This window comes from Leeuwenhoekiella palythoae, from assembly GCF_900130045.1.
Classification (GTDB): Bacteria; Bacteroidota; Bacteroidia; order Flavobacteriales; family Flavobacteriaceae; genus Leeuwenhoekiella; species Leeuwenhoekiella palythoae.
Map to the genome: position 1 here is coordinate 327276 of NZ_FQXT01000004.1, position 57671 is coordinate 384946.

General features: G+C 38.8%; 46 protein-coding genes. 26 read left to right on the forward strand and 20 right to left on the reverse strand.

Translation table 11 applies throughout. The features are described from left to right. Positions 1 to 101: 101 nt before the first annotated feature. From cas2 to cas9 (BUA96_RS17150), 4 genes are read right to left on the reverse strand one after another with little or no spacing between them, the layout of a single operon-like run. Positions 102 to 449, reverse strand: a complete 348-nt coding sequence (gene cas2 / locus BUA96_RS11845) for a CRISPR-associated endonuclease Cas2 (RefSeq protein ID WP_072983861.1) — start codon at positions 447 to 449, stop codon at positions 102 to 104. After that, positions 449 to 1366, reverse strand: coding sequence for a type II CRISPR-associated endonuclease Cas1 (gene cas1 / locus BUA96_RS11850; protein ID WP_072983340.1), 918 nt, complete (start codon positions 1364 to 1366; stop codon positions 449 to 451). Before cas1 ends, cas2 begins: the two co-directional genes overlap by 1 nt. Then, a complete protein-coding gene (cas9, locus tag BUA96_RS11855) occupies positions 1363 to 4929 on the reverse strand; it encodes a type II CRISPR RNA-guided endonuclease Cas9 (RefSeq protein WP_084673140.1) in 3567 nt (1188 codons plus the stop codon). Before cas9 (BUA96_RS11855) ends, cas1 begins: the two co-directional genes overlap by 4 nt. Next, positions 4851 to 6005, reverse strand: a complete 1155-nt coding sequence (cas9, locus tag BUA96_RS17150) for a type II CRISPR RNA-guided endonuclease Cas9 (RefSeq protein WP_128755693.1) — start codon at positions 6003 to 6005, stop codon at positions 4851 to 4853. Before cas9 (BUA96_RS17150) ends, cas9 (BUA96_RS11855) begins: the two co-directional genes overlap by 79 nt. Before the next feature lie 1029 nt (positions 6006 to 7034). Here cas9 (BUA96_RS17150) and BUA96_RS11865 point away from each other — a divergent pair. Then, positions 7035 to 7361 (forward strand): BfmA/BtgA family mobilization protein, encoded by a 327-nt coding sequence (locus BUA96_RS11865; protein WP_072983344.1) that lies wholly within the window; start codon positions 7035 to 7037, stop codon positions 7359 to 7361. 233 nt (positions 7362 to 7594) lie between these two features. On the opposite strand, the gene BUA96_RS11870 is transcribed toward BUA96_RS11865, so the two are convergent. Together BUA96_RS11870 and BUA96_RS11875 are read right to left on the reverse strand one after the other, a co-directional pair. Further along, a complete protein-coding gene (locus BUA96_RS11870; protein ID WP_072983346.1) occupies positions 7595 to 8692 on the reverse strand; it encodes a hypothetical protein in 1098 nt (365 codons plus the stop codon). Positions 8693 to 8703: 11 nt separating this feature from the next. Next, the gene (locus BUA96_RS11875; protein WP_072983348.1) at positions 8704 to 9489 is read right to left on the reverse strand and encodes an RNA polymerase sigma factor; all 786 of its coding nucleotides are present in this window, start codon (positions 9487 to 9489) and stop codon (positions 8704 to 8706) included. A gap of 1426 nt (positions 9490 to 10915) precedes the next feature. Here BUA96_RS11875 and BUA96_RS11885 point away from each other — a divergent pair. The 6 genes from BUA96_RS11885 (at position 10916) to BUA96_RS11910 (ending at position 16202) form a co-directional block, all read left to right on the forward strand. Then, positions 10916 to 11749: a hypothetical protein gene (locus BUA96_RS11885; RefSeq protein ID WP_072983351.1), complete on the forward strand. Its 834-nt coding sequence runs from the start codon at positions 10916 to 10918 to the stop codon at positions 11747 to 11749. A gap of 389 nt (positions 11750 to 12138) precedes the next feature. Further along, positions 12139 to 12879 (forward strand): hypothetical protein, encoded by a 741-nt coding sequence (locus BUA96_RS11890; protein ID WP_072983353.1) that lies wholly within the window; start codon positions 12139 to 12141, stop codon positions 12877 to 12879. A 180-nt stretch (positions 12880 to 13059) separates the two neighbouring features. Next, positions 13060 to 13590 carry a HigA family addiction module antitoxin gene (locus BUA96_RS11895; RefSeq protein WP_128755694.1) on the forward strand — a complete coding sequence of 177 codons (531 nt, stop codon included), beginning with the start codon at positions 13060 to 13062 and terminating at the stop codon, positions 13588 to 13590. Positions 13591 to 13592: 2 nt separating this feature from the next. Continuing rightward, positions 13593 to 14231, forward strand: a complete 639-nt coding sequence (locus tag BUA96_RS11900) for a nucleotidyl transferase AbiEii/AbiGii toxin family protein (RefSeq protein ID WP_072983356.1) — start codon at positions 13593 to 13595, stop codon at positions 14229 to 14231. A 420-nt stretch (positions 14232 to 14651) separates the two neighbouring features. Continuing rightward, positions 14652 to 15062, forward strand: coding sequence for a DoxX family protein (locus BUA96_RS11905; RefSeq protein WP_072983358.1), 411 nt, complete (start codon positions 14652 to 14654; stop codon positions 15060 to 15062). Positions 15063 to 15116: 54 nt separating this feature from the next. Further along, complete coding sequence (locus tag BUA96_RS11910; RefSeq protein WP_072983360.1) at positions 15117 to 16202, forward strand: membrane dipeptidase; 1086 nt, start codon at positions 15117 to 15119, stop codon at positions 16200 to 16202. A 50-nt stretch (positions 16203 to 16252) separates the two neighbouring features. Here the strand turns inward: BUA96_RS11910 and BUA96_RS11915 are convergent, their stop codons facing one another. Continuing rightward, on the reverse strand, positions 16253 to 17233 hold the full coding sequence (locus BUA96_RS11915) for an AraC family transcriptional regulator (protein WP_128755695.1): 981 nt from the start codon (positions 17231 to 17233) through the stop codon (positions 16253 to 16255). A 134-nt stretch (positions 17234 to 17367) separates the two neighbouring features. On the opposite strand from BUA96_RS11915, the gene BUA96_RS11920 reads away from it, so the two are divergent. The 4 genes from BUA96_RS11920 to BUA96_RS11935 are packed head-to-tail and all read left to right on the forward strand — an operon-like array spanning position 17368 to position 23075. Beyond that, positions 17368 to 19731 (forward strand): TonB-dependent receptor, encoded by a 2364-nt coding sequence (locus tag BUA96_RS11920; RefSeq protein WP_164916930.1) that lies wholly within the window; start codon positions 17368 to 17370, stop codon positions 19729 to 19731. A 30-nt stretch (positions 19732 to 19761) separates the two neighbouring features. Beyond that, positions 19762 to 20991 carry a DUF4374 domain-containing protein gene (locus BUA96_RS11925; protein WP_072983365.1) on the forward strand — a complete coding sequence of 410 codons (1230 nt, stop codon included), beginning with the start codon at positions 19762 to 19764 and terminating at the stop codon, positions 20989 to 20991. Between the two features lie 54 nt (positions 20992 to 21045). Next, positions 21046 to 22563 carry an ankyrin repeat domain-containing protein gene (locus BUA96_RS11930; RefSeq protein ID WP_072983368.1) on the forward strand — a complete coding sequence of 506 codons (1518 nt, stop codon included), beginning with the start codon at positions 21046 to 21048 and terminating at the stop codon, positions 22561 to 22563. A 23-nt stretch (positions 22564 to 22586) separates the two neighbouring features. Further along, the gene (locus BUA96_RS11935; RefSeq protein ID WP_084673142.1) at positions 22587 to 23075 is read left to right on the forward strand and encodes a DUF2271 domain-containing protein; all 489 of its coding nucleotides are present in this window, start codon (positions 22587 to 22589) and stop codon (positions 23073 to 23075) included. A gap of 290 nt (positions 23076 to 23365) precedes the next feature. Here the strand turns inward: BUA96_RS11935 and BUA96_RS11940 are convergent, their stop codons facing one another. After that, positions 23366 to 24256, reverse strand: coding sequence for a DUF6607 family protein (locus BUA96_RS11940; RefSeq protein ID WP_072983371.1), 891 nt, complete (start codon positions 24254 to 24256; stop codon positions 23366 to 23368). A gap of 96 nt (positions 24257 to 24352) precedes the next feature. Here BUA96_RS11940 and BUA96_RS11945 point away from each other — a divergent pair, with 96 nt between their 5' ends. Together BUA96_RS11945 and BUA96_RS11950 are read left to right on the forward strand one after the other, a co-directional pair. Next, positions 24353 to 26431, forward strand: a complete 2079-nt coding sequence (locus tag BUA96_RS11945; protein WP_072983373.1) for a TonB-dependent receptor plug domain-containing protein — start codon at positions 24353 to 24355, stop codon at positions 26429 to 26431. A gap of 6 nt (positions 26432 to 26437) precedes the next feature. Then, the gene (locus BUA96_RS11950) at positions 26438 to 27067 is read left to right on the forward strand and encodes an HmuY family protein (RefSeq protein ID WP_072983375.1); all 630 of its coding nucleotides are present in this window, start codon (positions 26438 to 26440) and stop codon (positions 27065 to 27067) included. Between the two features lie 126 nt (positions 27068 to 27193). On the opposite strand, the gene BUA96_RS11955 is transcribed toward BUA96_RS11950, so the two are convergent. Continuing rightward, positions 27194 to 28171 carry an AraC family transcriptional regulator gene (locus BUA96_RS11955; protein WP_072983377.1) on the reverse strand — a complete coding sequence of 326 codons (978 nt, stop codon included), beginning with the start codon at positions 28169 to 28171 and terminating at the stop codon, positions 27194 to 27196. A gap of 123 nt (positions 28172 to 28294) precedes the next feature. Between BUA96_RS11955 and BUA96_RS11960 the strand changes: the two genes are divergently transcribed. From BUA96_RS11960 to BUA96_RS12010, 11 genes are all read left to right on the forward strand, one after another. Then, a complete protein-coding gene (locus BUA96_RS11960) occupies positions 28295 to 30649 on the forward strand; it encodes a TonB-dependent receptor (RefSeq protein ID WP_072983379.1) in 2355 nt (784 codons plus the stop codon). A 12-nt stretch (positions 30650 to 30661) separates the two neighbouring features. Continuing rightward, on the forward strand, positions 30662 to 31921 hold the full coding sequence (locus BUA96_RS11965) for a DUF4374 domain-containing protein (protein WP_072983381.1): 1260 nt from the start codon (positions 30662 to 30664) through the stop codon (positions 31919 to 31921). Between the two features lie 78 nt (positions 31922 to 31999). Next, positions 32000 to 32842, forward strand: a complete 843-nt coding sequence (locus tag BUA96_RS11970) for an alpha/beta hydrolase (protein WP_072983383.1) — start codon at positions 32000 to 32002, stop codon at positions 32840 to 32842. 45 nt (positions 32843 to 32887) lie between these two features. Then, the gene (locus BUA96_RS11975) at positions 32888 to 34387 is read left to right on the forward strand and encodes an ankyrin repeat domain-containing protein (protein WP_072983385.1); all 1500 of its coding nucleotides are present in this window, start codon (positions 32888 to 32890) and stop codon (positions 34385 to 34387) included. Between the two features lie 21 nt (positions 34388 to 34408). Beyond that, a complete protein-coding gene (locus BUA96_RS11980) occupies positions 34409 to 34894 on the forward strand; it encodes a DUF2271 domain-containing protein (RefSeq protein ID WP_072983387.1) in 486 nt (161 codons plus the stop codon). A 7-nt stretch (positions 34895 to 34901) separates the two neighbouring features. Next, positions 34902 to 37103, forward strand: a complete 2202-nt coding sequence (locus tag BUA96_RS11985) for a PepSY domain-containing protein (RefSeq protein ID WP_072983389.1) — start codon at positions 34902 to 34904, stop codon at positions 37101 to 37103. A 399-nt stretch (positions 37104 to 37502) separates the two neighbouring features. After that, entirely contained in the window at positions 37503 to 38036 is a 534-nt protein-coding gene (locus tag BUA96_RS11990) for a hypothetical protein (RefSeq protein WP_139248998.1), read from the forward strand. 161 nt (positions 38037 to 38197) lie between these two features. Beyond that, positions 38198 to 38932, forward strand: coding sequence for a hypothetical protein (locus BUA96_RS11995; RefSeq protein ID WP_072983392.1), 735 nt, complete (start codon positions 38198 to 38200; stop codon positions 38930 to 38932). A 125-nt stretch (positions 38933 to 39057) separates the two neighbouring features. Next, a complete protein-coding gene (prfA, locus tag BUA96_RS12000) occupies positions 39058 to 40134 on the forward strand; it encodes a peptide chain release factor 1 (RefSeq protein ID WP_072983865.1) in 1077 nt (358 codons plus the stop codon). Between the two features lie 27 nt (positions 40135 to 40161). Continuing rightward, the gene (pyrF, locus tag BUA96_RS12005; protein WP_072983394.1) at positions 40162 to 40983 is read left to right on the forward strand and encodes an orotidine-5'-phosphate decarboxylase; all 822 of its coding nucleotides are present in this window, start codon (positions 40162 to 40164) and stop codon (positions 40981 to 40983) included. A gap of 17 nt (positions 40984 to 41000) precedes the next feature. Then, positions 41001 to 41780, forward strand: coding sequence for an ABC transporter substrate-binding protein (locus tag BUA96_RS12010; protein WP_072983396.1), 780 nt, complete (start codon positions 41001 to 41003; stop codon positions 41778 to 41780). A gap of 127 nt (positions 41781 to 41907) precedes the next feature. On the opposite strand, the gene BUA96_RS12015 is transcribed toward BUA96_RS12010, so the two are convergent. From BUA96_RS12015 to purU, 5 genes are all read right to left on the reverse strand, one after another. Further along, entirely contained in the window at positions 41908 to 43272 is a 1365-nt protein-coding gene (locus BUA96_RS12015) for a RagB/SusD family nutrient uptake outer membrane protein (protein WP_072983398.1), read from the reverse strand. Between the two features lie 10 nt (positions 43273 to 43282). Further along, positions 43283 to 46309: a SusC/RagA family TonB-linked outer membrane protein gene (locus BUA96_RS12020; RefSeq protein WP_072983400.1), complete on the reverse strand. Its 3027-nt coding sequence runs from the start codon at positions 46307 to 46309 to the stop codon at positions 43283 to 43285. Positions 46310 to 46657: 348 nt separating this feature from the next. Then, a complete protein-coding gene (locus tag BUA96_RS12025) occupies positions 46658 to 47638 on the reverse strand; it encodes a carbohydrate kinase family protein (protein WP_072983402.1) in 981 nt (326 codons plus the stop codon). Positions 47639 to 47644: 6 nt separating this feature from the next. Beyond that, on the reverse strand, positions 47645 to 48346 hold the full coding sequence (locus BUA96_RS12030) for a DUF4197 domain-containing protein (protein WP_072983404.1): 702 nt from the start codon (positions 48344 to 48346) through the stop codon (positions 47645 to 47647). 42 nt (positions 48347 to 48388) lie between these two features. Continuing rightward, the gene (gene purU, locus BUA96_RS12035; protein ID WP_072983406.1) at positions 48389 to 49243 is read right to left on the reverse strand and encodes a formyltetrahydrofolate deformylase; all 855 of its coding nucleotides are present in this window, start codon (positions 49241 to 49243) and stop codon (positions 48389 to 48391) included. Between the two features lie 164 nt (positions 49244 to 49407). Here purU and BUA96_RS12040 point away from each other — a divergent pair, with 164 nt between their 5' ends. Beyond that, a complete protein-coding gene (locus BUA96_RS12040) occupies positions 49408 to 52827 on the forward strand; it encodes a methylmalonyl-CoA mutase family protein (protein WP_072983408.1) in 3420 nt (1139 codons plus the stop codon). A 152-nt stretch (positions 52828 to 52979) separates the two neighbouring features. On the opposite strand, the gene BUA96_RS12045 is transcribed toward BUA96_RS12040, so the two are convergent. Together BUA96_RS12045 and BUA96_RS12050 are read right to left on the reverse strand one after the other, a co-directional pair. Then, positions 52980 to 53507: a hypothetical protein gene (locus tag BUA96_RS12045; protein ID WP_009781428.1), complete on the reverse strand. Its 528-nt coding sequence runs from the start codon at positions 53505 to 53507 to the stop codon at positions 52980 to 52982. Between the two features lie 91 nt (positions 53508 to 53598). Then, positions 53599 to 53982, reverse strand: a complete 384-nt coding sequence (locus BUA96_RS12050) for a hypothetical protein (protein WP_072983410.1) — start codon at positions 53980 to 53982, stop codon at positions 53599 to 53601. Between the two features lie 114 nt (positions 53983 to 54096). Here BUA96_RS12050 and BUA96_RS12055 point away from each other — a divergent pair, with 114 nt between their 5' ends. Beyond that, a complete protein-coding gene (locus BUA96_RS12055) occupies positions 54097 to 54564 on the forward strand; it encodes an Lrp/AsnC family transcriptional regulator (protein ID WP_072983412.1) in 468 nt (155 codons plus the stop codon). Here the strand turns inward: BUA96_RS12055 and BUA96_RS12060 are convergent. Genes BUA96_RS12060 through BUA96_RS12075 form a run of 4 tightly spaced genes read right to left on the reverse strand, consistent with a single transcriptional unit; the run spans position 54556 to position 57649 of the window. Then, positions 54556 to 55770 (reverse strand): Nramp family divalent metal transporter, encoded by a 1215-nt coding sequence (locus tag BUA96_RS12060; protein ID WP_072983414.1) that lies wholly within the window; start codon positions 55768 to 55770, stop codon positions 54556 to 54558. The two genes, BUA96_RS12055 and BUA96_RS12060, sit on opposite strands and share 9 nt — an antisense overlap. A 6-nt stretch (positions 55771 to 55776) precedes the next feature. Beyond that, entirely contained in the window at positions 55777 to 56334 is a 558-nt protein-coding gene (locus BUA96_RS12065) for an RNA polymerase sigma factor (protein WP_072983416.1), read from the reverse strand. Then, positions 56325 to 57434 carry a glycosyltransferase gene (locus BUA96_RS12070; protein ID WP_072983418.1) on the reverse strand — a complete coding sequence of 370 codons (1110 nt, stop codon included), beginning with the start codon at positions 57432 to 57434 and terminating at the stop codon, positions 56325 to 56327. The genes BUA96_RS12065 and BUA96_RS12070 overlap by 10 nt, the downstream gene beginning before the upstream one ends. Before the next feature lie 11 nt (positions 57435 to 57445). Continuing rightward, positions 57446 to 57649: a membrane or secreted protein gene (locus tag BUA96_RS12075; RefSeq protein WP_072983420.1), complete on the reverse strand. Its 204-nt coding sequence runs from the start codon at positions 57647 to 57649 to the stop codon at positions 57446 to 57448. Positions 57650 to 57671 lie beyond the last annotated feature (22 nt).

A 57671-nucleotide genomic window follows, 5' to 3' on the forward strand; every position in this document is an offset into this window, starting at 1 on the left:
AGCTGGTATCCTGTTTTTTATGAGGTGATTTAGGATTTAAAAACTGGAGGTGTAAAAAGGGACTCGACTGAATTCAACCAGATAATTTAGTTTCTAAGGTTTTAAAAAAGCTCAAGTTGTTGGGAAGGTTGTTCCGGTTCTACTTCTTTTTGACCGTGAAAAAGTTCCATCATACCAAATTGTTTATCGGTGATCTGCATAACACAGACTTTTCCTTTTTTTGGCAAGTTGTTTTTGGTGCGTTTTATATGTACGCTGGCATTTTCACGGCTTGCGCAAAAACGCATATAAATACTGAACTGAAACATTGCAAAGCCGTCATCGAGTAAGTTTTTCCTAAACCGTGCTGCGACCTTACGTTCGGTGCGCGTTTCTGTTGGTAAATCAAAAAATACAAGTACCCACATAGAACGGTATTGGTTAAGTCTTGAAAAATTGCTTTCCTGCATCATTCAAGCGATCTGTTGACTGTATATTCAGGATAGAGTATCTTACGGTTAGTTCCTAAAAAGCAATCATACAGGCTACTTGTTGTACGGCTTACCGCATTCATCAAAGGGCTCCATTTACCATCAATATAGACATCCATTGCCGGAATACGTAAAAGCTCTGCTTTAAGTGTTTTGGAGAGTTCTTCAATATTACAGCCGGTTTCTACGATTTCGTAAACCAAGGCATCTACATATATACGATACGGCTCCATAATATCATCGGCCAAGCAGAAAGCATTATATTTATTTCGGTGAAAGATTCCAACTGAAGGTATCATCCCACTACTCACCAGTGCTCTTGCGACTACTGCTCGTAAAATGGCATAACCGTAGTTTAGTAGATTGTTAGGGGCTATTCCTTTTTGATTCCGACTAAAGCCGAATACCTCACTAAATAGATTTTGAAAATAGTGAGCCGCAGCAACGGCCTCCAAGTTTCCGGTATCACCACTTTTGACATCGGTACTCCAGCGTTTGAGTTTCTTGGCATTTTTTCCTCTGGATTCTAAATGTAATGCTTGATTATAAATTTTTGCACTTACTGTTTGCTGCCATAGGTTTTTTTTAAGAGGAAGACTGGCATTGAGCTGATGCCGCATACGTTCGGTTTGCTCGGAATGTCCTACTAAAGGCTGTATTAAAGAGCAGGGCAGATGCTGCTTATCACATGTAATTATGGCGGTTTTGTTTTGAACTAACTTCATCATTAGTCCATTGGTAATAGTAATTTGTGGATCTTCTAACACCACATAGCCCAAATCTTCAATGGGAATGGTGACCTCTTTTTTATCTTCCTCGGGGAAGGTGACCACCAGTTGCTCGTTACGGGTATTTAAATAAGCTGGGTTGCCAAAAAAGAGGGTGCGTTTGATCATTTTAGAACTTTTGTGATATTTCCAAGTCGGTCAGTTTGTAATTTCCAACAAACTGATTTTACCTGAATACCATCAACCGAATTTTGATTCTTCAACTGTGGGCTTCCGAGTCCATATTCATTTTTAATAAGTTCACCTTTATCCAGATTATAAGCATCTGCAAATTTTTCTCTATTTTCCTTATTACTGATATTGTAAATTACGTCAGCAGAAAACATTGGTATAAAATTGGCTGTTGTCCCGCTTCCATCCTTAAACAGGTAAATGTTTTCAAGTTGCTGTCGACCCAAATTTTCAAAACCCATATCTTCATCGTTTTTGACGGGTATATATACTAAATCGTTGGGCTGCAGATAAAACTTTAATTTAAAATCATGAAAATCGGGATGTTGTTCTGGAACGTTTTTCTTTTGTTCTAAAGGTAAATCTTGCTCCAATTTTTGTATCTCAAGTATCTCTTCAAAAGGTGGCACATAGTATTTTCTTTTACCTTCCTTTTCATAAATACAGAAATAAAGATTGGTGCCTGTGGCAGATTTTACAAACTTTGTTTCCCTAAGTAGATTTCCTTCTTTGTCTTCCCACTTTTTGATTGAAAACTTTTTGCCTTTTGGGAATCGCAAACGTGCTTTTTTTATGGGATGATGAAACACTCCATTGTTTAATGTCAAAATATTTTCGTTTAAATCTTTAATTCCCTTTGCCGAGAAAGCGACTTCTTCCGGTTTAAATATGTTACCTTTCTCGTCAATTTGACCTTTGAATTTATCTTGCTTAATATGCCGTAATAGAATGCTTCTGACAACTGGGTCAATCACTGTTTCAATTTTCTTTTCATCAAAAGAAATATTGAGTGGTTCACGCTTAACTAAGTCTCCTTTATACTCACCATTTTCAAGTATGCCATATACCGTCTCTTCGTGAAGAGGTTTTCTTATCGCCCAATTTGTTTTGTTATTGGAAGTTTTATCGGTTTTAGAAGAAACTTGTTCTATCCATTGTTTTTTAGGCACTCCGTTTTTGGTATAAACCACTTTGCCTGCATTATCTTTATAACGCCAATTGTAATTTTGGGCTTTGTTTATAGCCCTTAAATTTTGCTTGAAGCTGATTACAATTTCCTGTAGTGCGCTTTTGGCATCTTGAGTAAATGTTTCCCAAGGTTTTTTGTAATTTCCAAGAACAGTATGTTTGGTTTTTTTTTCTGTGAGTGGGTGCGTTTTTTCAATTTGCTTGGTATCTCTTAAAGTTAAGCCTAAATCATATCGCTTCAAATCTGATTTTGTGTGTTCGTTATTTATGTAATTAACGTGATTACTCGTTAGACTAGCGATTATAAGTGCATCAAGTGCGTGGTGGCGATGGTCAATCCTCTTTATATCAAAATCTTCACGAATTTCTAATGGCACTTCTGTTCTAAAATACCCACCATCATCTACCCAAGTACCAAAAAGACCATTATTTTCGTTCTCCTCACCACAAATCAATCTGTTGAGTCTCTTAAACCTCTCTTCAACTAATCCGCTCCAAACTTGATTCAACCCCCATTCTCTACGTAATTTAGCAGTCACTTTACCAGCCACTGGCAGAACATTTTTTACCGTAGATTCTCTCTCCCCTTCTTCCCTAACGATATTACTATAAATTTTCAGTGCCGCTTTGCTTATATAGCGCATATCATTCATTTGACGCTCACTCATTTTTTGTGGCATGGTTTCCCTAAGGAGATTTTCTTTTTTACGGCCGTCGTAATTTTCTTTTACTAATTTTTCATAGGTTTCCTTTTTAAGGATAGATACTGAACCTCCACCGCTCAATGGGACTTCGGCTTCTTGAAACTCTTGTATAAAGGTATATGCAGTACGATTGTCCTTTAATGTATTAACCTCGGTTTCACAAATTATTTTATTATTAAAGGAATTATCTAGAAACTTTGATTGTGGTATAACGTGTTCAATTTCATATTTACTTGTGAACAGTTGAGTGAGTGGTATAATTTTTCCTGTATAGGGAGATATATACTTTTGCTCTAACCAAAGTTTGTATTTGAGAATTTCGCTAAATGTAGGCTGGTTCTTTTTTATGAATTTTTCGACAGTTAGTTTAGAATCTAATTTTTCGGCTTTCAATTCTTTTTCGGAATAATTAGATAACACCGTCTGTTCAAAAATCTTCAACTTATCAAAATGTGTTCTTGAGTTTGGAATTACATTTTCTACCTCTTTTACATTTTTCAGTTCAAAAAGCAATTTTCGGATACGCTGATTGGTGTCTTTATTTTTATTGTTAGAATTGGTCATTTTTTCCCTTACCTTTTTAGGGTTTTTAAGCTCCCTGCCAATTTCAATATGTATTTTAGAAAATAAGCGATCGTAAGACTTAACTTTTTTTCCAGTCTTTTCATCAATGTATTCTTCAAACTGCAGACCAAATTTTTCAGCGTAGTACTCCCAAATATCTAATGTCACCCTTAATGACTCAAGTAAAACTTGTTCGACTATAGGGTTTCTTAAACTGTGCTGTTTAAAAGTATTGATATATTCGGCCAGATCTTTTGATGATTTCCATTGAGTTGCATCCACCTCTGAATGTTTGCCATACACGATATAAGAAGCAAGCCATAGCGGTAAACCTTGAAAATGTTCGATTTTGTCAAGCTTGATAGCTTTTTCTCTAACTTGATTTTCAATTCTCTCATCAAATTCTCCAGTCAATAATTTATCAATTATTTGAATGCTCGATGGATGAATCGACACTTCGCTCCAATGACAGCCACACCTCATTAACCCAAGCAATTTTTTAACAGCCTTTTCAGAATAGGTCGCATACTCCTTTTTGAGCATTGGAGCTCGCTTCAGCTTTTCGGTTGTTTCTTCAGAAAGACTGTTGCTTTCCCCAAAGCGACCGATTGCGGTATCATATTCGCTCTTGTCTGTGACTGAATAGATAATGTGCCAGAGTTTAAGTTCAAATTGCTCATCAAATTTTCTTTTATCCTCTTTAGATAGTTTTGAAAGTAAAGCAGGTCTTGTTTGGTTGCAATCTAGTTTAATTTTATTATCATCTGTAAAATTCCATCTATATAGTGACTGCTCCTTTTTATCTCTTATGAAATATGCTACGAGTTGTTTTTGATTGATGTCTTTTTTATTATAAAGAAAGTTGAAAAACTTGGCTAAGTCAGATTTGTTTCTGATGAACTGGTTAGTAACATCCAGATTGATTTTCAGTTTTCCATTTTCTTCTGCCTCTCGCTTTTGAATTCTTAAGTTATGAGCCAACTGCCAAATTCTAAATTCCTGAAACAAGGGATGGGATTTTGGCATCCCTTTTATTTTTACTTCGTGTTTATCGCCCGTTAGAGAGTCTACATACACTCTTTTTTCAAATGAACATCTGGAAACAAGCCCTGTTTGCGATTTTAGCGGCCGATGATAAAACAAAATGTCTTTTAGGAAAAGATGAATGAACGTATCCTTTTGTTTTAACAAATTCTCTTGATGGGCAATGTTGTGTGCGTACAATTCCTGAACCGTTCTTTTGTACAAATTTTTATCCCCCATTGCTCTTCACGGAATTTAAGTTGAGTTCTTAGTATTACCTCAAGCTCGTCAAAATAAAAATCGCGGTCAATAGTGCGAATCAATTCACCACGTATTTTTTGTTTCGGATTTTCTAGGAGTGTCTCGTAAATGTATTTACCAACAAAAGTTTTGTCTGCGCCTTTTTGTGATTTTCTTAAATCTTGCTCTGTTTTTCTCTTGATTGCTTCCCAATCTTTTTCTGAATCAACTTTTTTGAACGTTCGCTTAATAGAACCATCTTTGTTTATTGTACTAGTTACAATAAACTCAATGTCTACCCCTTCCCAAATTTCAGGCTTCGTAGTAGTATTGTCATAAATCCAGCCATTATCAAAAATTATTTCGTAAAGTGGCTTATCGTCAACTTTTTGGTCTGTTATTTTAAATTGTTCCGCTTTTAAGACAATGAGTTCTACTTTTTTATTTTCATCAATTTCTACTTCTTTCTCATCTCTTTCTTGGTAATAGCCTCTCTTTTGATTGAAATTCAATAAAATCCAAGCCAATTCTTGATTTGAAATTTTCTGGGTCAAACCTTTTTTTCGTAAATAGTAAATCGTCCAGTCATAAGGTAATCGATAAGGTTTTCCCTTTTTGTTGAGTTTTGGCAAGTTTGGATAGCGCATTCGGAATTCTTTCTCCATTTCTTCGTAAGAATCCATAAAATTGAAAATTCTATTGCCATTTTCGTCAACTTTATATGAATAGGCTATTAAAGGTTCCGAACCTTTTTTAAACTGTCCCTTCTTTTCATCAAAATCGATTTGATTAGAAAAATTATCTGGTAGATAGTCTAAAATATTCAAAATTCTCAACAATCTCTCTCTACGAGTCCTACTTCGTGCGTATAGTCTTCGTACTCCCCTATCATCAGTCCTTTCGGCCGTTTGAGATTTCGTAACACCTTTTTCGAAGTTTCCTAAAACTTCCTTTGACATTGGGATAATCCTACTTCCAAGTTTTATAATCCTTTTTGTACCATCTTCTAAAATCTCAATCAATGCCCATCCAATCGAGTTGGTCCCCAAATCCAATCCTAATATTCGTTTCATCATTTCTATTTCTATATGATTTCTTAAAAATAGATATACTTATTTAGTTTAAAATGAGGAAATCTATAATTTCATTAAAAATCAATTATTTATATTAGCAGTCTGAAAGCAATTCACAATAAGGATTATTCCGTTGTGAAAACATTCAAAGCGGCCTTTACGGGTCGCTTTTTTTGATTCAATAGTTTTTCCTTATCAACGTTGTTATATTTACATTCCAGTATCTTATAAATTGATTTAAAATGTAAGGGGAATAAACCCCATTTCCCTTCATTTTCTAAAAGAGCTTCTCCCGAAATTTGGTGACGGGAAAAGCGGTTCATTCAAAAAATCTTGAACCCAATCCTGATCCCGAAACTTCGGGAGGATTACGTTCGCTTGATTCAAGTGCACTATAAAATGATTGCTCAAAAAGAGGCTGAGTCAAACTCAAAATTCTACCAACACACTTTTTTCAAACGCTGATTTCCTTTTCTTGAAAGAACTAAAATTTAGTTTGAGCCGCTTTGCATAATCAGGCTCCGCTGTCGCTCTTTTTATAAAAGCTTTCCTCAATACTAAATTTTAAATGGAGGTAATCGAAAAGAAAACGCGATGGCGCTATGGAAAGTAAATGGATGCTTAGAAGCAGCTAATTTTCGTTTGGGTGAATATTGAAATCTATCTAATATAGAGCTTCTGTTTTTCTATCAAACTTCAAGAAAAACGCTCCAGATATACCAAGTAAATGGTTTTGATCTTACATAAAATTTGAAAGCATTTGACATCAAAATTAATGCGGATTTTAATTGATAACTTAGGGTTTAGAAGTTATCATTTTGAGTAGCGAAGCGGACAAAAATGAGAAGCAAGAGGATAACCCGCTGCGCGAGGTTATAAAGCTTATTTTTGTCCGTAAACACCTGTTTTTAAGTGAGTTATTTTTGTTTCATGAAGTATTTAAAATAACTGTTTTATAGCGATTTTCCGTGAAACGCTTCTAAACCCTTATAAATAGGGCGATTGATTATCCTAATCTTTAAAAATCTAGTGATGCCTAAACGATTTTCCCGAATAAATTTTCACACCGAAACAGTGGAGCGCTTTAAAAAGTACGCCATAGTAAATGATGCCAATTATACAGAAACCCTAGAGGCTATTTTAGACTTTTTCGAGCAGAATTCTATTAATCCATTTGAGCCCTTTGATGATTCTAAACAACGATTGGAGACACTAATTAATAAACGGATGGATGGGGTAGAAGCTATTCTAAGAAGAATTGAAACCGAACAGACCAAACCGACCAAAGAACTATTGGATAGACTTTTTAATCAACAGGAAGAGAAACAACCCAAGTTTGTTGAACGGAAATTTAGGTAGAGGAATAAGTTTGTTCTGAGTATATAATTTAACCTTTTAAATGGATAGTTCGCTCATGTTCGTTGTACAAGTTTTTGCATTTTATGTTATTTATCTGTTCATAACACTCCCTGTTTGTTTAATCTTTTAGGGAAGGGTTGTATATGCTGCCTGCATTTAGTGAGTGCTATTAAAATACCTCACCTTACGGGTGTACAAGCACCCTCAGACCCTAAGGGCCAATTATTTTCGCATCAATCGATGAGTAATTCAATACCTGCTTTTTTGGCTTTGTATTCTATCTTCTTAGTCAATTCATAATAATTCCAGTTTCTAAGCACAAAACGTTCTTGCTGTGCGGCCTCGATCTTAGCTTCCTGATTGAGCAGAATTAAGGTGCCGGCTTGTTGTTTGATACAAAAATCAATGAGCTTTCGGCTGTACACATGCAAGCGGTTACTTACGTAGTTTTTTTCCAGTTCGTAAAATTTTTCTACTGCTTTAGTTTTGCGTTTAAAGCCTTTTCCAGGTCTGCAATAGGCGGCTCCGCTTTGGGCTCTTTTTTGAGCAGCCTGCAGGGCTAGCCTTCTGTATAGAAATTCCTCCCTGTTACCAATACGAAGTGTAGCTTTTCCGGATTTCACAGTAATAGGATATTCAAGGGATAAAGAAGCCTCCGCAATTACTTCTGTTTTCAGGTTATGTATTTCTTTTTCAAATTCAAAGGTGGCTAACCAATATATTTTTTGCTTCTTCAATTGGATTCTAGAAGTACATAGTTTGATTTTGCCCGCGACTAACTGTTCCAGCAATTTTCGTTTATCGGTATGATCCTTCCCTAAATAGGTTTTTAAGGGAATGGAAAACAAGCGAAAACAAAATGCTTTTTGCGCTTCGTTATAGGATAATCCATGAATGGCTACCGGCCCAAAAGGAAACGCGATATTCCTTTTAAAATTGGCTAGCGCACGTTCTCCTTTACTATATTCCGACAGGTGGTTACGAAAGTTATTGATTATGGTATTGTTCAGGTTGGCTAAAATGTTAGTAGGGATTTCCCCTTTAAAACGATCGGATACCACCCGGTATGTGCAGTTCATTTTTGACCTATTGAGCATGCCGTCTTCCGCTTTTTTTTCATCCGCTAACTTATAGCGTATTCCTTCTGATAAGTAAAAGAATTCTTTGACCCGTTCCTGTATGTACAGATGTGAAATAATGAGATTGGCCGCTCTAAAGCTTCTGTTCTGCCAGCGGTAGAGCGTGTCGTAGACCTCCTTCTTTTCCACTTTGGTAGGCGCATTCACCTGTAGCTGGATCTTTCGGGTGAGTTTTATCGTTTCTTTTCCCATGACTAAGCGGATTATTGTTGATTTTGTTTATGCTGTAACAGTTTATAGGCAGCCATAAATTGCTGATGTACTTCCTGTATAGAAAGGCTTAGCTCCTTGGAAATAGCTGCAAAGGAATACTGCTTTTCTGTACGAAGCTGCAAGACTTTTTTCTGTTTGCGGGTCATATTAGCCTGAGCCTTTAACTCCCGGATCGGTGTGGTTTTAGCTTCCGGTGTACTTCCGTTAGTAATGATATTCTTAATATCTTTAATAGCACCTTTTACTTCGATACTGGTTTTGGCGGTGCTGGTTCCCATTGCCTGAGCAATAGCTTTATACTGAAAGCCGTATTTTAAGCACAGTTCCACCAGAAGCTTTCTCTCACTACTTAGTAAGGGAAGTACCCTTTGAATTTGGTCTAAAGCCTTCTGATCTGCTTCCTGTCTTTGTAGGTGAGCAGCTTCTTCATCCTCGTTATAGCCGCCTAAATAATCCTGATAATTCTCTAAATAGTCTAATCTGCTTAGGTTTCGTTGAAACGCATTCCGGGGCTTGTTATACTGATAAATACACTCGCTTTTCATTACAAAGTGTACGAACGCATTTAGATGTTCTGGGGATTGTATGCGATCCCTTTTTTCCCATAAGATAAGAAAGGTATCCTGAAGAATATTTTCAACTGCATAGACATCCTTAAGTATGCTTCTGCCCATCCAGTAGACACTATGGTAATACTGCGTGTAAATCGCTTCAAATGCGTGTGGACAACCTTTTTTGAAGGCATTGTAGTAGGTGTCAAGTTGAAATCGTTTCATAAGCTAAGTGTTCTGTATTTCGTTTACATTCTATTCTTTTTAAGGGCGTTTCGGTTTAGGCTATCAAGGTTGTGCCAGGAATCGTGTTTCTAGGTATTTTGGCTCCTGAAAATGCTTTATGGCGCGGTAACGCATCCTCTATACCTGGCGTAGCATCGTTTTTTAATACTTCATAGCTGTATTAGGTAAACCAATTGTTTTGGTTAAGCTCAAGCCTTCCCGCCGGACTCCAAGCACAACCGGGAAGGTTTTTGAACTTAACAGCTTCTCTTTTTCGCAGCCCCTAGGGGCTGCAGCACTTTTTTATGGCTAATTCACCGGTGTGCTTAAACCTAGCCGGTATAAGCCCAGGCCGCTGTTACAGCGGCATTTCCCACCCAACTACAGGTTACTTCGTAGGGAAGCAACCCATAACCCACGGGTGACTTAACGGATTATGATGTTTACCCGTAAACACGTGCTTTGTGCATAGGCAGTAGTGCTTTTACTGTTCGTTAACTACAACTCATACAAGTTGCCGGCCACTATGGCCTATATGATGTAGGGGGAAAAGGGTGCGAAGCTTGATAAAGAGAAGAAACAAAGGCTCTGAACGTGAAGTAGTGGGCCTAATACAAAAAGGCGCAGGTCTCAACTTATTGAATCAAGGTACTGGTATACCGCGCAACAATAAGCGAGAGCCCACGCCCGGGTCGTGAGCATCCCTGCTTATCCTCTCGTTGCTAAAAATTACCAGTTTTTGATTCGAGATTCAAAGCGAATGCTTCTAATATGTTATGCTAAGAAGTTTCGCAAATATATAATTATGAATCAAATATAGTATTCTTCTGTTTAATGCGGAAGAAATTCCGCATTAAATTTTTATTGATATTCTTCCTTTGTTAAGTATGAACATCAATTTTCTCATAAGTAAAGCCATTTCCGAATGGATTAAAGATGCCAAATCAAACCGAGATTTCGGACTTAATCATGATATTGATGAGAAAATTGTAAGAAGAATTCTTGACGAGAAGGAATATCGTATTCCTGTCGAAACTCTAAAAAGGATTTGTGATGCACGTCAAATAAAATTATCGGATTTCTTTTCCAAAATCGGAGAATAAACCTTTTATAACTTCATACTCTATCATGGCCTTTGAGTGGGCTTTGCCTAGGGGATGCTATGCTGATGCCCTGAGCGCATTATAACTTAAAAAAAATGTAGGGTTTACCCCTTATCTACCTATACATTTTGGTTATTTAATCCTGGAATGGTTATACGCTTAACTGAGATTAAGGAATTCTGTAATCCGTTTCTAAAGGAAATGTCTAGATTTATATACAGAACTCTAATGTGTTGATATCCGGTAAACTTTGAGGGGATATGTATATATTTAGTATTGATATAACAAGTTGTAAAACATTTTAAACAAAACCACGAACTGAATTGGGAACTTGGGGAACAGCCATAAAAAGTAATGACACTTCAGCAGATATTTATGCGGAATTTTTCGATTTATACAACGACGGAAAAGAACCGACAGAAATCAAAAAGAAGCTAATTTCGGACAATCCAAACGGAGAAAATGATTTTTGGTTTGCTTTGGCACTAGCTCTTTGGGAAACTAAAAGCTTATCGACTGATATTCTTGAAAAAGTTCGTGAAATAATCGAAAACGAATCTGACTTAAAAATATGGAGAGAGCTCGACGCAAGCGAATCGGATATTAAAAAAAGAAAAGTTGTTCTAGATAAGTTTTTAGCAAAATTAGAATCCGAAAAAGCCAAACCAATAGCAAGAAAAAGGAAGAAGAACAAACAACCAATTTTTGAAACTGGAACTTGCCTTGTTTTTAAATTGGCTAATGGAAATTATGGAAGTGCAATAGTTTTGAGTTCAGATTTGGAGACTGGATATGGATATAATTTAATCGTAACTACAAGATTAAATCAATCAACCAAACCGACACTAGAAGATGTTGAAAAAAGTGAAGTTTTGATAAATAATTTTGGAGATTGGCAAAAAAGTACAGCTTGGTCTTGGTATTTACCTGACAATTATAAAAACAATATATACGAACCCATTGGTAAATTTGAAATCCAAAAGAAATACAACGCTAAAAATTCTGAAATAGTATTTGGTTATACATCAAATTGGGATTTTGTAAGCTCTTCAATATTAAAACAAATGGATTTTGAAAAAACGAACGGTAAAACCAAAACTTTTCCGACAAAACGATTGATTAAATCCAAGAAAATAAAATGGTGGCAAATTAGATAAAAAAACGTTTTACAACACCGGTAACCGTTGCACAAGACTGTAAAATGTAACATTACAAACATAAATAAGCCGCTCTAAGCGGTTTTTCTTTTTTGGATCAACTTGGTTTTAGACCAAATTCAGAACGCTTAAAACCGATGTATCGCTGTTTGTTAGTCTGTTTTTCAGCAAAAAAAAGGAAGCGAGCATTCCTGCTCCGCTTTTCACTTGTTTTTGGTTGAAATTGAGGTTTTTTGAAATTGTAAACTCATTTCATTTCTATCAGCGAAAAACGCATACATCTTATATGTAGCTTTCGTTGGATGTCGCAGCTACTTCAACTACTTTTAAAATATAAACGGGTAGTTTTGTAGACCCACTGCCGTTGTGTGTAATTAAACAAAATCCTTATGAATAGAGCAATTATATACATTTTTCTAATTCTTTCTTTTGGTTGTAAAGCCCAAGAAAAGGAAACTGGATTTGTATGGAATATTGAAAACGAAAAAATCCATAACGAGAATAGAAATGATTCAACAAAATGGAGTTCTAAAAACTGGAAAGCTGACACCGACAACATAAAAGTTAGTGGAAAACCGATGATAAATGGAGTTTTTCCAGTTCCTGATTATGATTTGACTGATAGCACCTTTAATGGGCTTGGATATTCCGGAAGTTGGCAAGGAATTGATTTAAAAGACAAGAAAATAATCTATCATTCTTTGTATGTAAATAAAAATGCAGTTAACCAAAAATTTATAGATGACAAACCAAACGAAGTTTTCTTCACCATTGCGGTTTTGACTGATAGCATCGATTTAAAAAGATATTCACACACAGATGTAAGCATCACATCAAGAAATCATCCGCATTATGTCGGACAAGGGTTTGTCAAGACAAAAGGAAATGAAATAGATTTCATTTCCTTTTTGACAGCGGACAGAAATGACTATGCAATCGTCAACATGCGACTGTTCGACTTAAGAATTGGACGAATAATCCTGATCGCACCTCAAAAGGACGGAACGTTGTGTTCATTACAATTAGATGCACCAATTATGTCTTCAGAGGAAATGGACGATCATATTGAAAGTCTTATGACAAATAACAAAGAGGTAATTAAGTTTTTCACTAAATCGGAAAACATTTAAAATCATTATTGAAAGCCAAACTTGAGATAACACAACAATCCTTTCCTCTAGAAAATATGAACCTATGACCAATATTTTAGTGCTTGGTATTTACGGTTTTCCAAATTAAAGCCCTTTAGAGTAGTAAGTAAAACTTTAGAAAGGTTTAGTAAACGTTTTTGTTTACTTTATTTGCTATCTTTGCTGAAAGTTTTTGCCATGTTACCTGATCTTGATAAAATAAAGGGCGTACATCCCGGAGCTGTTTTAAAACGTGCTTTAAAAAAACGCGGTATTACCGGAAGTGATTTAGCGCGAACTATTGATGAGCATAAACAAACCATTAGCGCAATTTTAAACCGGCGAAGAGCAGTAAACGCGAAACTATCTATTAAGCTTGGAGAGGTTTTTAGCGTAGAGGCAGATTACTTTATGCTCCTGCAAGCCAGCTATGATGTGCAGCAACAAGTTGCGGCAAACTATGGGAGAATTCCCAATCTCAATCATTTTAGAAAAGCGCTCTTTTGGGATACTCAATTAGAGCGGATAGATTGGGATAAAAACAAGCGTGCTGTAATACAACGCGTACTTGAGCGCGGAAACGGAAAAGAAATACAAGAGCTTCTTTCATTTTATGGGAGACAGACTGTTAAGAAGATTGCTCAATCGATCAAGAAAAGTTATTTACCCTCTTTTGAAGAAAATCTCAAGAATTATAATCTTATAGAGTAGCAATGGAACTTCAGTTAAATACGGTATCTGAATTGCTGTGGAATACACTCCAGAAATTGATGGAGATTCAAGAATTACATTCATTTAGATTAGTAGGAGGTACCTCATTAAGTCTTCAACGGGGTCATCGAGAGTCTATTGATATTGATTTGTTCAGCGATGCCCCATATGGAAGCATAGATTTTGAAAAAATTGAATCTATTCTTAGAGTTACTTTTCCATATTTTAGTAGCTCTTCTGAGCTTGTGGGAATCGGTAAATCTTATTTTATAGGGAATACCGAGGATGACTTGGTAAAATTGGATTTATTCTATACAGATCCTTTTGTATTTCCATTAATTATGGAACAAAAGGTTCGTTTTGCTAGTGTTCAAGAAATAGCTGCAATGAAACTTGAAGTTGTAGGGCAAGGAGGCCGCAAGAAGGACTTTTGGGATATTCATGAGCTTCTCGAAAGTTATACATTGAATGAACTGATTGGTTTTTACCTAAAGAGATATCCTTACAACTTATCAACAGAGGAACTGATGAATAAGATTGTTGATTTTTCTTTAGCAGAAGATGATTTTACGCCTAATTGTTATAGAGGTAAAATCTGGGAACTGATCAAATTGGACCTTGAAGAACTAGTTGAAAGGTAATTTTAATAGAGCATTTTTACTGATAGTCTTGTTGTTTTAGATGAAAATACTACCTTTGAATTGAATGTCAGACAAATAGCATCAAAACGTAAGGTAGCGATCCGACAAGCAAAAATTTTGAAAATCTCTTAGAGACGCTGTTTTCTAGGGTTTTATTAAAAATACTGAATCCCTCCGGGGTCACAAAAGATCCAAATAATTGGATGCAAAAACCACGTATTTAATAAAAATACGTGGTTTTTTGTTGTTGCAGCCTGAGCAAAAATACCTGTTTGGCTTACTCTAAGAAGGTTTGGGCCTTGCATTTAGAGGATTAGTAATGTATTTAGCAGCAGTGTTTGGGTCGTTCACCAGGTTCTTCTTTCATACATAGTATTTTATATATAGGTTCACAGTTATTAAACCTTTAGAAAACATACTATGAGTGCATTATTCAAGAAATATATACCCTTACCTTTTGAGGGGGGTGTAGCCGTTTTACTGTTGCGAGTAGCCTTATCACTTTTTTTATTTTTTGGTCACGGGATGGGCAAAATTCTAAAATTGACCAGTAACGAACCCGTACAATTTTTAGATCCAATAGGTATAGGGCAGGAGCTTTCCCTTGTTTTGGCCACTACCGCTGAGACTTTAGGGGCGCTTTTTATACTTCTGGGTTTGTTTACCAGAGTAGCAACTATACCTGTTCTATTTACATTAGGAGTAGCCTGTTTCATAGTACATGGATCTCGTGGATTTTCAGGGATGGAAACCTTACTGCTGTACCTCCTTGGTTTTATCGTGATACTCCTTATGGGGCCAGGTAAATATGCGCTTGACGCACGTATGTAGGCTGTTACAAATGTGCTAGAAATGTAATGTTATCAATTTCAATTAAAAAATGCAATGAACCCTAACAAAGAATGGTCTAGAAGAAACTTTCTAAAAACTACGAGTGCCGCGGGGACATTCGCGGTTATGAATCCGTTTTCAGCATTCGCTCAAAAAACGTATGATATAGACCCTAAGGTCGCTGCTATTGTTGCTCAAAGTTTTGCTATTGACACCCATAATCACATGGATGTGCCGTTTGATGGGGCTGAATTTGATGCGCAGGCAGTTCCGTTATCAAACGAACTCCATAAATCTGGGTTTAAAGCGATAAGCATGACCTTTTGTGTTGATAGGCCTAAGCTAAATTATGAAGGAGAAGCTTTTAAGCGCTTTATAACTACACTCGATAAGCATGACCAGATCTTGCGAGCGAATGGAATTAAGAGAGTTTTAAATTCCCGTGACCTGCTACATGCTAAGAAAGCAAGTAAGCCCGTAGTGATTCAATCTGTAGAAGGAGGTCATTTTTTAGAAGGCAAATTAGAACGGCTAGAGTTCGCCTACAACCGGGGATTAAGGCATTTAGGATTATTGCATGATGCTCAATCAGCATATCCTCTAGGTGATATTTATACTAATCCGTCACAATTTGGAGGTTTAACACCTTTGGGAATTGAAGTTGTAACTGCATGTGAGAAATCTGGGATATTGGTAGACCTAGCCCATTGTAGCGATGAGGCTATAAATGATGCTTTAGAAAAGATGAGCAAACCGGCAATAATATCCCACACAGGTTTAAATACACAACTGGGAAATGATCAGAGAATGGCAAAAATGATGATGCCTAGATTGATTAGTAAGCAACAGGCTAAAATAGTTGCTGAAGCCGGTGGAGTAATAGGAGTGAGGACGCATCTTGTAGAAACACCTACTGAAATGGCACAGCATATTGCCGCTTTATGCGATATAGTGGGGACACGCCATGTTTCCATAGGTACTGACTCTAGGATGGCGGTTCAAAAGGGCGGAAATGCCAGAGGTTTAACCAATCAATTCTGGCATACATCTGCTCAAGGGTTCTTTTACACCTTAGTGGATGCGATGCTTAAAATAGGATTTACAAAAGAAGAAATTCTGAATATAGGAGGGGGTAATTAATGGCGTATTTTTGAGCAGGCCATCACGGTCTAGCAACATTAAAAGCAACCCTACTTCGTGTTTTTTATTTTGGAAGGAAGCACTTTGTAGTATTTTTTAAAGGTCGAAGTAAAATAAGAGATACTTTGATAACCCAGTATCGAAGCGGTTTCGGCAATAGTATTTGTTTTTAAAAGCTCAAAGGCTCTCTTCATTTTCAATTCAATAATATAAGCGCGAATGGTTTTTCCGTAGGTGCTTTTAAATTCCTTTTTCAGTTGCATTTCATTCAGCATAACGTGTCTTGAAACCTGCTGAATAGTAGGAGTGTCTAAATAATGGTGTTCAATATAATTTAATGCTTTTGTGATTCTAGCTTGAATTCCAGTATGCGCAGCAGCATTTTCATCATCATAAAGCAAGCTGTCATTTTGATAGACACGAAGAAGCAACTCGCGTAATTTAATGCCTACAAGGTGTTTAGGTATTCTTGAAGATGCGGTAGATTGAATGATCCCAAGTATCGTTTTCTGAATGCTATGCGTAACCTGAACGTCATTGGCACGTACAGAAGTAAGACCTATATCATTGTTGATTAACGTATAAATAGAATTATTGTCTTTCCACTCTTCGTGCTTTAATAAATTGATCAGGTAAGAAGACCTGAGGTAAATTAAAATAGATTCTGTGGTGCAATTGGCAGGAGTAATGACTTGATTATTGGTTTGCTGAGCAAAGACTATTCTCAGTTTGTCATTGTCTAAAAGGTATCTAAATGCCGGTTGATTGATCTCAAGTTCACCACTAATTAAATAGGCGATAAGTACAAAGGAGCCTTCCACATTAACCTGTTCGATCAAGTCCTTTTTACAGTTACGCTTGTTATGTATTATAACTATGTCCTTGTTAAAATGAATAGTGCTGTCAACGGTATAATCTTGATTTTTAAAGGCCACCTCTTTGAACTCTAAGTAGTCAGATTGTGGAAAGGTGTCTAGATCAAAGTGATAAAACTCTTTGTTTAAGTCGGGATACGTTGAATATAACCTCATAATTCCGTTTACCGTTAATTTGATTCCCGATTCTATTGATGTGATCAAGTTTCAACAAGGAAATTTGCGCAAATATAATTTAGAATTAAATTAAATAAAAATTGTTTAAAACACTACTTCAATCCTGTTTGTTTTTGAGCCTTTTAGTATGCAATACACTAGGTTACAGTCAAGAACGCTACAGTATCTCGGGTAAGCTATCTGATCAAGCCGGAGCCCCTTTGACTGATGCCTATATCTATTTAGAGCATACACAAATTTACACGATGACTAATCAAGCTGGTGAATTTAAGCTAAGCGCACCAGTAGGTACATACCAGCTGGTTTGTTCTTTAATGGGATATGAAAAAAAGACCATCTCGATTGAGTTGCACAACGATCTAAACGTAGCTTACAAATTGGGCCCTGATCGTGAGATGCAGCTTGATGAAGTACAAATAAAAGGAAAATCAGTTATTGAGAAGGTCAGAGAATCGGCTTATAATGTTGTGGCTGTAGATGCTCAGGCTATGACCAATACAACGGCCGATCTTTCAAATGCGCTGGAGCAAGCTTCCGGAGTCAAAGTACGACGTTCTGGCGGATTGGGTTCTAGGGCCTCAATTTCGTTAAATGGATTTACAGGACGCCGGGTTAAACTTTTTATGGACGGTGTGCCTATGGAAGGTTTTGGAGATGCTTTTCAGCTCAATAACATACCGGTATCCATCGCAGATCGTATTGAAGTTTATAAAGGGGTGGTTCCTATTGAGTTTGGTACAGACGCTATGGGCGGGGTCATAAATATAGTGACCAACCAGCGCTCAAATACTTTTGTAGACGCTTCCTATGCTTTTGGTTCCTTTAATACGCATCGTGCCAGTGTAAGTACAGGTTTTACCTCTAAAAATGGGTTTTCTGTTTTAGTCAATGGCTTTCTTAATTATTCAGATAATAATTATAAAGTACATCTTGATAAGATGCTAGATGTGAATACAGGTACATACGTCGCCGGGGATTATGAAGTAGAGCGCTTTCACGATACGTATCAAAACAAAACGGTTATGGCTAAAGCCGGATTTGTAAAAAAATGGTGGGCAGATCGCTTTTTTGTTGGTCTTACTGTAGGAGAGCTAGAAGCTGATGTTCAAAATGCTTACACTATGGAAATCGTTTATGGTGCGCGTACAAGGGCATCAAAAACCTTGTTGCCGTCACTGGAATATTATAAACGAAATTTTTTAACTAAAAACCTTACCGCCAGAGTTACCGCAAATTATAACCATAATGCTAATAAAAGTATAGATACCGTTGCACGTCTTTACAATTGGTATGGTGATTATGCTACTACAAGAACAGGAGGAGAGAGTGGTACCAACACGCTTTCAGAATTCAAAGATAATAATGTATCAGCGACAGCAAATTTGTCTTATGACATAAACAAAAAACACTCTATAAAGCTCAACGATGTCATTACGGGCTATGAGCGTAAATTATCAAGCGATGTACCGTTAGACCAGCTGACCTCTGCTACAGATACGATGCGCAGAGCGTCTAGAAAAAATGTGATAGGACTTTCTTATGGGTATCGCCCTTCTAAAAAATGGAACGTCAACTTCTTCGGGAAACACTACTACCAATACGTTGTGGGACCGGTTGATACCGTTACCGTAGGCAATAACAGTCAGTATGAAGAGCAAGAGCGTTCCTTTCAAACATCAGGTTACGGGCTGGCAGCTACCTATTTCTTTAATAATGCAATTCAGTTAAAAGCTTCAGCAGAACGGGCTTATAATTTACCTTCTGCGCAACAGCTCTTTGGCGACGAGGTACTCAATACAGCCAACACAAGTTTAAAAGCTGAAAACTCATCTAATTTCAATCTTGGCGTTTCTTCAAACAGCAGATTTAAAAATGACGATGTGTTATATGTAGATGTTAATGGTTATTACCGCTTAACAAAAGACTTTATTCAGCGCGTGCAAAGTGCACGATATGGTACGGTAGGAAATGTGAATTTTGGGCGTGTTAGAAATATTGGAGCTGACGCAGAAGTACGCTATTATCATAAAAATAAGGTGATGGTAGGCGGTACCCTTACCTATATGGATTTGCGTAACCGGGAACAAATACGAGATGCATCCTCTTCAGTAGCATCTTCAACTTACAATAACAGGATGCCCAATATACCATACTTCTTTGGTAACGCCGATGCCGCTTATTACGTACACGATATTTTCGGTAAGAATAACGTATTGAGTTTAAACTACAACTTTAATTATGTAGGTGAATTCTATCTGCTATGGGAAAGCCAAGGAAGTAGTAGTACCAAAGCAACACTACCAGAACAGGTTTATCATGACTTTTCGGTAAACCTTTCCTTAGCAAAAGGAACGTACAACATCACGTTAGAGGCGCTCAATTTTACAGATGCCAGGCTGTATGACAATTTCAGTCTGCAAAAACCGGGAAGAGCATTTAATGTGAAGTTCAGATACTATTGGAACAGAAGAAAATAAAATCAATTAATTCAAACAACAACAAAAATTATGAATATCAATTTTAAAACAAGCACTTTAGGATTGTTCCTAGCCGGTGCACTACTCACAGCGTGCAGTAACGACGATAGTAGTACCGAAGAACCGACAGAACAAGAAGTGAATCTTGAAGCCAAGTATTTTATAGCTGCAGAAAATGATAACGGTACTTATTTCTTAACTGAAGAATCGCTTAACTCAGGAACAACTACCACTACCGGAAATGGTATCGAGGACCCTAATTCGTATACTCATTATTCATACAATGGCAATGAGGCTGTTATGGGATTATGGTATCGTCAGGGAAATCCGGCGATTGGAGTAATGTATGGTTTAGACGCTTCAGGAACTTTAACTGAAATCGGTGCCGGTTTTCAGATGACTAACGGTTATTCATCAGTAGGTCCATTTGAAAACTACATTGTTGCAACCCGTGGAGGCATTACGTTTGACGATGGTAGTGTGGGGCAAAACTTTTACTTTATAGATCTTGATAATGACGCTACGGTATCATCAAAGCAATTAACTACGCTTGATCTTGTGGGTAATGGTCTAGAATGTAATCTGGTAGGCGTTGTAGACGCTGGAGATGGTTCTTTTCTTTCTGCAGTAGAGGTGCAAGATGGGGATGTAGATATGTGCTACATTGTTAAATTAGATGCAGATGCTACTGTGCTCAATATTTTAGAAGATGATCGTATAGGTCAAGCACTGGGGCAGTGGCGTTCTGCGCGCTACTCGCTTATCGCAAATGATGATGAAGGAAACACTTATGTTTTTGGAAATCCTAATGGAGGTACACTAAAAGGAGGAGCATTAAAAATTCCTCAAGGAAGCACTTCTTTTGATTCAAGTTATTATTTCAATATTCAGGATCAAGCAGATGGTTATGCTTTTAGAAAGGTTTATCACGTTACCGGAAAGTACTTTTTACTAGAATTTTACAATGAGTATGAGCCGGGCAACGGTACAGCAGCTACCCAATATGGAATCGTAAATGTAGAAACTCAAAGTTTTTCTTGGATTACCGGTCTTCCAAGTACAGATAATATTAACGATGTGGGCTGGCCGTATGCAAGTGATGATGTGGTGTATATACCTATTACTACTGCAGATGCAAGCCCAACAGTTTATGTTGTTGATCCCGTAACAGCATCAGCTACAGCAGGTATTGTAGTAGAGTCTGCTACCGCTATTGGTGGTTTAGCAAAACTTGAATACGAACCGGAAACTACTAATTAATGACATCCAAGCCCAGACTTGTATACGTCTGGGCTTTTATAATTCTTATTAATTATGAAACAAAGAATAACCTTTTTATTTATCGTACTGGGCATACTAGGAAGTAGCTTTGCGCAATCTACGGTTTTAGCAACCAACACATTTTGGGAGTCTAATCCTGACCTAAACTCTGTAAAAGCAGAAGTCAAAAAGGGATTTGATTTTGCAAATATGGGGATCAGCGATGACCCAATAATGCTTGCCATACGCAATGAAGCAGATCTAAATATAATCACATATCTCTTAGAACAACCGGATGTTGATATTGATAAACTGGTTTTTGAAGGAAGACACTATTTGCATATCGCTGCAAATGATGGTAACGATCAATTGGTAGATTATTTGTTAGAAAATGGTTCTGACATTGATTTCTTAGATGCTAACGGGCATACCGCATTTACATTTGCCGGTTTTCAAGGTCACTTAACCAAAGATATGATAGACGTGTTCATCAAACATGGTATAGACTTGAATAAAAAATATCCGGAAAAGAATGGTGCTAATATTCTGCTCATATCAATTCCCTATGACAAAGATTTGACTATTACAGATTATTTAGTCTCTAAAGGAGTTTCTATCAATTCTGTGGATGATGATGGGAATACGGCTTTTAATCACGCTGCAAAAATAGGCAGTGTACCTATGATGAAAACGCTTCTGGAACGCGGAGTAACCTATACAGATGAAGCGCTCTTAATCGCATCACAAGGAACTTACAGGTCTGCAAATGATATCGAAGTTTATTACTATTTAGTAAATGATCTAGGTATTAGTCCAACACTAACCAGTGAGGAGGGACAAAACGTATTGCATGCAATTGCTAAGAAAAACGATCAGGATGAGGTGATCAACTATTTTCTATCAAAAGGGGTTGATGTCAATCAACAGGATGAAGATGGGAACACTCCATTTTTAAATGCCGCAGGTGGGCGAAGTTTTAAAGCGGTAGAGTTAATGTTTCCTTATTTGGCAGAAGGAGCGGTAAACGCAACTAATGCACAAGGGAAAACTGCGTTGATGCTTACTGCAGGTTCTAATGCGCCGGAAGCAGTTTCTTTTTTAATAGAAAATGGCGCTGAAGTAGCACTGAAGGATAAAAGGGGTAATGATGCCGGTTTTTACCTTATAGACTCGTATAGAGCGCCAAGAAGGGGTAGAGGTCCCACGACCGAAAGTAACGCACAAAACCCTGTTGAAGCAAAACTGAAAACCTTATTAGCTGCGGGATACGCTATTAATACCCTGCAAGAAGCAAACACCAGTTTGCTGCATCTCGCTGCTGAGAAAAACGAATTAACACTAGTTAAGCCGTTGGTTGATAACGGAATTGATCTTAATGTTGTTAACGGTAACGGAAACACAGCATTGCACATCGCAGCAATGAAGGCTGAAAATGAGAAGATCTTAGCATTACTGGTTAAGGCTGGTGCTGATATGTCAATAGAGACACAGTTTGGAGAAACAGCCTATGACCTTGCTGGTGAAAACGAAGCGATATCAGGCAAAGCCGAAAAATTATCTTTTTTAAAATAACGATGCTACAACAAAGAATGAAGATGAAAAGAATTTTGTGTTGCCTCGTTGCGGTACTTGTGCTAGGTGCTACCCAAGGCTGGAGATCAAAATCAGATGAGCAACTTAAGTTAAAATGTTTGATCCAATTGACTAATTATTCAGGTGAGGGTGCGTATATGGCAGCATCTCTAATCGACCAGAACGGGACGTATGAGCAAACACTTTATGTGATGGGTCAAGATGAAAAATGGTATAACGAACTTGTAAGTTGGTTTTCATTTTTTGAAAAGAAAAAAGAAGCGGTAGATGCTATTAGTGGAGCTACTATTGCTGGAGGCGAGCGCACTATTTGTGTTCTTGAAATACCTAAAGAAAAACTGGATAAGGGATACAAACTGCGCTTTGAAACCTCTGTAGAAAGTCAGAAATATTATGAAAACGATGTTGAGGTAGCACTCACTTCGAGTACTATTAAAGGAAACTACGAGGGTACAGGTTACATTCGCTATGTGCGATTAATCCCTAATTAGCGGATCTAAAAACATAATTGAATTTTTAGAAATCAATTATCTTGAAAGTAGGCCTGATCACGAAAGTGGTCAGGTTTTTTTATTTGCAAGTACAATGGCAATACATCTTCGAATTGGTTTACTTGGTTTAAAAAGCTTTCATTTGTAGTATTCTGAAGTGTGATTAAAACCCTCAAGAGCATAGATTTTATTACCGATGGTGTATCAAAAAAAAAGGTGATTAGTCTAAACTAACCACCTTAAAATTCAACAGCAATATTCTCGCTGAAACAAACACTCTTCAGGGAAAATTATTCAATAAAATCAGTGATGACTTTTTTGATATCAGCCGAAGTAGCATCAGGCTCTAGTGCAAACATCACACTGTAAAGCCGTTGACCATCTACTTTGTCTTTTAGTTTAAGACGGTCATTTGATGCAAAAACAGCATCCCATTCTTTTCTAACTTTTGCCCATAAAGCTTCGTTTTCTTTCCACCAAGCTTGAGCTGCAGCACAGCGCTCATCGGCAACTTGCTCGTAAATATTATAACCTTTCTCTTCGGCTATAATGCGATCGTCAGCATCTTCGGCGTGTAATACTTTTTTATTATCCTGCTCGTGAAGCCACCCGTAATCTGTAATCGCCACTTGATTATTGCGTTCCATAATGTTATAATCTCTTCTTTTAGTGTACTCTCTACGCGGTAAAGGCGCCGGCGTGGTGTTTTGCCATACTTTTTTTCCATCTACGTGAACCCAAGTGGCAGAACCCGAATACCGCGGACTGTCATCAACTTGATACACTTTTTGTGCCCATTGACCTTTAACGTCGCTAGCATCTTTTTTCACGATATCCCAAGTATTATTAGCGTCATAGAAGAATAGATCCTGATCTTCAAACGTCCAGTCTTGACGCCAATGTTTAATAACCATGGTGTCTTGAATAACAAGTAAATGTTGAATAGAAATCTTGTTTTCTGCATCCTCAACAAGTTGGCCCCACTCTAGAGCAGAAGCTGTATAATCGTCGTGCTTCTCATAATTTCCGTCAGGTGAAAAGGTTTCGGCATATTTAAAGGTTACTTCATAACAGCCACACATATCTTTAATGGCTTGACGGTCAAGATCTTTTTTTGATTGCGCTTGGGCCGAAAAGGTGCTTAAAATAAGGCCGGCACTAACAAGTAAAATAGGCTTCATATAGTTTATCAGTTTTAAGAAATTCAAAATTAATCATTTTTATTATTTAGATTAAATAAAAATAAAATATATATTTGCGGCGGAAAATAATTAAGAATGATTCTAAACAGCAAATGTATATTATGCTTCATCGTGGGGGTGCTGGGCGTTTATCACGTTCAGGCACAAACTTCGGTACCCGTAGAAAAGCAAACCGATTCGCTGGAAGAAGTCTTAATTACGGCAACCCGAACGCAACGACAATTGAGTTCGCTCCCCTTGCCAGCTCAAATTATTTCTAAAGAAACCATTGCTCAATCGGGATCAGTGCGCTTATCTGATATTCTTGCAGAGCAAACCGGGTTAATTACCGTTCCTGATTATGGAGGCGGCGAGGGCATTCAAATTCAAGGTTTAGATTCTCAATATATTTTGATACTTATTGATGGCGTTCCCTTAGTTGGGCGTTCAGCAGGGACACTTGACCTTTACCGAATCACCGTAGGTAACATCAAACAGATTGAAGTGGTTAAAGGTGCATCATCAAGCCTTTATGGGAGCGATGCTTTAGGTGGTGTGATCAATATAATTACAGAAAGTCCACAAAAGCCTTTTCAGTCAGCGATCAACTATCGAGGTGGCAGTCTTAACAGTCACGACCTTAGTTTAAACACGGGTGTAAAAGAAGAGCGTTTGGCCTTGAGCTTATTCGCAAATAGATACAGTTCTGATGGTTATGATCTTGATGAATCTACTTCTTTACAAACTGTAGAACCGTTTACTAATTATACCGCGCAGGTTAAAGGAAAATATGACTTTTCTGAGGCTACTTCGTTGTTGCTTTCTAGCAGATTTTATGCACAAAATCAGGAGTATAAGGCTTCAGAAATTCTTTCCGGTGAAAGTGATATCACAGAGTGGAATGGTCAAGTGTTATTTTCTCAGCAGTTTACTGATAAGATCACTTCGACTTTAGAATTATATGGAACCAACTACCATACAGAATCCTATTTACAAGATGAGGAAGGTGCAGAAAACTCCCGAAGCTTTTATGATCAAACCTTATTGCGTCCAGAACTACGCACGGTTTACGCGCTTAATGATAAACACAATTTTATAGGCGGAATAGGATATACGTATGAGTCATTAGAGCGTACGGACTTCAGTCAAGATCCGGTGTTTAAAGCGCCTTACGTGTATGTGCAATACGATACCCACCTGCTGAATAATCTAAATATAATTGCCGGTGCCAGATATGATATGCACAATGTGTATAGGTCCCAACTGAGTCCTAAGCTAGCTGCTCGATATAAAGTGGATAACAGCTTGGCGTTTAAAGCTTCGGTGGGTAGCGGTTTTAAAGCTCCCGCATTTAGACAACTTTATTTTGACTTTACAAATGCTACGGTAGGATATACGGTTCTGGGTTATGAAGCAGTACCTACCGCAATTGCCGAAATGCAAGCCAGAGGAGAACTAGCAAATATAATTGTGCCGGTATCTGAATTTGATGATAGCCTAAAACCCGAAACTTCAGTAAATATAAATCTGGGTGTTGATTATAAATTTTCTAAACTACTCACTACTAGCCTAAACCTGTTTAGAAATAACTTGAACAACCTTATCGACACCCGGATTATTGCTACAAAAACCAATGGTCAAAGCGTTTTTAGCTACGTGAATGTCAACGAGTCTTTTACGCAAGGCTTAGAATTTAGCTATACCTATAATCCTTTTAAAAACATCAGTTTTTCCGGTGGCTATCAATTGTTATTTGCAAAAGATAAAGAGGCTGTCGAAGCTTTTGAAGCCGGTACGGTTTACGGAAGAACTTCGGCGAATGCTTCGGCTTTTGTGCTGGATAAAAAGGATTATTTCGGTTTATATAATCGCTCTAGACATACTGCAAATTTTAAAGTGTTTTACAACCTTCCGCAGTATAAAGCAGATGTAAATATGCGTGCGACCTACCGCAGTAAATACGGTTTGAGTGATACCAACGGTAATGGCTATCTCGACAACTATGACACTTTTGTTGACGGCTATGCGATCGTAGATTTTGCAGTAAACAAGGTGCTTTACAAAAATATTACGCTGGGAGCAGGCATTGACAACCTTTTAAATTTTACCGATACGCAGAATGTTACCAACATTCCCGGTCGGCTTTATTTCGCAAAATTAAACTTAACACTGTAATACAAAATGATGAACACGTTTAAAACCTTAGCAGCAATTGCTTTAATCCTTGGCTTTGTAAGCTGTAGTAATGATGATGATGCAACACCTTTACTTGAAGTAGAGACTGAAACGGTAGCCAATTTACACGCACCACAATCTGGTGGGCAGGGCCAACCGGTTTCTGGAGCTTTTACCAAATTTGATTTTGAAACGGGAGCAGAAACGACTAGTGAGACTGATTGGGACGTTGCCTTTAGAGGAACAACAATCATTGTTAACGGCGGAGAGTCGCAAGGTACTACTGATGAACCTGAACGTACAGGTGACGCAGCAGTTTATATTGCAGACGGAACAATGAGTACGGTAACTGATGTAGATGCTAGTTTATTCACTCAAGATAGTGCTTCGGGCTTTGCGATCGCAACAGGCAGCGGTAACGGATGGTACAATTATACCGGTGCTCCTTCACACTTGATCAATCCGATTCCGGGGAAAATTTTAGTTTTTAGAACCACAGCCGGACTCTACGCAAAAGTTGAGATTATCAGTTATTATGAGAATGCACCGGCAGAGCCAGACGCATTTTCAGATGCAACGCCTTACTACACGTTTAATTATGTGTATCAACCCAATGCAGGTGTTACGACCTTCTAATTTGATTTAGTAAACAGTAAATTAATTGTTATCGGGGAAAAGCCTGCCTAGTGCAGGCTTTTTTATTGCCGTAAATCTCCGATAAACATAATGCGCTGTCAAGGCGCAATTGATTTTAGTTTCGGCTTATGGGTTTTGCTGTACGAGTACCTGCTTGGGCGTTTGACCGTAGTATTTTTTAAAGGTGGCTATAAAGTGAGGCACGCTCTTATAGCCTGTAGATTCGGCGATCTCATTGACTGATTTTGATTTCAGTAACGAATAAGCTTTTTGCATGCGTAAGTCTATCACAAACTTTTTTATGGTGGTGCCGTAAAGCTTTTTAAATCCGCTTTTTAGGTGTACTTCGTTGATCAATACAATTCGGGAAAGCTTTTTTATAGTAGGCGGATTTTTATAGTTGACCGTGAGGTAGGCTTTTGCTTTTTCGATCTTTTCTTTACTGTGTTCACTTAGATTTGCTTCCTCTTTAGATGGATTTTCTACACTAATATTAAACACGTGTAGCAGCAATTCTTTTATTTTAAGCTGAATGAATTCAAGCTGAATGTGGTGCTCCCACTTGCATTCCAATATTTCGCTAATAATCTGATTCATCTGAAATCCTAACGGAAAACTATAAGTGCCTAAGGGAATGCGTTTGCTGGTTTTGATCGCATTGTAAAAGGGATCTCGCGCCACCCAGGATTCATTTTTAAGTAGGTCAAGATACTTTGTACGTGAAATAAGAAGGCAGATGTATCGCGTTTTTGATTGTGGCATCCGTACGCGTTCATTGATTTTTTTACTGTACGAAAAATGCACTTGTCCCAACTCTAGATTTCGATCCTTTTCGAGGTTTTGGCGCACAGATTCCCCACGTACCACACAGCTGATCATTATAAAATCTCCTGATATACTAAACTTGTCAACCGTAGGCTTTTTAAAATCAAAGCGGGTATCTATGATACAAAAATCGCGAGAAAGTTTTAACGATGCTTTGGCGCTTGCGGTATGCTTAGGTTGCGTTTCAATAGACTTTTCTAGCAACTCACCTTCAGACAGCTTTGATAAGTTTTCTTCATACAGAAGGTCATCTTCGTTAAGTATAGACTGAATTTTCATATACGTTTACCGCTACTTTTATTTCCAAAACCGTATAAAGCCCCTTGAAGTCAGACGTTAGCTTTGCAATTGTTATTTGGACTTAGTTTAAATAATAATAACGAAGATACATTATAACTAAAGGTGAAGCAATTTTATTTTTTTAGCATCCTCCTGCTGTCAAGTGTTTGGGCATTTGGACAAAGCACAAAAGCAACGTTAAAGGGCCACGTGTCCAGTATTACTGGAGAGAAGCTACCGGAAACTTACATTTATATAAAAGGGACAACTACTTACACGATGGCCGACGCCAACGGAGATTACCGTTTGCGTATCGCGCCGGGAACCTATGAGCTTACAGTGAGTTTGATGGGGTATTTAGACCAGACGCAAAACATTACCCTAAGCGCTGCGGAAACCAAAACCTTAAACATTCAGCTTGAAGAAGATCCTGAGATGACTTTAGATGATGTTTTGGTTAAAGGAAGGTCTGCAATTCGTGACGTTCAGGAGTCTTCTTATAATGTGGTGGCTTTAGACGCAGAACCTTTACACAATACCACGCTTGATGTTTCTCAAGCACTTGAGCGCGTGTCTGGAGTGCGCGTGCGTAGAACCGGTGGTGTGGGATCTGACTATAATGTGATGCTGAATGGTTTCACAGGAAGGCACGTAAAATTCTTTATTGACGGAATCCCGATGGAAGGCTTTAGTTCAGCATTTCAACTGAATAATATTCCTATAAATCTTGCCAAGCGTATAGAAGTGTATAAAGGGGTTGTGCCCATCACTTTTGGGTCTGATGCTTTAGGCGGTGCGATCAATATTGTTACCGAAAATGGGAAACAAAACTTTGTTGACGCTTCGTACTCCTTCGGAAGCTTTAATACTCATAAGTCGTTTGTAAATGCGGCCTACACCGCAGACTCCGGATTTACCGCGCGTTTGACCGCTTTTCAAAACTATTCAGATAACGATTATAAGGTGACCACAGAGATCGTTGACCTTGAAACTTCGCAGTTTACAGGAGATGTTCGCGAGGTACGCCGTTTTCACGATATGTATCGCAATTACACGGTAATGGCTAAAGTAGGGGTGGTTAATACGTCGTATGCAGACGAATTATTACTCGGCTTTACCTACGGGGACGAGTACGATGAGCAACAGCATCCGGCTTATATGAAAATAGCCTTTGGTCAGCGCTACGGAACTTCAGAGACTTTGATGCCTACCTTATCGTATAGAAAACGCAATTTGTTTACTGAGAATTTAAACGTTTCGCTGACGGCTAATTATAATTTTGGGGAGAGTTCAAATATTGATGATTCGTACCGAAGATATAACTGGCTGGGCGAGTTTATTGAGACCGATGCTCCGGGAGAATTTAATTATGCTAAAACCTATTTCAGAAACCGAAATGGTTCAGCAAATGCCAATGTTACCTATACATTGGCCGAAAAACACGCGTTTACCGTAAATAATGTACTCAATCTTTTTTCAAGAAAAAGTAGAAACGAAGTAGAGCCTAGTGCTGCCGATGCTTATCCTAGCGAGACTATCAAGAATATTCTAGGAGTGGGATATAAATACCAGCCTACAGATGATTTGAGTATTTCGTCTTTTTATAAATACTATTACAACAAGGTAAATCAATATGCAGACCCTACGGGTTCTGGGGAGTTTGAAAACCTAGGTGCTTCAACAGAAGATCACGGGTACGGCCTTGCAGCTTCGTATTTTTTATTAGAAAACCTTCAGCTTAAATCCTCTTACGAAAAGGCGTATCGCTTGCCTACGGGACGCGAACTTTTTGGTGCCGGTAATGATTTTGAATTGGGTAATCCTGATTTAAAACCTGAGAGCAGTGACAATTTTAATTTTGGTGTCAACTACAACTGGCTGATCGCAAAAAATCATCAGTTTAATATTGATGCTAGTTTTATCTACCGTGATATTAAAGACTTTATTCGTCAAGTACCTAACCCAACAAACGGCGTAATGCAGCCCGGCAATGAGGCTTCGGTAAAAAATAGAGGTGTAGATCTAGAAATGCGCTACAACTACGCCAGTTTATTTTCTTTAGGCGGAAGTTTTACCTATCAAAACCTTCGGAACAAATTAAAATATCGCGCCGGGAGAGATGTGGTGAGCACGATTTATAACGACCGCATCCCCAATATGCCGTACCTATACGGAAACGCAGATCTTACCTTTTACTTTAGCAAGTTATGGCAAGAGCAAGACCGCATGAATGTGAGTTATAACCTGCTTTACATTCACGAGTTTGACTACAGTTATGAAAGCTACGGCGGAATTAAAGTGCCAACACAAATCGCACACGATCTGGCGGTAAACTACAGCCTTAAAAATGGTAAATACAACATCTCTTTAGAATGCCGAAATATTTTAAACGAAGACTTATACGACAATTTTAGCCTGCAAAAACCCGGAAGGAGCTTTGCGGTTAAGCTGAGATACTTTTTAGATAAATTCAATTAAAACCAAATTTCTATGAAATTCAACTTTAAACAAACCAATAGATTTTCTTTAGCCGTGCTCGCGCTAATGAGCCTTGCTGCGTGTAGTGATGATGACACCGTGGTAGATGATGGGGGAGAAACGCCTGTAGAGACCGGAGCACAATACCTGATCGCATCAACAGACAGTGAGAACTCTTATTTGAATACCACGAGCGATATTTCACAAGGATCAGTATCTCCTTTAGGTGGTACAGCAACTCAGGTGATTGGTACACCTTCTTGGTATTTTTATAATGATATTGCTGCGTATAGCTTTGTGTATAACCAAGGTGACCCCGGTACTACACAGTCTTTTGCGCTTAACAGTGCAGGAGAGGTAGAGGCACGAAATGAGATCAATCTTAATGTTTCTATTCAGAGTAGAGGTATTGTAGATAACCTGATGTACGTGCAGTATTCTTCTCGTAATTATGAAGAGCCGGTATCTACTTTTTACACCATCAACGGCGATACTCAGGTTGTAAGCGGTCCTTATACCATTGATACCGAAGCCTTAGCCGGAAATGGCGAGTATGCTTACGTTACAGATGTTGCACAATGGGGAGATTATGTTTTATTAGGTTTTAGACCTATCAAAGCAGGATCTGATAATGGCGACAGTGCATTTAATAGTGATTTTAATGATCATACCTATGTGGGAGTTTTCAATAAAGCTTTAGAACTTCAAACAGTGATCGAAGATGAAGGAAGAACCGGCGCCGTTGCTGGCCAGTCAAGATCGCAAGGAGAAACAGGAGTAGAGCCTGTTGAAAATGGAGATGTGTATGTGTTCTCTTCGGCTATTGATGCTGAAGGTGAAGTGCCTTCAGGAGTTTTAAAAATTAACAACGGAACTTTAGCCTTTGATCAGGATTATTTCTTTGATATCACCGCAGCTTCAGGGGGTTATGCGGTATACCGCAGTTTTTATGTAGGCGAAAATACTTTTGTACTACAAATGTTCACAGAGCCAGGTTCAGGTACTGCAAGCTCAAGTGCTACACGTAATAAGTTTGCCGTGGTGAATGTTGTAGATCAAACTTTTGAATGGGTGACCGGTATTCCTGAAGGAATCACTTCAATAGGTGCGCCTTACATTGACGAAGATAATAACGAAGTAGCTTTTCCTATCGAAACAAACCTGTATCCAACAATCTTTATTGTTAATGCAGATACTGCAACAATGAGTGAAGGTATTGAAGTAGTTGCCGAAGGAATCAGCGCGATTGGTAAACTAACGCCACAAGAATAATACGTTAGTCGATTTTTAGTTTCATTCAGGGTCTCACTTTTAATTTTAATTGTGAGACCTTTTTTTAATACTTAAGAGATGTACAATTCAAAGATCGTCCTGTTTCTACTTGGTTTTTTTACGTATGCTTTAGGTTACAGTCAGCATCACGCTGAAACCAACAAACAGCAAATTTTTAGTACTTCTTTAAAACAAGAACGGGAACTGTGGATCAAGCTTCCTTTTAATTATGATCCGGCGGAAGCTTATGACGTAATGATCGTGTTAGATGCTGAAAAGTATTTTGAGCTAACAAACGTGCTCGTAGACAACAGAATGCGCTACGGCAAATTAAACCCCGCAATCCTAGTCGGAATTCCGAATCCAAATATGGAGGAGCGCTCTCGCAATCTAACCTTTAGTAGATCTACAGTAGATCAGAAGGGAGAAGCAACAACACGCTATACAAGCGAGAATTCAGGGAAAGCCGAAGCGTTTGCCGCATTTTTAAATGAGGAAGTATTAAGCTTTTTATCGCAAGAGTTTCGGGTGAAGCAGTTCGGGATCATTGGGCACTCATTTGGAGGTTACTTTGCCTTGTATAACAGTACGCTTGAAGATAAAATTTCAGAATATATTTTGATCGATCCTAGTTTGTGGTACAATAATGGCGAAGCACTTCAGCAAATCGAGACCCATATAGAGCGATTAAAAGAAAGAGACGGAATACATTTTTATCTCGCTCACGAAGATGGGATCAAAAACAACAGTACAAAAATGGCAAGTCTGGCGCGTATTTTTGACAAGCATGATATCGCATATACCAACTTTGTGTATCGTAATGAGAATCACGGTTCGGTAATTTTACCGGCATTGGTTGATATTCTTAGAGATAAAGGCAAAAATATTCAGCGTACCCCTAGACATAAAATCAAAAAATAATTAAATTTACCAACTATTTATAATTAATCTAAAAAAGAATAGATAATGAAATCAGCACAACATATTTTTGGTGCTCTTATGCTTTTTGTCGGTTTAACGCTTAGTGCACAAGAGTCTAACCAATTACTTTCTCGAGATTTCTGGAGCAATAACCCGTCATTAGCAGATGTTAAGGCTTCTGTTGCTGCCGGCAATGATCCTTCAGAGCCTAACGGTAGTAATTTTGATCCGGTGGTTCTTGCAATCACTAACGATGCTCCTGTTGAGATTGTAGATTATCTCTTTGAACAAGATGGTAATTCTGTAAATAAACTTACTCACGACGGAAGAACCTATATTTTCTGGGCAGCCTATCGCGGAAACTATCCTTTAGTAAAAAAGTTTGCTGATGCAGGCGCACAGATGGACTTAGTAGACGATCACGGTTACTCTGTGTTGAATTTTGCGGCAAATGCCGGTGTGACTGATACACAAATTTTTGATTATTTGATCGCTAAAGGTTCTGATCCTAAAACGGAAAAAAACCACAACGGAGCTAACGCACTTCTGTTAAACCTTCCAAGTCAGAAGGATTTTAAAATGGTTGAATATTTTGAATCTAAAGGATTATCGCTTCAAGATACTGATGATGAGGGGAACAATGCTTTTGTTTACGCGGCACGAGCGGGAAATGTGGAGTTGATGAACAAGCTTGTGAAAAAAGGAATTGACCCTAAAGTAATTAATAAAGAAGGCGGAAATGCAATTTTGGCAGCGGCACAAGGTACGCGCAGAGGTTCTAGCCCACTTTCTGTTTTTAAATATCTAGAAGGTTTAGGTATTGATCCTAATGTGACCACGACTTCAGGAACTAACCCACTTCATATACTTGCCGGAAGAAATAAAGATATGGACATCTTCTCTTATTTCTTAGCGCAAGGTGTTGACCCTACTGCGGTTGATGGGGAAGGCAATACCCCGCTGATGTATGCATCTATGCGAAATGACTTAGAAGTGGTAAAATTATTTGAAGCAAAAACTGAGGATATCAACCATACTAATGAAGAAGGTGCTTCAGCTTTGAGTATGGCCGTTGCAGGAAATTCTCCTGAAGTAATTAGTTATTTATTAGCCGAAGGTGCAGATGCAAGTATTGTTGACGACAAAGGAAATACGTTAATGACCTACTTGGTTGACGCTTACAACCCCCGTAGCGCGGCTGATTTTGATGCAAAAATGGCACTGCTTCAAAAGGAAGGTGTTGACTTTTCGGCAACTCAAAAGAATCAAGAGAATATGCTTTTGCTAGCGGTTAAGAAAAACAGTTTACCATTAACTAAAAAAGCTTTGGCTTTAGATATTGATGTGAATCAAGCTGATGCAGACGGAAGCACGCCACTTCAAATTGCAGCCTTACGCGCAGATGACACGGCGATTTTAGAATTGCTTGTGGCTAATGGTGCAGATACTACGGTGACTACTGATTTTGGCGAAAGTGTATTAGACTTAGCTAACGAAAACGAAATTTTAACCAGCAGCAAGGCGCGTTTAGATTTTCTGAAATAAGCCTGCATTTCAATTAAAATTATGAGACTTAAAACTTTAATATTAGGACTGTTCTGTTTTACACTTTTTTCTTTTGTGAAAAATGATTCGGCAGAAACTACATTCAAGTGTCTGATTCAGATCACTAATTACAGTGGTGAAGGTGCTTATGTTGTGGTGTCGCTCATCAATCCGCAGGGAGAATATGAGAAAACGCTTTTGGTGCAAGGAGATGACGAGGAGTGGTACCCTGACCTTACCGGATGGTGGGAGCAACAAAAGGTAAAAAATGAGAATATAGACGGAATCGCCGGTGCTACTGTAGGTGCTGGAGGCCGTGGCATAGGTTCCTTTAAAATTGCTCAGGATAAACTAGATAGTGGTTACAAACTGAGATTTGAGACTGCTGTTGAAGATCAAAAGTATTATCAGGATGATCTTATGATTCCGCTTGATCAGGCAAGCCTTAACGGGAAATTTGCAGGTAAAGGATACATAAGATATGTACGATTGATGGCAAGTAATTAATTAATTTATGATATTATCCATCTGGAGATACAGTCATTTAGTTTTGGCTGTATCTTCTTTTTTATTCATACTTCTCGCCGCGCTTACGGGTATTGTTTTAGCCTTTGAGCCTATTGATCACGCTGCTCTCAATTACAGTGAAGGTCAAAAAGATCTGCCGGTAACCCAATTGATAGATACGCTTAAGTCAACTTATGATGAGGTGCTGAGTGTAGAGATTGATGAAGCAGGTTTTGTAAAGGCTTCCGTGCTAAGTATGGATGGCGATAGCGGTGATTTTTATATCAATCCGTTAAGCGGAAAAAAAGTAGGCGAAATTGAAAAGCAAGCTGAAGTTTTTCAATTTGCCACCAGTTTGCACCGAAGCTTATTTCTTAAAAGCACCGGACGTTTTTTTGTAGGACTGGCATCTTTCTTACTCTTTCTTATCAGCATTACCGGGTTGATTCTGATTATCAAACGTCAGCAAGGTATCAAGGCCTTCTTCAACCGAATAATCAAAGATAATTTTTACTCTTATTATCATATTTATCTTGGCAGGTTACTGCTTCTACCAATCATCATCATCACGCTAACCGGAGTTTATCTCTCCCTGCAACGTTTTGAAATCTTACCCGATATCGTGCTCAGTCACGACGTAGATTATGCTGTGATTACTGCTGATCCGCAGCGTCCTCTGGCAGAGTTTCCGGCATTACAAAATATTACACTCCGCGATGTGCGATACATCGAGTTTCCTTTTAGTCCTGATGTAGAAGACCCGTATAAAATAAGTCTTACTGATAAAGAAATTTTAGTTAACCAAGTCACGGGTGAGATCATTAGTGAGGTGCCATATCCTTTTGTGAATATGATGTCACATTATAGCACGGTCTTACACACTGGTAGAGGAAGCGTCCTGTGGTCAATAGTGCTTGCGGCGGCTTGTATAAGTATTTTGTTTTTTATCTATTCTGGATTCAAAATGACCTTTATGCGACGTAAAGGCCGTATCAACAATAAATTCAAAGAGGCTCAATGTGAAATCGTGATTTTGGTGGGTTCAGAGACGGGGAGTACGATGTCTTTTGCTGGATTGTTTTATAACGAATTGCTTAATAAAGGGAAAAAGGTATTCCTAACCCAAATGGATAAGTACCAGAAGTTCCCTAAAATGGAGCATTTGGTAATTTTTACTTCGACTTATGGGGATGGCGAACCGCCGGCGAATGCTACTAAATTTATGAGCCAGCTTCAGAAAAATAACCAAAGTCAAGACTTTAATTATAGCGTGGTAGGTTTTGGATCCTTAGCGTACCCCAGCTACTGTAAGTTTGCCTTTGATGTTGATGATGCTTTAAAAGCTTCTTCTGGTGCTCAAGAATTGCTTGGGGTGTATACTATAAATAATAAATCTTGGGAGGCTTTTGATCAATGGGTAGATCAATGGGGAGAACGCTTGGGCCTTGCTCTTGACGTGCCACGGGATAACGCAGTTACCAAACCTCGAAAGAAGCCTAAAAAGTTTAAAGTTATTGCTAAGACCCAAGCGCAAGACAGTGCGGATGACACGTTTTTAGTAACGCTTCAGTCTGAAAAATCGTTGAAATTTAAATCAGGAGATTTATTGGCAATTTATCCCGAAAAGGATGCGCACGAGCGCTTATATTCTATAGGAAAGAATTTAAAAGGCGAATTGCTTTTGAGTGTTAAGCGGCACGAATTTGGACTTTGTTCTAATTTCCTGAATGATCTTTCGGTGGGGTGTACATTGGATGCTGTACGCGTTAAGAATCCGGAGTTTCACCTTAAGTCATCCCAAAAAGCAATTATGATTGCTACAGGTACCGGGATCGCACCGTTTTTAGGCATGTTTGCCGACAATCACAAAAAGAAAGAACGCATACTCTATTGGGGTGCCCGAAACGAAGCAAGTTTTGAACTCTATAAACCGCAAATTGATACTGCAGTAGATCAAGGGCAACTTTCTAAATTCATTCCCGCATATTCCCGTGTTGGTAGTGATAAAATCTACGTGCAGCACCTAATAGCAAGCGATCATCTTAGGTTTGCAAACGCGTTAAAAGATGGTGTCGTGTTGATGATCTGCGGTTCGATAAGTATGCAAAAGGAAGTGATCGCCGCACTTCAGGAAATTTGCCAAACCTATGAGTTGAAGCCGTTGAGCTACTACCAAAACCGCGATCAAGTAAAAATGGATTGTTACTAAGTTACTGATTTAGATTCCACAGCTGTACTTAGCGCTAATTAAGAGTCGATAGCGGGAGACTAGTTTGAATATAATCATAATTTAAAGTAGTTTTAGCGACTGTCTAAGTTTCGATTAATGAATAAAGTCATTGCGGACTTACGATATTTTTCTCTAAAGTGTTAATTTTTAGATATTAATGCTATTTTTATTGCATTAAATTTAAAATATGCCCAATTGAGGCCTTCTCCACAACGCGTCGTAAAACTTGAATGGCTTACAGTTATATTGCTGATAGTCAACTTTTTTGCAACCTATTCATTTGAACTGGAAACCTTTCGGTTAACCCGAATGATCTCCTTAGCAGTCTTAGTACTCTATTTTCTGTTTCATAAACGAGTAAAGGGTTTATTGCTGGTTATGGCCTTTGCATTTTTTATGAGCAGAGAGGTGGGCTACCAATTTTTTGAAAGCCTGTGGGGAACCGAATGGTATATGGCTTCGGCAATGCTTGGCTATCTCTTTCTTTTTTTAGATCGTTTGCCTTTCATCAAATATGGCTTTAGCATTTGGATCATAGTTCTGGCGCTGATTTTAATAGCAGCCACACTTACTATTTTAGTGACCTTGGGAGAATTAGCCCGGCCGAATTTAAATTCACACGCTGAACTGATTTTCTTCTATGGCTATGGTATTGCATTGATATTTCTCATTCTGGCCGCCTTTTATTATAATCACGTGCTCAATAGTACGCGTTCTTTACTTTATACTTTTATGGTTTTTGGTTTTATGATGTCTGATATCGCAGCGTGTTTAGCTTACTACAATAAAGTCACAAGTCTATATTATGTAGATCGTGGATTTTTCATTTTAAGCATGGCGATGTTGACGCATTTTGGGTTGAATCTTCACGGTGCCAAACGCGAACGTAAGGATTTAAAAATGCTTCGTTGATTTTTATTTTTCTGATTATCAGAAAATTGTATATTTAATACGTTTTTCAGCGTTATCAAAAGTTCACGGAATACAATTCAGAGGTATTCTTAGGATGTCGCCCCAGATGTTTCCAAGCTTATCAGCGATAACTGAAAAACAATTCCCCGAAAAATGATATTATGAGTAATTCTCGTGTACACCATTCCATTGTTCGGCAAGACCTACAGCTCAATAAACTCTTGTACTACGCACTTTTGCTGGCGGCCCTAAACTTTTTGGCCATTAGTTTTTTGCCTACGATTCCTATGCGTAGCGTCAGGTTGCTAACTACAGTGTTCTTTTTGACCTACTATAGTTTTTTCATCGTAGGTAGAAATACATATGTACTGGCGATCTTACTTTTACTTCTTGTTAGAGATGTATTCTATGTATTCTACTGGCAAGGAAATGCTGCTTATTACTTTTTTCTGTTCAGCATTCTGAGTTACGGCGTTTTATTGTTAAAACAATGGCGGCGACTAGCTAAAATCGAATTTATAATTCCGTCTCTTCTTGTAGGGTTATTATTGGCAATGGCGTTTATATACTTGATAACCTGTCTTAAAGATATTATCGCCCCGGGATTGGAATCCACAGGCGTTCTGTGGATATTTTATGTTTTTGGATCATTTATAGTGGTTACTCTACTTTCAGCACTTTACTATTATTATCGAGTGGGAAGCCGACGCTCTATATGCTTTGGGTTTTTAGTTTTCAACCTGATGGTTACCGATGTGGCTTTCACTGTAGCATACTATACAGCCTCTTACAATATGTATTATCTTGAGCGCTTGACTTACATTAGCGCGCTAGTGCTCTTATTACACTACGGATTAAACACTAAACTTCTCAATCGCGAACTTCAGAACAGCTGATAAGTGATGTAACAACCAGCAAAAGCAGTCCGTAAATTCTCAAAATATTTTGTGACTTTTTCAGAAATAGAAAAAAAGTAAAACGCTTTTTTTTTACGTAAATTCGCAAGCAATTAAAAATGCTCATGCTAGAACGATTAAACTTTATAAAACAACGCTTTGACGAAGTAAGCGACCTTATAATTCAGCCAGATATCATCAGTGATCAAAAACGCTATGTAGAGCTGAATAAAGAATACAAAGATTTACGCGCACTTATGGATGAGCGCGAAAACTATATTAAGCATACGCAGCGTATTGAAGAAGCCGAAGAAATTATTGCCGATGGAAGTGATCCTGAAATGACCGAAATGGCAAAACTTCAGCTTGAAGAAGCTAAAGAGGCTATGCCTGCTTTGGAAGAAAAAATACGTTTCATGTTGGTGCCTAAAGATCCGGAAGATGCTAAAAATGCCGTTATGGAAATTAGAGCAGGAACCGGTGGGGACGAGGCAAGTATTTTTGCCGGGGACCTGTATCGTATGTATATGAAATATTGCGAGAGCAAAGGCTGGAGAACCAGTACGATTGACTACAGCGAAGGTACCAGCGGTGGTTATAAAGAAATTCAGGTGGAGGTAACCGGTGAAGATGTTTACGGAACTTTACGTTTTGAGGCCGGAGTGCATCGCGTGCAGCGTGTGCCGCAAACTGAAACACAAGGTCGTGTACATACCAGTGCGGCTACCGTTATGGTTTTTCCGGAGGCTGAAGAGTTTGATGTAGAAATTGATCCTAAAGATGTACGTATAGATTATTTCTGTTCGTCTGGTCCAGGTGGTCAGTCGGTAAACACGACGTATTCTGCTGTGCGTTTAACACACGAACCAACCGGTTTGGTGGCGCAATGTCAAGATCAAAAATCACAGCATAAGAACAAAGAAAAAGCATTTAAAGTATTGCGTTCGCGTCTATATGACTTAGAGCTTGCTAAAAAGCAGGAAGAAGATGCAGCAAAGCGTGGTTCGATGGTAACCAGTGGTGACCGAAGTGCAAAAATACGTACCTATAACTACCCGCAAGGAAGAGTTACTGATCACCGTATTAACTTAACGCTTTATGATTTGGCTAATATTATTGATGGAGATATTCAAAAGATAATAGACGAACTTCAGCTTGTAAGCAACACTGAAAAATTAGCCGAAGGCGGAGATCAAATTTAATTTTCCAAATTAATAAAATCCATAGTTTTGAACATCAATACCCTTGTTGAGCAAATCAAAAAAAAGCAGTCTGTTTTATGTGTAGGTCTTGACACAGATCTTGATAAAATCCCAAAACACCTGCTCAAGGAAGAAGATCCTATTTTTGCGTTCAACAAAGCGATCATTGATGCTACACATTCTTTTACCGTTGCTTATAAACCTAATACTGCGTTTTACGAGGCGTATGGTTTAAAAGGCTGGGAGTCGTTAGAAAAAACGATAAATTATTTAAATGAGAAGCATCCTGATATTTTCACTATTGCTGATGCAAAACGCGGAGATATTGGGAATACTTCAAGTAGATATGCGAAAGCTTTTTTTGAAGATCTAGGTTTTGATTCAGTGACTACAGCACCCTATATGGGCAAAGATTCCATAGAGCCTTTTCTGGCTTTTGAAGAGAAATTCACCATAATGCTGGCGCTCACGTCTAATCCCGGTGCATTCGATTTTCAAACGCAGACAATTGAAGGGACTGAGCTCTATAAAAAAGTTATTGCGACATCAACCACTTGGGAGCACAGTGAGCGCTTGATGTATGTGGTAGGTGCAACAAAGGCTGAATATCTGGCAGAAATTCGTAATATTATTCCTAATGCCTTTTTGCTAGTTCCGGGCGTAGGTGCGCAAGGCGGAAGTATGGATGAGGTTTTTAAATATGGAATGAATAGTAACGCCGGACTGCTCATCAATTCTTCCCGCGGAATTATCTATGCTTCTACTTCGGAAGATTTTGCTCAAGCAGCAGCTACCGAAGCGGAACGTCTTCAAAAGCAAATGGCATCGCATCTGGCAAAACTCAGCTAAACCTGTATTTTTGACCTATGGTAGATCAATTAGGTCGTGAAATAAATCTCAAAAACACTCCTAAACGTATTGTTTGTCTCGTTCCTAGTCTCACTGAATTATTGGTAGATTTAGGTTTGAGCGATCAATTATGTGGTGTGACTAAATTTTGTGTGCATCCTGAAAATCTCAAAGATCAAAAGACTGTAGTGGGCGGTACCAAGTCTATACATATAGATCGTATCAAAGCTCTGAAGCCTGATTTTATTCTTTGCAATAAGGAAGAAAACACACAAGAAATTGTTGCGGCTTGTGAACAAATCGCTCCGGTTTATGTGTCAGATATCAATGACTTTGATGCTTTTTACACTTTGGTTAGTAATCTGGGAGTGCTCTTAAATTGCCAACCTAAAGCCAAAGCTTTAAATAGCGCTGTTAAAAATCGGTTTGCTCAATTTAGAAAAGGTGTGGCTGCTGCGCCTACTCGTAACGTGCTTTACCTTATCTGGAGGAATCCTTTAATGGCTGCCGGAAGAGCCACCTTTATAAATATTCTCTTGGAAGCTTGTAAGTTTAATAATGTGATCATTGAGCAGGATTCACGATATCCTGAAGTAGATTTAGAATTGCTTAAAAAAGCAGATTTTGTATTGCTCGCTTCAGAGCCGTTTCCTTTTTCTGAAAAGCATAAAGCTGAATTTGAAAGCGAATTAGAAGCACAAATACTTTGTGTAGACGGCGAATATTTCAGTTGGTATGGAAGTAGGCTTCTAAAAGCTTTTGATTATTTTGAGCGTTTGCTGCTCGAGATGCATTAAGCCGGCTTAAAATTTTTAGTTGAAATCAACTTAGAATTTCACGTCAAGTCTAGGGCTAAATCTTAGGAAGTGCTGATAAAAAAAGCCGCCCAATTGGGCGGCTTCGTGTTATTTATAATCAAGAAGGTTAAGAACCATAACCCGGGTTATTATCTCCAATTAGATCATTGGTGTCCATTTCATTTTGCGGAATAGGTAATACCAAACTAGGGTCGTTATACGGCAAGCCGTCTACGTCATTTTGTGTGCGTTTTAAATCGTGAAGCAAGAAACCTTCAAAAGCCAATTCTAATTGACGCTCTAAAAGAATATCTTCTTGTGTTAATGGAGCACTAACAGTTTCGGCGCCTGCTCTTAAACGCAATAAGTTTACATCTTCTGCCGGAGTTTGTCCTACCGCCGTATTCTCCATAATGTTGCCTTCAGCACGAATTAAGTACATTTCAGCAAGTCTGAATATGGCGATGTTAGCAAACTGATTGGTGTATTTTCCGGTTAGGTTATCACCATAATCACCTATGTAAGTAAAGTTTGCACGCTCATCATCAGCATCTGGAAATAGCGCAAAATACGCAGGATTTAGCACGATGTCACCACCACGACCACCATTGTCTTGAGAAGCATAAAAGGTGATTAGGTCACTATTTCCTGTTTGATTGGTTACTTGAAAGTCAAATAGATCTTCAGAAGAATCAGCGTCGTTGTTGAATGCGTCAGCAAAGCTTCCGGTAAGTGAAGCTCCGCTATTTTCAATAACATCATTGGCAGCATCTCTGGCAGCAGCATAATTTTGCATTTGTAGATAGACTCTTGCGCGTAACGCCTGAGCAGCATATCGATCAGCAAATATGTCATTTGATGCCGGTAAATTGGTGTAGGCGTCTTCTAGATCGCTTAAAACTTGCGCATAAATTTCTTCTACACTAGCGCGTTCTGCAGGCAAGGGTTGAGAATAATCTTCGTAGCCAATTAAACGCAAAGGAACACCAGGCTGACTGTTTGTAGTTCCTGCTTCGTAAGGCAGTCCCCAAAGTCGCACCAATTCAAAATAGCTCATCGCTCTTAAGAATTTTGCTTCGCCCTCTATTTGGGCACGATAAGCATCACTACTGGTGATCACGTCTAGATTATCGATTATCAGATTGGTTTGATTGATGGTTTCGTAATTATTAAACCACGTGTCACGCACAAAAGTATTGTCTACTAAAAGACTCTTTTGAATCAATTGGCGCGGCGCAAGAAAGGTTCCAAACCAGCTAATCTGGTCAGAAGCTCCAAGCAAATCTGCCATTATCTGTATATCTCCGCCAAAACTTACACCTTGACCTGCTTCTTCGTAAACTCCTAATAAAAGAGCGGCAATATTTTGTTCAGAATTTAAAGCCTGAGATCCGTCAATACTTTGTTCGGGATCAATTTCGAGATTGTCATCGCAGCTAAACGTAAAAACTGCGATAAACATTAATATTGAAAATTTATATAAATTATTCATAGTCTGTTTTTTAAAATTTCACGTTAAGTCCTACAGAAAATGTTCTTGCCGGCGGTACCGAGTAAAAAGCTTGGCCTACACCACCTGCATCGCTTCGAGCTTCAGGATCGTAACCTTCATAATCTGTGATGGTCAATAAATTAACGCCAGTAACATAAACGCGTATTTTGGTAAATCCGTAACGTTCTATCACTTCATCCGGGATGGTATATCCTAAGGTAGCATTACGTAATCTGATGAAATCATTTTCATCTAAATAGCGGGTAGATTGTGCAGTTCCGTTTCCGCCAAATAAACGTGCTTGCGGAACATCTGTTATATCACCCGGTTGCTGCCATCTGTCTGTATATTGGTCCAGCGTTTGGTTGTCAAAATAATCTGCACTGGCTGATTGAAAACGGCCACCACCGTTATAAATAGCCGAACCAAATTCTCCTTGAAATGTAAATGATAAATCTACATTCATAAAGTTGATGGTGTTGGTGATACCTCCATACCATTCAGGAAACGGATTCCCCACAACCACACGATTTGCCTCGTTAGGGTTGTTGGTAGTTTCTCGGTTTAAACTTCCGTCTTCGTTTGTGCTGTTGATGTAGTACAAGCCATCTCCATTGTCGGGATCTACACCTGCGTACTCATACATATAAAATGCATTTACGGGTTCTCCTACACGCTGAATGTTTTGACCGCTTACAATATCATTGTTGTTATTAGGTAATGAAAGGATCTCGTTTTTGTTGTATGCAGCATTAAAACTTGTGCTCCACTGAAAACCTTCGGTCTGAATGATATCTGCATTCAATACAAATTCAAAACCTTTATTTTCAAGTTCACCAATATTGCTGCTGATGCTTGAAGCTCCAGAACTAGGGATCAGAGGAACGTTGAATAATAGCCCGTCAGTATTTTTGTGATAGTAATCTACCTCTCCTGAGATTCTTCCATTTAAGAAGCCGAATTCAATACCGAAGTCAGTTTGAGTGGTGGTTTCCCAAGTTAAATCTGGATTACCCGGTTGGCTTAATGAAATACCGGGACGCTGGTTATACGAAATCGCACCAAATAAATATCTAGAAGGGAAATTACCAATATCTGCGTTACCGGTTTTACCCCAGCTACCGCGTAGTTTTAAGTAAGATAAGGTTTGTGAGTCTTGCAAAAAGCTTTCTTCTGAAATCACCCATCCTGCAGAAAAAGCAGGGAATACTCCGTAGCGCTCGTTTGCGCCAAATCTAGAGGAGCCATCGCGTCTAATACTAGCCTTCAATAGGTATTTATTAGCGTAGTCATAAGTAGCTCGCGCAAATAAAGAAAAGAACGCGTTTGCCGAGCGGTTACCGCTACCAGCAACAATATCTGCCCCGCCGTCTACGGTTTGAAAATCATCAGATGGAAACTGGTTTGCAGTAACACTCTCGTATCTTCGGGTTGTTTCATTAAGTTCTGTACCGGCAACAAGCCCTAACGTATGTAAATCTCCCAATTGCTTATCATAGCTTAAAAATCCTGATACAATGTAGTTTTCAGCATTTACACTGCTCGCAAATACTTCGCCGTTGGTTGATTGAAATGGTGCATTTCTACCGGTAAAGTTATCTTCGGTCTGGTAATAAAGATCGTAAGCAAAGTTTCCGTTAATCTTTAAGCCGTCTAAAATCTCGTAATCACCAAAAGTACGCCCATTTACTCTGCGTATGATGGTGTTGTAAAATGCATTTTCTTCTTGAAGTAAGAAGTTAGGGTAAATCGTGTTTGCATTAGGAGTGCCATCTTCATTGTACGCCGGGGAAATATGCGGTTGTGCAATGGCCTGAAGCGGTGTCACAAAAGCATTGTCATTGGCGATACGATCAATATCTGAACGTGAATAGCTCAAGTTCATACCTATGTTAAAACGATCGCTAAACTTATGAGTGATATTGGTACGACCATTAAAACGTCTTAATTCGTTTCCACGAATAATACCTCTGGTTTCATTTAAAGATCCTGAGAAGAAATACGAAGTTTTCGCATTTCCGCCGCTCATTGAGAAATCGGCATCAGATACATAACCATTTTGAAAAGCAAGATCTTGCCAATCTGTATCAACAGCACCATTTCTCCAATCAGTGCCCGCAGCTAGAAAGTCAAAAGTACCTTCAATATATTCAATAGCAGAAGCTTCATCAGCAAAAGAAGTTCCTACTGCATTGATAGCAGCCTCTGTAAATAACTCAATATATTGTGCTGAGCTTAACCAATCTCTCGTGTTTGTAGGCTCGCTTAATCCGTGGCTTAAATTCACCGAAAATTCAGCTTTACCTTCTTTACCGGTTTTAGTGGTGATGATTACAACACCGTTTGCTCCTCGTGAACCATAAATCGCAGCAGAAGAAGCATCCTTTAAAATTTCGATAGACTCAATTTCATTAGGGCTAATCGATAATAAGGGGTTGGTAGGAGCGCCATTGTTGGACTCGTTTGCATTGTATAGCGGTATCCCGTCTAATACATAAAGAGGTTGTGTTCCGGCTGAAATACTGGTAGCACCTCTAACGCGTATATTTAAACCACCTTCAACTTTACCGTTAGTTTGAGTGATTTGTACACCGGCAGCTTTACCTACTAAAGCACTCTGGAAGTTAGAAACCGGAACTTCATCAATGTCTTCAGCACTAAGCTTAACAATGTTGTCTGTTAAAGTACGCTTGCTCTGAGTACCATATCCTACCACAAGTACTTCGTCTAGTTCATCTGTGCTAGCTGCCATCGTAACATTGTAGGTTGAGGTAGCCGTGATGATCACTTGTTGATTTTGAAAGCCTAAATAGGAAAAAACAAGGGTTTCACCTTCTGCAGCACTAATGGAATAATTTCCATCAAAATCGGTTTGTGTTCCGGTCGTGGTGCCTTGAATGGTGATGTTTACGCCAGGTAAGGGTAAGCCCTGATCGTCGGTTACGGTACCTGAAACTGTTTTGGACTGAGCAAAAGAAAAGTAGCAGGTAAGCATCATTAAGATGCTAAAAGAAAATAGTAATTTTCTATTCTTCATATTAAAGGGTTTAAGATTATAATTTCGCGTACCAAGCCTAAAAATGAAGTGAAAACTTTTAGGGGAGGAGTGAAATTGTCATTATGCGATGCTAAAATATTGTAATAAGCCCCTTAAAAACGTTAAATTAGGTTAATTTAACACAGAATGCGTCAGTTTGAAATATTGTGAGAATTTGGAAATTTGCGAAAGTCTGAATTTTTATAATGGTTTGAAACCTTAAAATGAAAATTTGGTAAAAATAGATGGTTGTTATTTACTTTATAGCAAGTAGATTTTGCCGAAAACGTTAACTGTTAAAATAGCAATGTTTTTTGTGGTAAATTATGCTTCAATGGGTGTAAGGAACTATTCCCCGTAATTTTGTAGTCGGATGTTCTCTGTCTCTTCAGCAGTTTTAAAAACGTCCCAGTTTTTGCCCTGTGTGCGGCGTGCGCCTAAAATATTGGCAAATTGACCCGCCTTGATGGGGTCGTCATATTTTGCAAAACCATAGGCTAAGCCACCGGCAAAACTATCTCCACAGCCTGTAGTATCTACAACTTTGTCAACTTTAACCGAAGCGATCCAGTCTTTTTTGAGTTGGTTGTCCTGCAGAGAATAAAGAATGCATCCTCTGGAATCCATAGTGACGTAGAAATACGACACACCTTTTTTCAAAACGTGTTTGGCAAGATCGTCGAGATGTTCTGTTGCGTTCTCGTCATAGATTGAAGGGATCTCGTGCTCATACTCATTGGCAAAAGACATGCACTGCGATTCTTCTAAATTCATTTTTAGAACATCAATATAGGGCAGCCATTCGTCACGATCTACCCAAAATTTGCGATGCCGATGCCCTTTGACATCCATTGCGGTGGTTGCTCCGTGCGCATCAAACACGATCGTTGCATCGCTGTGTTTTTTTATATGTTTTAAGGTGCTGAGGCTGATTTCAAAATCAGTGATTGGCACAAAAACGAAAACCGCCGCATCCAGATGTTTTTTAATATGTTTCGGGCGTATGGGATTCATACACGCCAATTGTTTTTCTTCCCGATTATTTTGGTCTTTAAAATCAAGAAGAATCACGGTGCCGCTGTCTTCTTTGGTATTGATTCCGCTGAGATCAATATTTTTAAAAGGAGCAAATTCCGCGGTGATTCCTGCTTCGTCTTTTTTATGCATATTACTTACAGGCACAACGACACCTTCAGCATCTAACAGTTTAGCCAACGCAATTACAGGGTGTGTAACACAACCGTAGCGCATAATTATATCGTTTTCGTAAGTCGAAATCGTATCTCTGGGAATAGGTCCGGCGACAACTATTTTTAGCGGATTTGCCATAAGCTTTTAATCTTGTAGTGCGAATACTTTTTTAAGCAGCGTAGTGGTGCGGGCAGAAAAATCAGTTCTTATTTCTTTTTCTTCTACAGCGATCATCGTATAAACCCCTTTTAAAGCTTCTTGTGTGACATAATCGGTAAGGTCAGGATTTACGTCATTCGTTAAGGGTAATGCATTATATTTAGTGATGAGATTACTCCAGATTTGATCTGCACCTACTTTTCTGAAAGATGATTTGATCACAGGATTAAACTTATCATACAGTTGCGTGCTAGTTTTGTTTTGTAAATATGTGGTCGCCGAATCATCAGCTCCTAGAAGTATTGTTTTTGCATCGGCAAAAGTGATGCCCTTTACCGCGTCAACAAAAATGGGGGTCGCTTCACTCACGGCATCTTCAGCGGCGCGATTAAGAACTTTTAAACCTTCATCGGCAAGACTGCTAAGACCCACATTTCTCAAGGTTTGATCCACTTTTTGCAATTCTTCCGGGAGTAGGATCTTTACTAAGCTATTTCCGTAGAAACCGTCTTTTTGGGTGAGCTTGGTCACTTGTTTTTCAATACCAAAATCTAAAGCCTGACGCAAACCACTGGCGATGGTGGCATTGTCAATACCCGTTTGATTGGGTAGATTATCAACTACAGATTGTAATTCGGCACAACTGCTCAATATTAATATCGAAAGTAGAGCAACTAGTTTTTTCATAGTGTTAAGTTAGGCTATTCTTGAAGATTTAAAAAATGTGCTTTAGGAGAAAATCACTGTTTTATTACCAAATACTAGTACTTTATGTTCCACATGCGCTTTGATGGCTCGAGCTAAAACAATCTTTTCTAGGTCCCTTCCTTTCAGAATAAAATCCTGAACAGAATGCACGTGAGACACACGTACGATCTCTTGCTCGATAATAGGCCCTTCATCAAGATCTGCCGTCACGTAATGGCTCGTCGCACCTATGATCTTTACCCCGCGTTCAAAAGCAGCATGATAAGGTTTAGCGCCAATAAACGCCGGTAAAAACGAATGATGAATATTGATGATCTTGTTTTTAAACTGCGCGACAAATTCATCAGAAATGATTTGCATATACCGCGCAAGTACGATCAAATCTATTTGGTGCTCTTTAATCGCTGCGATTTGTTCTGCTTCAGCTGCTGCCTTTGTTGCTTTGGTCACCGCAATATGTTTAAACGGAATTTCAAAACGCTTGGCTACGATTTCAAGATCAGGATGGTTACTGATAATCAGCGGGATTTCCACGGGTAATTCACCCGAAGCATAGCGCCCGAGTAGATCGTATAAACAATGATCGTATTTAGACACAAAAAGCGCTAAGCGTGGTTTGTAATACGCATCAAAAAGTTGATAGGTCAATTGATAATCATCTACAAATTGCGCAATAAACTGCATTTCAAAATCGGCAATGCTAAATTCTTCTTGATCAAATTCACTTTCAACACGCATAAAGAAAATGCCTTCTTGGCGATCAACGTGCTGGTCGAGATAAACGATATTTCCTTGACGTTCAAGAATAAACTGCGTGATGGTAGTCACGATACCTTTGCGATCCGGACAATTGATTAAAAGTGTAATTTTCTGCATAATTTGAAAACTTGGTTAGTTGATTTTCAACGTACAACTTGTAGATTAACGCAACGCTAAGCTAGAAAATAAACCTTCAAATTATAATATTAATAACACAAAATAATTATCAATTAATTAGTAATTATTTAAATTAGTGGTCTTGAAAAAGCAAAAAATTACGAATGAATCAAATTCAGCCTTATATCCCTAAACATAAAGTACGTATTGTAACCGCAGCTTCTCTTTTTGATGGGCACGATGCTGCAATAAATATTATGCGACGCATTATTCAAGCAACGGGGGTTGAGGTGATACACCTTGGTCACGACCGAAGTGTAGAAGAGGTTGTGAATACTGCAATTCAAGAGGATGTTCAGGCGATAGCGATGACTTCGTATCAAGGCGGTCATACCGAATATTTTAAATATATGTATGATTTGCTTCAGGAAAAAGGAGCAGGGCATATCAAGATTTTTGGCGGTGGAGGCGGAGTAATTCTTCCGGAAGAAATTGAAGAATTAATGGATTACGGGATTACGCGTATTTATGCGCCAGACGATGGGCGTGAGATGGGATTGCAAGGAATGATCAACGATCTTGTTGAAAAAGCAGATTTTGCTCCATCCGCTGAAGCTTTGCCGCAAACTGAAAAAATTCAAAACGCGCTTCAGGAAAAGAACGTGAATGTTTTAGCCCGACTCATCTCCATGGCTGAAAATAATCACGACGTATTTCTAGAGAAATTCAAAGAGGCTGAAGCGATTTCTAGTGTTCCGGTATTGGGAATTACAGGAACCGGCGGTGCGGGAAAATCTTCGCTGGTAGACGAACTCGTAAGAAGATTTTTAAATGATTTTCCTGATAAAAATCTTGGGATTATTTCGGTAGATCCTTCAAAACGTAAAACTGGCGGAGCGCTTTTAGGCGATCGTATTCGTATGAACGCGATCAATTCGCCACGTGTATATATGCGCTCGCTGGCGACTCGACAAAGTAATTTGGCACTTTCTAAACACGTGCAAGAAGCCGTTGATGTGTTGAAAGCAGCTCAATATGATCTCATCATTCTAGAAACCAGCGGAATCGGCCAGAGCGATACCGAAATTCTTGAGCACAGCGATGTGTCTTTGTATGTGATGACTCCGGAATTTGGTGCGGCCACCCAGCTTGAAAAAATCGATATGCTTGATTTTGCTGATTTGGTTTCCATAAATAAGTTCGACAAACGCGGGGCTCAGGACGCATTGCGTGATGTGAAAAAGCAATATATGCGCAACCATCAGTTGTGGGAGGTTGATCAAAAAGACTTGCCGGTTTATGGAACTATCGCTTCGCAGTTTAATGCTCCCGGAATGAATAAATTGTATTCTGAAATCATCAAAACACTTAATGCCAAAACCGAAGCGAATTTTGAAAGTACCTTCAGCGCTACCGATGAGTTGTCTGAGAAGATCTTTGTGATTCCGCCGGCGCGCACCCGATATCTTTCTGAGATCGCTGAAAATAATCGCGGTTATGATGATACCGCAGCTACTCAGGCTGAAGTTGCACAAAAACTCTACGGGATTTTTAAAACCTTAGATACGGTAACCGGCGAGTTGCCTGAACTTGACAAAACCGGACTAATCCTAGACGACGCTGCAGAAGATCAGGATTTAGCAAAACTCCTTCTAACTGAATTTGATAAAGTGAAAATGAACCTGGATCCCTATAATTGGGAAGTGATCTTAGGTTGGCAAGATAAAGTGAATCGCTATAAAGATCCTGTATACACGTTTAAAGTTCGTGATAAGGAAATCAAGATAGAAACGCATTCAGAATCTTTGTCGCACAGTCAGATTCCTAAAGTGGCGTTGCCAAAATATCAAGCCTGGGGTGATATTTTAAAATGGGTGTTGCAAGAAAATGTGCCGGGAGAATTTCCGTATACGGCAGGATTGTATCCGTTTAAACGAACGGGAGAAGATCCTACCCGAATGTTTGCGGGAGAAGGCGGCCCGGAACGTACCAACCGTCGTTTTCATTACGTAAGTATGGGCTTGCCTGCAAAGCGGCTTTCTACCGCTTTTGACAGTGTCACGCTTTATGGAAACGACCCTGATCATCGCCCAGATATTTATGGAAAGATCGGAAATGCGGGTGTTTCTATCTGCTGTCTTGATGACGCAAAAAAACTGTATTCAGGTTTTGACTTGGCAAACCCGATGACTTCGGTAAGTATGACCATTAACGGCCCGGCACCAATGTTACTTGGCTTTTTTATGAATGCAGCCGTTGATCAGGCGTGTGAAAAATACATTACAGAGAACAATTTAGAAGACGAAGTCGAGCAAACCATTCAGTCGATTTATAAGGAAAATAGATTAGACCGACCGGTTTACAATGGCGAACTTCCCGAAGGAAATAATGGCTTGGGCTTGATGTTACTTGGCGTTACCGGAGATCAGGTTTTACCGGCGGATGTCTATTCAAAAATTAAAGAGGAAACGATTAAGCAAGTGCGTGGTACCGTTCAGGCCGATATTCTGAAGGAAGACCAAGCGCAAAACACCTGTATTTTTTCGACTGAATTTGCACTGCGTCTTATGGGTGACGTGCAGGAGTATTTTATTGAGAATCAGGTGCGCAATTTTTATTCGGTTTCTATTTCAGGATATCATATTGCTGAAGCAGGCGCCAATCCTATTACACAACTCGCGTTTACCTTAGCAAATGGGTTTACCTACGTGGAGTACTATCTCAGCCGCGGCATGGATATCAATAAATTTGGTCCCAACCTGTCGTTTTTCTTCAGTAATGGTATAGATCCCGAATATGCGGTGATCGGTCGTGTGGCACGTAGAATTTGGTCTAAAGCACTTAAGCATAAATACGGTGCCAATCCTCGAGCTCAAATGCTGAAGTATCACATACAAACTTCAGGAAGATCTTTACACGCGCAGGAAATTGATTTTAATGACATACGTACGACGCTTCAGGCGCTGTATGCGATTTACGATAATTGCAATTCACTGCATACTAACGCCTACGACGAAGCGATCACCACGCCAACTGAAGAAAGCGTGCGTAGAGCGATGGCGATTCAGTTAATAATTAATAAAGAATTAGGTTTAGCTAAAAACGAAAATCCTATTCAGGGGGCATTTATTATTGAAGAACTTACAGATTTAGTAGAGGAAGCTGTCTTGACTGAATTTGACCGACTGACTGAACGTGGCGGCGTGCTAGGCGCTATGGAAACCATGTACCAACGCAGTAAAATACAGGAAGAAAGCTTGTATTATGAGACACTGAAACACAATGGAGATTTCCCGATTATTGGTGTGAATACGTTTTTGAGTAGTAAAGGTTCGCCAACTGTAAAACCTGCCGAAGTCATCAGAGCAACCGAAGCAGAGAAGCAAGCACAGATCAATACGTTGACAAAGCTTCATAAAGCCTACGAAGATCAAGCGGAAAATGCCTTGCGCAAAGTACAAGAGGCGGCGATCAAAAACGACAATATTTTTGAGCAACTTATGGAAGCGACAAAAATCTGTTCGCTCGGTCAAATTACCGAAGCACTTTTTGAAGTTGGAGGGCAGTACAGACGAAATATGTAAGACCGAATCAAACATTATGACAAAAAAATGCCCTTTTTTCAAAGGGTATTTTTTTTGGCACCGCCAAAAGGTTAAATACACCGGGCTTGCCTCGGGTTTGATAATTCGTTTCTATCCAAAATTAAAGGAATTACCGAGGTAGCTTACTGTTTTCAATCTTCAAAATCAAGATCATCAGGATCAAAGGGTAAATCGTCGTCGGGATCAGGATCGTTATAATTGATTCCCGGCGGATTAAACAGTCCCCAGCGGTCTATCATATAATTCCACGGGTCAAAAGTCTTTACCCATTCTGCAAATAAAATCCTGAAGTCTTCAATCTCATTGCGAAGTAAGTTGAGGTATTCGGTTTCTTTAAAACCGAACATTTCCAGGCCGGTCATATGTGTGGCGAGATCGCGTGCGCATTTGCGAATGATGGTGGCCTTTTCCATCTTAATGTCATAAAGGTCACAATGATAAGCTCCAGCAATCTTTGAAGGAATGATTGATGCATCTTCACGTATGAACAAGGCTTGACTGCGCAAAATCTCTTGTTCATTTTTGTCTTTTGAGTCAATCTCATAAGACGCTGCAATCTCTGCAATACGATTAGCCAACTTTAAAATTTCGGTTGCTTTTTTAAAGAGTTCGCTGTCTTGATAATCATTTTGCGAATTAAAATCGTCTTCTGATGGCATGTGTTTTCTAGCTTTAAATCTGTGCCTTAATATAGGGGTGAAAGGATTGATTTAAAAATACAAAACATTCTTTTCAAAGAAACAGATGAGACTATAAGGTCATCATCCATTTATGCTGAAGCTTTCTAAATTTGCGTATTTCGCGGCGTAAAATGCGTACAAAGTCTTTTCCGTTGCTTTCTGCACGCTCCAGCCGTTCACAAGTGCGATATAAACTAGAAGTCAGTCGTTCTATAGAAGCAGCTTGCTTTAGCCGGTCGTCTTGAAAAGCCATATTTTCAGCTTTTAAAATTTCAGGAGCCAGTGAGTCTGATTGACGTACAATATCTCCTGTAAAATACACATAGGGATCTTCGCTGCCATCTTTTTTAAGATGTGCAAGATCATAAACCAAATAGTTAGAAACCGAGCGCGAAAGTCTCAGAATTTCAATAGCTTGGTTATAAAGATGTGTATTTCTTGGTATATACGTCATTGCTTTAATAGTCGTTCAAATTTAACGGTATTCTACAACTTATATATTTTGTATTTAAAGTGTAAGTTTGTATTTACTTTAATTTTTAAAGAAATACTTCTAATTTATTTAAAAATGAATATAGATTCCGTAAACTGGAAAATCCTTCAACTATTACAGCGTAATGCACGTATGAGCGTGAGCGCTATAGGCCGTGAAATTGGTATCACTTCGCCTGCCGTTGCAGAACGCATTCGTAAGATGGAAGACGCCGGGATACTCATTGGTTATAAGGCTGAAATCTCACATATAGAATCAGGTCATCAGCTTAAAGCGATCATCACGCTGCGTGCATTTATGGGAAGGTTAAAGCCTTTTTTAGAAAAGGTACACGATTTTAGTGAAGTGCTCAATTGCTATCGCATCACGGGTAATGAAAATATTTTTATGGAAGTGGTGCTTTTTGATCAATTCCATCTGGAAGAATTTATTGATAAATTGATTACCTACGGGGAAACCAAAACACACATAGTTCTTTCTACAGTGATCGAAAATGCACCCATAAGAACCCGCAAAGAAGACCGAAAGAAAAAATCAGAATAGCGTACTCAAATACCACAAACTGAAAAGAATAAGCAAAACGATCGCAAACCAACTGAAATAATTGAGCAGTTTGCTAGGGCGGTGTTCTTTAGGTACTGCGCTGCTGTTCATCACCAGCACATTACTTATCGCAAAAAATGGAGCAGTCAAAAAAGAAAGTATGGTCGCAATTTGCACCAATGTTCCCATCTCGTTGGTTAAAAAGAACAGAATACCTACCGTGCCTAGAATGAGAATCACGATCCAGATAAAATAACTGTGCTTTATCTTTTTATCAGTGATTAGGTCTAAGGTTTTTGCCATAGATCGGGGAGAAGCGTCCAGCGTTGTTAGCGTAGTGCTAAACATCGTAGTCAATGCTGCTATACCGATAAGATAAAATGCCCAATTACCTAAACTACCGGTGTACATATCTATCAATTGTTTGGCGAAAGCGACGCCGCTGGAACTAAAGCTACTTCCGCTATGAAACATAATAAAGGTCCCCAGCGCAACAAAACAAGTGCCTACGATTATAGTGCCTAAAAAGCCAATATTAAAATCAAAAACAGCGGATTTTGGAGTTATAGCTCCGCTTTTAGCTTTTTCCAAAGACCATAAGGAATGCCAAATAGAAATATCTAAAGGTGCCGGCATCCAACCCATGAAGGCAATCAGGAATGCAATTCCTACTGAATCTTTAGGGAGTATTTGAGTCAGGCTAACTGCTTCAGATGTTTGTGAGCCTGCCATAAATGCCGCAGCTAGTGTGCTGATCGTAAGTGTGATCACAATGACTTTCATTAAACGATCTAAGAGATTGTAGCGCCCAATAAGGAGTATCACGGCGCAGATTGCGGTAATGATCAAAGACCAGATTGTGATATCCCAGTTCACATCAAAGATATAGGTAGCAATACCTGCGGTTACGATGGTTACCGCGGTTTGAATTGTAAAAATGGTAAGCAGATTAATACAGAAGTATAGTATTAAAACAGCTTTACCCAGACGTTTGTAACCGTCAAGCAAACTCTGACCGGTAGCGGCCGCATAGCGTGGACCAAATTGAAAAAACGGATATTTAATCACGTGAATTAGCACTAATGCCCAGACCAGGCCAAAGCCATAATCAGCTCCCGCACGGGTAGATTGTACGAGGTGTGATACGCCAATGGCAGCACCGGCAAACAAAAGGCCGGGACCCAACTGTCTAAAAAAGTGCTTCATGAGTACTTAATGCTCTTTTTCGATCAAGTCTGAAAGAAGGCGGCGAGCTCGCAATAATTTGACCTTCACATTGCTCATAGGCTCATTTAAGGTTTGCGCCATTTCTTTGTAACTCATCTCTTGAAAGTAGCGCAAATTTATCATTTCTTGATAATGCGGTTTAAGTTTTTTAATGTGCCCCTTCAGTTCAGAAAGACTTTGTTCTGTGATGAGCGCATCTTCGGCAGTAGGATTGTCGTCAGCTACTTTATTTACTTTTTCATCTTTACTGAAATGCCGCTGCCTGCTGTTTTCTTTCCGAAGCAAATCAATATGAAGATTTTTAGAGATCGTAATAAGCCACGTACTGAATTTATACGTACTGTCGTAAGACTCCAGTTGGTTAAACGCTTTGGCAAAAGTTTGAATGGTGATTTCTTCCGCCTTAAAATCATCCTGCGTTCGCTCTAGCTGAAAACGGTAAACCATATTCCAATAAGTGTTCAGCAGGTAATTAAAAGCGCTCTGACTGCCACTCTTAGCCTGTGTGATTTTATGATTTACGATGTCTTGATTTACTTCCAACGGCGGGGTTTTACCAGAGAGTTTGATATAAAGATAAGCATTTGCAGACTCACTAAAAACGGTTCTAACAAGAGGATAAAAGGGATTAAATCGCGCTCCTGAAGTTTTTTAGCGGTGGTTGCATATATGCCCCAAACATACAACTCCCGCACAACAAATAAACACAAGATTATATAAAAATGTGCAGTGGCAGTGAGTGCGGCTCCTAAAAAGAATAAAAAGAATAGCACTTGAGAGCAGTAAAAAAGCGCGAGCTGTACTTGATGTTTTGCTTGATATAAGTGCGCTATGCCAACGTGTCTTCTCTTCTGAATAAACCAACTTTTCCAAGTGGTTTTGGGTTGTGAGATCGTAAAAGCTTTCGGATTTATGCAGAGTGCTACATTGGTAGGCGTCGCATTTTGATTAACAAAAAGGTCGTCATCTCCCGGTTTGACGTGCTTATGGGCTTCAAAGCCGCCGCTCGTAGTAAAAAGAGTTTTAGTATACGCTAGATTTCTACCAACGCCCATATAGGTATTCTTGTGCAGGGCGTATGCAAAATATTGCAAAGCAGTCAACAAGGTTTCAAATCTGATCAATTTGTTTAAAAAAGAATTCTTCAATTTGAGATAGGCACCATAACCCAAAACAATTTCAGCATTAGGCATAAAAGCTGAGTGCATTGATCTCAACCAGTGTTTTGAAGCCGGAATGCAATCTGCGTCTGTAAATACGAGACGGTCATATTGCGCCAAAGAAACAGCTGCTGTGATTCCTGCTTTTTTACCGGTTTGCTCTGTTAGATTAAGGAATTTAAAATTATGGTGTTTTTGATCAAATTCACGCAGAAGTTCTAAACTTTCATCAGTAGAATGGTCGTTTACTACCAGAATTTCAAAAACAGAAAAGTCCTGCTCCAGTAACTTTGGGATAAGCATTCTTAGGTTGTTGATCTCGTTCTGAGCACAAACAATTACAGAAATACCTTCTTCTTCAGGATTCGTTTGAATGGACCGCTGTGGTCTAAAAGGGAAAATTGAAAAATATGCGAAGTAACTTATGTTGACAATGCCAATGGCTACAAACGCATAAAAGAAAAGTGGGCTTAGCGCAACCAAGCCGGTGAAGATTAAGATGCTTTACTGGTAGAGCAGTCGCCTATTTCGTCTGGCATTTTACCACACATCCCGCAGGCTTCACCACTTTTATTTAAATATGGGTTCTGACTTGCGCAGGTTCCGGCAAATTTACCATCTTTTTTCGCCCAGATTTTAATAGCAATTCCGGCAAATGCAAGTCCTAATAAAAGTAATGTGATTAATAGCAGTTTCATAACTCAAAATATATGATGCAAA

Bases quoted from the DNA above. Each gene is read 5' to 3' on its own strand.
- cas2 (WP_072983861.1), bottom strand. From the start codon at position 449: ATGCAGGAAAGCAATTTTTCAAGACTTAACCAATACCGTTCTATGTGG.
- cas1 (WP_072983340.1), bottom strand. From the start codon at position 1,366: ATGATCAAACGCACCCTCTTTTTTGGCAACCCAGCTTATTTAAATACC.
- cas9 (WP_084673140.1), bottom strand. From the start codon at position 4,929: ATGGGGGATAAAAATTTGTACAAAAGAACGGTTCAGGAATTGTACGCA.
- cas9 (WP_128755693.1), bottom strand. From the start codon at position 6,005: ATGATGAAACGAATATTAGGATTGGATTTGGGGACCAACTCGATTGGA.
- BUA96_RS11865 (WP_072983344.1), top strand. From the start codon at position 7,035: ATGCCTAAACGATTTTCCCGAATAAATTTTCACACCGAAACAGTGGAG.
- BUA96_RS11870 (WP_072983346.1), bottom strand. From the start codon at position 8,692: ATGGGAAAAGAAACGATAAAACTCACCCGAAAGATCCAGCTACAGGTG.
- BUA96_RS11875 (WP_072983348.1), bottom strand. From the start codon at position 9,489: ATGAAACGATTTCAACTTGACACCTACTACAATGCCTTCAAAAAAGGT.
- BUA96_RS11890 (WP_072983353.1), top strand. From the start codon at position 12,139: ATGAATAGAGCAATTATATACATTTTTCTAATTCTTTCTTTTGGTTGT.
- BUA96_RS11900 (WP_072983356.1), top strand. From the start codon at position 13,593: ATGGAACTTCAGTTAAATACGGTATCTGAATTGCTGTGGAATACACTC.
- BUA96_RS11905 (WP_072983358.1), top strand. From the start codon at position 14,652: ATGAGTGCATTATTCAAGAAATATATACCCTTACCTTTTGAGGGGGGT.
- BUA96_RS11910 (WP_072983360.1), top strand. From the start codon at position 15,117: ATGAACCCTAACAAAGAATGGTCTAGAAGAAACTTTCTAAAAACTACG.
- BUA96_RS11915 (WP_128755695.1), bottom strand. From the start codon at position 17,233: ATGAGGTTATATTCAACGTATCCCGACTTAAACAAAGAGTTTTATCAC.
- BUA96_RS11925 (WP_072983365.1), top strand. From the start codon at position 19,762: ATGAATATCAATTTTAAAACAAGCACTTTAGGATTGTTCCTAGCCGGT.
- BUA96_RS11930 (WP_072983368.1), top strand. From the start codon at position 21,046: ATGAAACAAAGAATAACCTTTTTATTTATCGTACTGGGCATACTAGGA.
- BUA96_RS11935 (WP_084673142.1), top strand. From the start codon at position 22,587: ATGAAAAGAATTTTGTGTTGCCTCGTTGCGGTACTTGTGCTAGGTGCT.
- BUA96_RS11940 (WP_072983371.1), bottom strand. From the start codon at position 24,256: ATGAAGCCTATTTTACTTGTTAGTGCCGGCCTTATTTTAAGCACCTTT.
- BUA96_RS11945 (WP_072983373.1), top strand. From the start codon at position 24,353: ATGATTCTAAACAGCAAATGTATATTATGCTTCATCGTGGGGGTGCTG.
- BUA96_RS11950 (WP_072983375.1), top strand. From the start codon at position 26,438: ATGATGAACACGTTTAAAACCTTAGCAGCAATTGCTTTAATCCTTGGC.
- BUA96_RS11955 (WP_072983377.1), bottom strand. From the start codon at position 28,171: ATGAAAATTCAGTCTATACTTAACGAAGATGACCTTCTGTATGAAGAA.
- BUA96_RS11965 (WP_072983381.1), top strand. From the start codon at position 30,662: ATGAAATTCAACTTTAAACAAACCAATAGATTTTCTTTAGCCGTGCTC.
- BUA96_RS11970 (WP_072983383.1), top strand. From the start codon at position 32,000: ATGTACAATTCAAAGATCGTCCTGTTTCTACTTGGTTTTTTTACGTAT.
- BUA96_RS11975 (WP_072983385.1), top strand. From the start codon at position 32,888: ATGAAATCAGCACAACATATTTTTGGTGCTCTTATGCTTTTTGTCGGT.
- BUA96_RS11980 (WP_072983387.1), top strand. From the start codon at position 34,409: ATGAGACTTAAAACTTTAATATTAGGACTGTTCTGTTTTACACTTTTT.
- BUA96_RS11985 (WP_072983389.1), top strand. From the start codon at position 34,902: ATGATATTATCCATCTGGAGATACAGTCATTTAGTTTTGGCTGTATCT.
- BUA96_RS11990 (WP_139248998.1), top strand. From the start codon at position 37,503: ATGGCCTTTGCATTTTTTATGAGCAGAGAGGTGGGCTACCAATTTTTT.
- BUA96_RS11995 (WP_072983392.1), top strand. From the start codon at position 38,198: ATGAGTAATTCTCGTGTACACCATTCCATTGTTCGGCAAGACCTACAG.
- prfA (WP_072983865.1), top strand. From the start codon at position 39,058: ATGCTAGAACGATTAAACTTTATAAAACAACGCTTTGACGAAGTAAGC.
- BUA96_RS12010 (WP_072983396.1), top strand. From the start codon at position 41,001: ATGGTAGATCAATTAGGTCGTGAAATAAATCTCAAAAACACTCCTAAA.
- BUA96_RS12015 (WP_072983398.1), bottom strand. From the start codon at position 43,272: ATGAATAATTTATATAAATTTTCAATATTAATGTTTATCGCAGTTTTT.
- BUA96_RS12020 (WP_072983400.1), bottom strand. From the start codon at position 46,309: ATGAAGAATAGAAAATTACTATTTTCTTTTAGCATCTTAATGATGCTT.
- BUA96_RS12025 (WP_072983402.1), bottom strand. From the start codon at position 47,638: ATGGCAAATCCGCTAAAAATAGTTGTCGCCGGACCTATTCCCAGAGAT.
- BUA96_RS12030 (WP_072983404.1), bottom strand. From the start codon at position 48,346: ATGAAAAAACTAGTTGCTCTACTTTCGATATTAATATTGAGCAGTTGT.
- purU (WP_072983406.1), bottom strand. From the start codon at position 49,243: ATGCAGAAAATTACACTTTTAATCAATTGTCCGGATCGCAAAGGTATC.
- BUA96_RS12040 (WP_072983408.1), top strand. From the start codon at position 49,408: ATGAATCAAATTCAGCCTTATATCCCTAAACATAAAGTACGTATTGTA.
- BUA96_RS12045 (WP_009781428.1), bottom strand. From the start codon at position 53,507: ATGCCATCAGAAGACGATTTTAATTCGCAAAATGATTATCAAGACAGC.
- BUA96_RS12050 (WP_072983410.1), bottom strand. From the start codon at position 53,982: ATGACGTATATACCAAGAAATACACATCTTTATAACCAAGCTATTGAA.
- BUA96_RS12055 (WP_072983412.1), top strand. From the start codon at position 54,097: ATGAATATAGATTCCGTAAACTGGAAAATCCTTCAACTATTACAGCGT.
- BUA96_RS12060 (WP_072983414.1), bottom strand. From the start codon at position 55,770: ATGAAGCACTTTTTTAGACAGTTGGGTCCCGGCCTTTTGTTTGCCGGT.
- BUA96_RS12075 (WP_072983420.1), bottom strand. From the start codon at position 57,649: ATGAAACTGCTATTAATCACATTACTTTTATTAGGACTTGCATTTGCC.